The organism is Agromyces albus (assembly GCF_004134825.1).
GTDB classification, from domain to species: Bacteria; Actinomycetota; Actinomycetes; order Actinomycetales; family Microbacteriaceae; genus Agromyces; species Agromyces albus.
Genome location: NZ_SDPN01000027.1, coordinates 1 through 51,346, shown reverse-complemented (window position 1 = coordinate 51,346; position 51,346 = coordinate 1). Strand labels below are relative to the sequence as shown.

Sequence of the window (51,346 nt, the reverse complement as noted above, 5' to 3'; positions counted from 1 at the left end):
ACCCGCCGCTGCGGCGCTACTCTCCGCGGCATCCCTCGCGCTCGGTCGCGAGCCGCTCACGCCCGAGCTCGCCGTCGCGGTGCTCACCGGCCCGCTGGGCCGACTCGACGGCGTCGGCTTGCGCCGGCTCCGTCTCGCGCTCCGCCACGAGGAGCTCGCCGGCGGCGGCGACCGCACGGGCGACGAACTGCTCGTCGAGGCCCTCGCTGCACCCGGCGGATTCGAGACGATCGATGCCGCCCCGGCGAGGCGCGCAGGGCGACTCGCCAAGCTCCTCGCGGCAGCGCGAGGCGTGGCCGAGAGTGGCGGCACCGTCGAAGAGCTGCTCTGGGCACTGTGGAACGGCAGCGGCCTCGCCACCGAGTGGGCGGCGCAGGCGGCCGGCACGGGCGTGCTCGCCGAAGAGGCGAACCGCGCACTCGACGCCGCCGTCGCGCTCTTCGCAGCCGCCCAGCGATTCGTCGAGCGCGAGCCCGAGGCGCCGGCCTCCCGCTTCGTCGACGAGGTGCTTGCGAGCGAGTTGCCCGAAGACTCGCTCGCTCCCAGACGCAGCGCCGAGACCGTGCTCGTCACGACGCCGCCCGCGCTCATCGGGCGAGCGTTCGAGGTCGTCGTGATCGCCGGCCTGCAAGAGGGAGTCTGGCCGAACCTGCGACCGCGCGGCACGCTGTTGCACGCCGCGCTCCTGCCCCGCGTCGTCGCGGCGGCTCGCGCGGGCGAGCCGCTGCCGGCACCCGAGTCGGTCGCCGAAGCGCGCGCGTCGGTGCGCGGCGACGAGCTGCGTCTCTTCGCCCTCGCTGCGTCGAGGGCCACTCTCCAGCTCGTGCTCAGCTGCACGGCGAATGACGACGAGCAGCCGTCGATGCTCATGGGGTACGCCACGCAGCGCATCGCGGGTTCGCGCCGTCGTCCGCTCCACCTCCGCGGGCTCGTCGGCGCATTGCGTCACGAGGCGGCCGCCTCCCCGTCGGGCGAGGCGCCGGCCGCGCTCGCGCTGCTGGCCGAGGAGGGCGTGCCCGGAGCGAACCCCGACGACTGGTACGGGCTCCGGCCGCTCTCGTCGACCGCCCCGCTCGTCGACCTCGACGGCGACCCCGAGGCGCTCGTGCCCGTGTCGCCGTCGCAGATCGACCGGGCCGAGGAATCACCGCTCGGCTGGTTCATCGACCACGTCGCGTCGCCGCCGTCGGGGCTCGCCGCCTCGATCGGCACGATCGTGCACGCGGTCGTCGAAGAGGCGGGTGCCCGCGACGACGGCGACACGAGCATCGAGACACTCTGGGCGGCGGTCGAGCTGCGGTGGCGTGAGCTCCGCTTCGAGGCGGGCTGGGTGGCCGAGCGCGAGCGTCGCGGGGCGCGACGCATGGTCGAAGGGGCATCCGACTACCTCACGAACTTCGCCGACGACGGCAAGGTGCTGCTCGGCGCCGAAGGCCGGTTCACGCTCATCGTCGATCGCGTGCGCATCACGGGCACGATCGATCGCGTCGAGGCGTCGCCCGACGGCACGACCGTGATCGTCGACCTGAAGACGGGCCGCACGCCCCCCACCGCCGAACAGACCGCAGCGCACCCACAGCTCGCCGCGTACCAGCTCGCGGCTCGTGCAGGCGAGGTGCCGCACGCCGGCGCCCAGGGCGGGGCGAAGCTCGTGTACCTTGCGAAGCCCACGCGGGGCGTGGGCTACACCGAACGTGCCCAGCAGCCGTTCGACGACGACGCCGAAGCCGCATTTCGCGAACGGCTCGCCGCGGTCGCGCGCACGATGGCCGGCGCCGAGTTCGAGGGGCCGGCCGAACTCGGATTCCGCTCGCGATTCGGCGCATGGCAGTACCGAGTGCACCTCGTGCCGGCGGTGTCGGCGTGAGCGCGGGGCTCAGCGCCATCGAGATCGCCGCGCGCCTCGGCCTGCACGCGCCGACCCCTGAACAACGCGCGGTCATCGAAGCCGACCCTCGCGGCCAGAGCATCGTCGTGGCGGGCGCCGGCAGCGGCAAGACCGAGACCATGGCGAATCGTGTCGTGTGGCTGCTCGCGAACGGCCACGTCGACGTGCCCGAGGTGCTCGGCCTCACCTTCACTCGCAAGGCCGCCGGCGAGCTCGCCGAGCGAGTGCGCGAGCGCGTGGCGCAACTCGTGGCCGAGGGCATCGCCGACGTCTCGCTCGACCCGCTCGAATCCGCGTCGGTCGGCACGTACAACGCCTTCGCGAGCGCCATCTACCGCGAGCACGCGATGCTCATCGGGCGCGAACCCGACGCCGCCGTGCTCGGCGAGGCATCCGCTTGGCAACTCGCCCGAACCGTCGTCGCGGCATCCGATGACCCGCGGCTCGTCGAACTCGACGCCTCGCTCGACCGGGTCACCGGCGCCGTGCTGGCGCTCAGCCGCGCGCTCGCCGAGAACGTCGCCGACAGTCGCGACGTGCGGGCGATGATCCGGGATTTCCTCACGATGGAAGGGCTGCCCATCGAGGCGCCCCGCAAGCGCACGCCGTTCGCGTCGTTCACCGACGCGCTCGGCGTCGTCGGCGCCCTGCCGCCGCTCCTCGAGCTCGCCGACGCCTACGCGGCGGCCAAGCAGCAGCGCGGCTACGTCGAGTTCTCCGACCAGGTCTCGCTCGCCCTCGAGATCTGCACGAGGAATCCCGAGGTGGTCGCCGCCCACCGCGAGCGCTACCGCACGGTGCTCCTCGACGAATACCAGGACACGAGCGTCGTGCAGACGAAGCTGCTCGCGACGCTGTTCGCCGGGCAGCCCGTGATGGCCGTCGGCGACCCCGACCAGTCGATCTACGGATGGCGCGGCGCGAGTGCCGCGAACCTCGCGCGATTCGGCGGCGACTTCGCCACCGCCGGCGACGCGTCGGTCTTCGACCTGTCGACGAGCTGGCGCAACCCCAGGGTCGTGCTCGACGCGGCGAACGCGCTCATCGCGCAGCTCGACGCCGGCATCCCGAAGGCACCGCTCGCCGCACCGCCCTTCGCCGGCCCGGGGCGGCTCGAGTTCGAGTGGGCCGAGACGATCGAGCTCGAGGCCGATCGCGTCGCGCGCTGGTTCGCCCAGCGCCTCGTGCGGCGCGGCGACGGCCAGGCACGCAGCGGGGCCCTGCTCTGCCGCACATTCGCGAACGTCGGCGTGTTCACGGCGGCACTCCGGGAACACGGTGTACCCGTGCACGTGCTCGGCATGGCGGGCCTGCTCGACCAGCCCGTGATCGCCGACCTCGTGTGCGTGCTGCGAGTGCTGCACGATCCGTCGGCGGGGTCGGAGCTGGTTCGCGTGCTCGGCGGCGCGCGGTGGCGAATCGGTGCGGCCGACCTGGCGGCGCTGCACGGCCTCGCCAAGTGGCTCGCCGACCGCGACTTCGCCGCTCGCCGCCTCGGCGACGACGTGCGCGCGGGCCTTCGCGCCTCGATCGCGCCCGATGAGTCGCCCTCGATCGTCGATGCCCTCGACTACCTCCTCACCGCGCCAGACAGCCATTCGGCGCTCAAGGGCTTCAGCGAGACGGGGCTCGCCCGCATGCGACGCGCCGGTGCGCAACTGCAATCGCTTCGTCGGCGCGCGGGGCTCGGCCTCGTCGACTTCGTCAGCCTCGTGCAGCAGGAGCTGCTTCTCGACATCGAGGTCGCCGCGAACGCCGCACAGCCGCTCGGGAGGCCGAGCCTCGAGGCGTTCGACGAGCTGCTCGCGGGATTCGTCGACGTCTCGGAGCATCCGACCCTCGGCTCGTTCCTCGGGTGGCTCACCGAGGCCGAGCAGCGCGACCGGCTCGCACCGCGACACGACGAACCCGAGCCGGGCGCCGTGCAGGTGCTCTCCATACACGGGTCGAAGGGACTCGAGTGGGACGTCGTGGCGATCCCGCGCATGGTCGAAGACGAACTGCCGTCGAAGCCGAGGTCGGCGAAGGGCTGGCTCGCATTCGGCGAGCTGCCGAACGACTTCAAGGGCGACCGCGACGAATTGCCCGAACTGGAGTGGCGCGGCGTGCAGAGCCAGGCCGAGTTCGACGAGGCGGTCACGGCCTTCGCCGCCGAGAACCGCGAGCGGCACGCCGCCGAAGAGCGACGCCTCGCCTACGTCGCCCTCACGCGCACTCGCGCCGACCTCCTCCTCACCGGGTCGTGGTGGTCGACGCAGAAGGCGCCGCGACAGCCGAGCCCCTTCATCCGCGAGCTCGTGCACGCCGGGGTCATCGAGGCGAGTCGACTCCCCACGGCACCCGAGGCCGACGAGAATCCGCGCGGCGACGTCGTCGAGCGTGAACGCTGGCCGCTCGATCCGCTCGGCGAGCGACGATCGGCGGTCGAGGCCGCTGCGCGCGCCGTGCGTTCCGCCGCCGAGGGCCCGAGCGGCGCCGGCATCGGCCCGCGTCTCGCCGAGCAGATCCGCCTGCTCCTCGAGGAGCGGCGCCGTCGCGCCGACGGCCCCGGCACCCCCGACATCCCGGCCCGCGTCCCGGCGTCGAGGTTCAAGGACTACGTCGACGACCCGGCCGCCGTCGCCGCCCAGCTCCGGCGCCCGATGCCGCAGCGGCCCTTCCGTGCCACCCGCATCGGCACGCTCTTCCACGAGTGGGTCGAGCATCGATCCACCGGCGAGGGCGAGGCTGCGGCGATCGATGCGCTCGAGGGCCTCGGCGACGGCACCGGCACCGGCACCGGAGCAACCGGCGGGCCAGGCGACTCCCGCGAATCCGGCCTGTATGTCGCGGATGCCGCCCCCGAGCGCCTCCGCGCCCTGCAGGCCACGTTCGCGGCATCCGAGTGGGGCACCCGCAAGCCCATCGCCGTCGAGCTCGAGCTGCACCTGCCGATCGGCGGCAACGTCTTCGTCTGCAAGCTCGACGCCGTCTACGAGGTCGAGCCGGGCAGCGAGCTCGCGGCACGCGGCATCCGATACCAGCTCGTCGACTGGAAGACGGGCAAGGCGCCGCGAGACGCCCGCGATCTCGAGCTCAAGCAGACGCAACTCGCGCTCTACCGTCTCGCCTACGCGAGCTGGGCGGGCGTCGCGCCCGAGATCGTCGACGCGGTCTTCTATTTCGTCGAAGACGACCGCGTGATCCGCCCCGAGCAGCTCTACGACGAAGCGGCGTTGCGGCGTGCCTGGGCGTCGGTCTCGGCGTCGGAGTCGACGGCGTCGGTCTGACCCGTGCGGGCAGGCGGGCTTGCGTCGCCCCAGTCGCTCAGGTCGAGCGGGATCGGGGCCGTGGCATCCATCGGCGGCGCATCGCGCTCACCGGCGTCGCGGCGTTCGAGTTCCGAGAAGTCGTAGCTGTCGGTGAGCATGCTCGAACTCCCCTCGCGCGGCACGTGGTCGCGCGGCGTCTCGTCGAGCAACCGCTCGACATCGCCGACGGTGAGGATCGGGCCGGTCTCGGGCGACAGCGGCTCACTCGAGTGGTCATGCACGCTCTCGACGAGACCGTCGAGCAGCCCGACCGCGTCGTCGACGATCGACTCGTCGTGAACCTCGACCCCGTGCAGCAGCCACTTCGCGAGCTCGAGCTCGCCGTAGAGCAGCGCCCGCTGCGGCAGGTGCGCGTCGGCGCCGCCCTCGCGAGCGCCGATGTATGCCTCGAGCGCTCGCTCGGCGGCGGCGCCTCGCGACGTGAGCAACCAGTGCAGGTCGATCGCCGGGTCGCCGAGCGCGAGCGCGGACCAGCCGATGATGCCGGTCACCGTCTCGCCGTCGACGAGGATCGAGTCGGCGCTCAGCGCGCCGTTGACGACCGTGGGGCGGAATCGCCAGAGCGCCTCGTCATCGGTGGCCTCCTCCCAGCGGCGAAGGATCGCGGCGGGCAGGCGACCGGTGTCGGCGGTGCGGCCGATGAGCTCGACGACCGCATCGTGCGACTCCTCGGCGGTCTGCCGCGGCAACCCGGCGTCGGCGACGAAGCCGCTCGGCAGGGCGTGCACGGCGGCGATCGCAAGGCCCACGGATGCCGCGAGCCGCTCGTGCGCGGTGAGCTCGTCGGCCGACTGCACCGAACCGGGCAGGTACTCGGTGACGATCGCACGGGTGCCGTCGATCGGTGCCTGCCCGACATAGGTCGGCACGGCGAACGGGAGACGCGCGCGGATTCCCGGCGTCAACGCACGAAGCGCCACGAGGTCGGCCGATTGCTCGGACTCCGCGGCTTGTGAACGTGGGACACGGATGAGCAGGTGCTGCTCGTCGAGGGCGGTGAGCTCCACCGCGTCGAACGCGCCATGGCTGCGGCGAGTGTGCGGCCGAGCGGCGTTCACCTCGAGACCGGGCACCGCCGCCGTGGCCAACGCGGCTAAGGTGAGAGGGGGTCTGGCCATGGCACTCAGCTTAAGCAGGCATCTCCGCGAGCCGAGCGACCGCCACGCCTTCCGGCCGACTCCGACCGAGCAGCGAGAGGTGGTCCGTGACCGTTTCCACGTCCCCGCCACTGGCCCGCGCGCCGATCGATCGTGACGGCAGGACCCGCGCCGATCCCGACTTCGAGGCGCGATTCGACGCCGATCCGGCCTCGCGCGTCGTGGCAGTGCGGCTCGGCCGGGCGCTCCTCGCCGAGCGCATCGAGGGCTCGGCGCCGGCGCTGGAGCTCCGGCATCCGAGTGAACTTCCCGAGCCGACACTGCGCTGCTACCTCGGCCGCGCCGATGACGTCATGTTCGAGGTGCGGGTGTTCGACGAGGATGCCGCGGCCCTGATCGAACCCGAAGAGGCACGCTGGTCGGGCCTCCGGCAGGCCGTGCCCGTGCTCGGCAGCCGCGATGCCGCGCTCATCACCGAGGCGGTGGCGATGGCGACCTGGCACGAGGGGCACGCGCACTGCCCGCGATGCGGCGCGACGACGGTCCCGGTGCAGGCGGGCTGGTCGCGGCGCTGCGAGAACGAGGGCAACCTGCTGTTCCCGCGCACCGACCCCGCAGTCATCGTGCTCGTCGTCGACGACGACGATCGCGTGCTCCTCGGGTCGAACGCGCTCTGGGAACAGCACCGATTCTCGCTGCTCGCCGGCTTCGTCGAACCCGGCGAGTCGCTCGAAGCCGCCGTCGTGCGTGAGATCGGCGAGGAGGCCGGCGTGCTCGTCGACCGCGTCGAATACGTCGCGTCGCAGCCCTGGCCGTTCCCGGCGAGCCTCATGCTCGGCTTCACCGCGCGAGTCGCCGACGGGACTCCCGCTGCATCGGCGGTGGCCGACGGCGAGGAGATCATCGAGCTCCGCTGGTTCAGCCGCGACGAGCTCGTCGCCTCGCTCGGCGAGATCGCCCTTCCCGGAGAGACGTCGATCGCCCGGTGGCTGCTCGAGCGGTGGTTCGGCGGCCCGATCGACGAGGGCCTGCCGTGGTCGACGCGATGACCGCGCCATCCGACCCCCTGCTCGACGCCCTCGACGATGAGCAGCGCGTCGCGGCAGAGGCGCTGCTCGGCCCGGTGTGCGTGCTCGCCGGTGCGGGCACCGGCAAGACGCGCGCCATCACGCATCGCATCGCGTACGGCGTATCGTCGGGCGCCTACGACCCCGCCCGGGTCATGGCGCTCACGTTCACGTCGCGAGCGGCCGCCGAGCTCCGCGCGCGCTTGCGTGCGCTCGGCGCGGGTGCGGTGCAGGCGCGCACGTTCCACGCCGCGGCGCTCGCCCAGTTGAACCACTTCTGGCCGCTCGTCGTCGGCGGACAGGCGCCGCGAGTGCTCGAGTACAAGGGCCGGTTGCTCGGCCAGGCGGCCGAGAAGCTGCGGCTCAGGGTCGACGTGCCGACGTTGCGGGATGTCGCCGCTGAGATCGAATGGCGCAAGGTGGCGGCCCTCGGCCCCGACGCCTATGCGGCGCGCCTCGCCACTCGCGGTGCGCCGGGAGCCCTGAGCGCCGAGCAGTTCCTCGCGCTCGTGCAGGCGTACGAAGACCTGAAGGACGAGCGGCGCATGCTCGACTTCGAAGACGTGCTGCTCGCGACGGCCGGCATGATCGAGTCCGAGGCATCCGTCGCCATGCACGTGCGGGAGAGCTACCGGCACTTCGTCGTCGACGAGTACCAGGACGTCTCGCCGGCCCAGCAGCAATTGCTCGAGCTCTGGCTCGGCGGTCGCCGCGACCTGTGCGTCGTCGGCGACGCGAGCCAGACGATCTACTCCTTCGCGGGGGCGAGCTCGCAATACCTGCTCGACTTCGAGCGCCGATTCGACGATGCGATCGTCGTTCGGCTCGAACGCAACTACCGATCGACTCGCCAGATCGTCGGCGTCGCCAACCGCCTGATGCGCGGCCGGGCGGGCGCCCTGCGGCTCGAGGCCGTCGCCGACCGGCCGAGTGGAGGCGAAGCGGATGCCGCGCCGATCGCCCCGCTCGCCGAGCCCATGGTCACCGCCTACGCCGACGAGCTCACCGAGGCCCGCGGCGTCGCCACCCGCATCCGCTCGCGCATCGACGCGGGCACCCCGCCCGAGTCCATCGCGGTGCTCATGCGCGTGAACTCCCAATCGGCGATTCTCGAGCGAGCACTCGAAGAGGTGGGCGTCGGCTCGCGGGTGCGCGGCGCGTCGCGGTTCTTCGACCAGCCCGAGGTGCGCGAGGCGGTGCACGCACTGCGTGCGGCGGCGCTCACGATTGCGGGCGAGCCCCTGTTCAAGTCGGTGAGCGACGTGCTCCGCTCGATGGGGTGGACGGTGCAGCCGCCCGACGGACCGGGTGCCGTGCGAGCCCGTTGGGAGTCCCTCAATGCGATCGCGCGACTCGTCGACGACGCCCCGGCGGGCACGACATTCCGCGCGTTCGCCGATGAGCTCCGCGCTCGCGCTGAGGCGCAGCACGAGCCGACCGTGTCGGCCGTCACCCTTGCGACCTTGCACTCGGCGAAAGGCCTCGAGTGGGATGACGTCTTCATCGTCGGCCTGACCGAGGGCATGCTGCCGATCGCCTACGCGAAGGGGTTCGACGCCATCGACGAGGAGCGCCGCCTGCTCTACGTCGGGATCACGCGGGCACGGCGCCGGCTCGAACTGAGCTGGCCGCGCCAGAGCGGAACGCATCGAGGGGAACGGGAGCCGTCGCGTTTCCTCCAGGAGCTCGGCAACCGCACGCGGGGTGCGGGGGATGCTGCTGGTGTCGCGGCTCGTCGCCGGGCCTCGGCAGGGTGATCGACGCGGCGGCGAGATCGGTGGTGCCTCGCGAGATGCGGTCGTCGATGACCGACGCCGCAAGTGCCGCAGCATCGTGGGCGAGGCGAGCGGTGAGACCCGCCGCCGCTCGCCCGGCGAGCTGTGCGCCGATCACCGGCCAGGCAGCGTCGGCGTCGCGCCGCGAGAGGTCGAGGCAGCGCAGGCACGGCCCGCTGCCCGGTTCGACGAGGGGGCCCACGCGCGCGCCCGACTCGTCGAAGACGAGCGCGAGGTGCGGTACGTCGCTGCGAAGCCAGGGCAGGTAGCGCGGCGGCGGGATCACCCAGGCGGCCGCGATCACCACGAGGTCGACATGGTCGGGATCGGCCTCGTCGACCGGCGTCACGTCGTAGCCGAGCGCCGTGAGGCTCGACTCGAGGAGCTGCGCCACGAGGCCGTCGGCATCGAGCGCGATCACGGCCCGGTGCGATCGGTCGACGGATGCCGCGTCATCCGCTGCGTCCTCTGGTTCGAATACGGGGGCGAGCACGTCGAGCAGCCGCGCGATGTCGGCGGGGGAGCCGCCGAGGCCGGCTCCGATCGTCTGGAGCGTCGAGAGGCGTGCGCCGTGGCGGAGGGCTGCGATGAGGCCGGTCTCGAGCTCGCCCGGATCGCGGAGCACGACTCGCGGCGCCAGGGCACCGAATTGCAGTTCGTGGGGCGAGCGCCACACGAGCGGGAGGGCCGGGTCGATGCGGGGGACCATGCGGAGAGCTTGCCCCAAGTACCGCGGAGGCGGCGGCATCCGTCCACAGGGCCCGTGACGCAGGCGGCGCTCGCCGCTTAGGGAGCCGGCTCCTCGCCGTCTTCGCCCGGAGCCGCGGGGGTCTCGCCGCGCAGCAACTGCTCGAGCGCCTGGTCGAATTCGTCGTCGGCTTCGGTGCGAGATTCGGCGCCCGTGAGTCGAGCGACGAGCGCGCTCGGGTCGTCGAGGTCGGCGGCCGTCGGCAGCAGGTCGGGATGCGACCAGAGCGCATCGCGCGCGTCGACCCCGACGGCGTCGGTGACGGCGCGCCACATCGCGGTCGCCTCGCGCAACCGCCGCGGCCGCAGCTCGAGTCCGACGAGGGTTGCGAACGCGGATTCGGCCGGGCCGCCCGAGGCGCGCCGGCGGCGGATCGACTCGGCGATCGCGTCGGACTTCGGCAGTCGCTCGGTGGCAGCGGCCGTAGCCGCGTCGACCCAGCCCTCGACGAGGGCGAGCATGGTCTCGAGCCGGGCGAGCGCCGCCTGCTGGGCCTCGCTCTTCGGGCGGATCAGCGCGCCGTTGACGACCGCGTTGCGCAGCTCTTCGGGGTTCGATGGGTCGAATCCCTCGGCGAGCTCTTCGAGCCGATCGGTGTCGATGTCGATGCCGCGTGCGAACGCGGTGATCGCGGTGATGAGGTGCAGGCGCAGCCACCTCGCGTGCCGGAAGAGTCGCGCATGCGCGAGCTCGCGCACCGCGAGGTAGAGCTCGACCTGGTCGTTGGGGATGTCGAGTCCCTCGCCGAACACTGCGGCATTCTGCGGCAGGATCGCGGCGTGGCCGTCTTCGAGCAGGGGAATGCCGATGTCGCCGCCGGAGACGACCTCGGTGGCGAGCTGGCCGACCACCTGACCGAGCTGCATCGCGAAAAGCGCGCCGCCGATGCCCCGCATCATCCGGCTGGCACCCTGGATCATCGACTGCAGCTCTTCGGGAGCCTGCTCGCTCATGACCCTCGTGAGGGAGTCGGAGATGCTGAGAGCGACGGGTTCGGCCAGTTGCGACCAGATCGCGATCGTCGCGGCCACCCACGCGCGTCGAGTGAGCAGTTCGGGGGTGCCGGCCAGCGCTGAGAACGAGACCGCCTCATCGAGCCAGAGCGAAGCCACCTGGAACGCCTGGTCGAGGCGGGCGCGCTCCTGGTCGGTGACCTGACGCTGGCCGGAGGCCGCTCGCTCCTCGCCCTGGCGCTGGGCGATGCTCCAGTCGATGCCATCGCCGGCCTGGTTCATCGCCTGCTGCAATTGACCGAACAGCGCGGCGATGCTCGCCGGATCGCTCGGCAGGCCGGCCGCCCCCGCGAGCCGCGACGGATCGATGCCGCCCGCGCCCGAGAGCAGTTCGCGGAGCATCTCCCGGAACTCGTCTTCGGGGTTCAGGTCGCCAGGCTCATCGTCTCGATCGGCCACTGCAGCCACCTCCCAGTCGCGTCTCGTCAACCGTAACGCGAGCGCATGGCCCGATGTCTGGGAAATGGCCTAGGCTGGCGTTCCGGGTGTCCGCCCTTCGCGAACAGCGCCGGGCCACGGGCCCGCACACCGGCGACGACACCCCGGAAGGAACGAACACGGATGGCCCTCTTCGCCGACGAGCCGTCACCGCATGCTCCGTCGTCGGCACGGTACGAGCGCCGCCCGTTGCGCGAGCGCATCGGCTGGGCGTCGCTCACGATCGCCACGGCCGTCGCGGTGGTGTTCGCGCTGGTGCCGACGCCCTACGTCATCGAACGCCCCGGGCCGGTCTACGACACGCTCGGCACCGCAGACCGCGACGGCGAGGCGGTGCCGCTCATCGAGATCCCCGACGAGCGCACCTATCCGACCGACGGCCAGCTCAACCTGCTCACGGTTTCGGTGATCGGACTCCCCGGTCAGACCCCGAACTGGCTCGAGGTGCTCGCCGCGTGGATGGATCGCACCCGCTCGGTCGTGCCGGTGGAGGCGGTCTTCCCGGCCGGCGTGAGCAATGAAGATCGCGACGCCCAGAACGAGGCGGCGATGGTCGACTCGCAGCAAGACGCCATCGCCGCGGCGCTCGTCGAACTCGGCTACGACTTCCCCCGCGAGGTGACGGTCGCGGGGCTGCTCGAGGACTCGCCCGCCGACGGCGCCATCGCCGAGGGCGACGTGATCGTCTCGGTGAACGGGCGCGACGTGCATTCGGTCGACGAGCTGCGCGGGGCGGTGCAGGAGAACGGGCCGGATGCCGCGGCGTCGCTCGTGATCGTCCGCGACGGCGTCGAGCAGACCGTCGAGGTCACCCCCGTCGACCGAGGTGGCACGAGCGTGATCGGTGTCGGGGTGCGGATGCGCTACGAGTTCCCGATCGAGGTCGAACTCCAGCTCGACAACGTCGGCGGACCGAGCGCCGGAATGATGTTCGCGCTCGGCGTCGTCGACAAGCTCACTCCCGGCGCGATGACGGGCGGCGAGAACGTGGCGGGAACCGGCACGATCGACTCCGCGGGCGAGGTCGGGCCCATCGGCGGCATCCGCCAGAAGCTCTGGGGCGCCTCGGATGCCGGTGCCGACTGGTTCCTCGCCCCCGAGGCGAATTGCGGCGAAGTGGTCGGGCACGTGCCCGACGGCCTCGAGGTCTTCGCCGTGTCGACCCTCGAAGAGGCCCGCACCGTCGTGGAGGATCTCGCCGACGGGGCGGTGACCGGCTCCTACCCCTCCTGCACGGCTGGCTGAACAGCCGGCTCCAAGCGAACCAACCGTAGGATGGAATCTCGATCCCATCCCGACCGAACACGAGGCCGAGAGTGTCATCACAGTCGCAAGAACCGAGGATGCCGCGCCGTCGCGCGCCGATCGCGATCACGATCGGGGTGGTCGCAGCCCTCGTCATCGCATTCTTCGTCTTCGCAGGCCTCTACGCCGACGTCCTGTGGTTCAGCCAGCTCGGCTTCCTGCCGGTGCTCACCACCGAGTGGATCTCGCGCATCGTGCTCTTCGTCGTCGGCTTCATCGCCATGGCGCTGCCCGTGTGGGCGTCGATCCAGATCGCCTATCGCTCGCGACCGGTCTACGCGAAGCTCAACTCGCAGCTCGACCGCTACCAGGAGGTCTTCGAGCCGCTGCGCCGGCTCGCCATGTTCGGCATCCCGGTCGTGCTCGGCGTGTTCGCGGGCGTCTCGGTCTCGAGCCGGTGGGAGCTCACCCTCACCTTCCTGAACCGCACGCCGTTCGGCACCACCGACCCCCAGTTCGGGTTCGACGTGGGCTTCTTCGTCTTCGAGCTGCCCTACTACCGTTCGATCGTCGGCTTCGCCTCGGCCGTGGTGCTGCTCTCGGTGCTGCTCGTGATCGCCACGAACTACCTGTACGGCGCCATCCGGGTGAGCGGGCGAGAGGTCGTCATCTCGAAGTCCGCGCGAGTGCAGATCGCGATCACGGCGGGCATCTACCTGCTCCTCCAGGCCGTCAGCATCTGGTTCGACCAGTACGCGACGGTGACCGAGACCGGTGAGCTCATCACGGGCGCGGCGTACACCGACGTGAACGCCACGATCCCAGGCCGTGGCATCCTCGCGGCCATCGCGGCGGTCGTCGCGGTGCTGTTCTTCATCACGGCGGCCATCGGCCGCTGGCGCCTCCCGCTCATCGGAACGGCGCTCCTCATCGTGTCGAGCATCCTCATCGGCTCGCTCTATCCCTGGGTGGTGCAGCGCTTCCAGGTCGACCCGAGCGCCCGCACGCTCGAGGCGCCCTACATCCAGCGCAGCATCGACCTCACTCGAGATGCCTACGGTGTCTCCGACATCGAGCAGATCCCCTACAAGGCGACGACCGACGCCACGCCGGGCGCCTTGCGCGAAGACGCCGAGACCACGGCCAACATCCGCCTCATGGACCCGCTGCAGATCAGCGACGCCTTCGCGCAGCTCGAGCAGTTCCGCCAGTACTACCAGTTCCCCGACGCACTCGACGTCGACCGCTACGAGATCGACGATCGCACGCAAGACACGGTCGTCGCCGTTCGCGACCTCAACCTCGCCGGCCTCGGCGATGCCCAGACGTGGTTCAACACGCACCTCGTCTACACGCACGGCTACGGACTCGTCGCCGCGGCGGGCAACCAGCGCTCGGTCGACGGCCAGCCCGTCTTCATGCAGTCGGGCATCCCGTCGACGGGTGATCTCGGCGAATTCGAGCCGCGCGTCTACTTCGGCGAGGAGTCGCCCGACTACTCGATCGTCGGCGCCCCCGAGGGCAACGACCCGGTGGAGCTCGACTATCCCGCGGCCGGCGACGGCGGGCAGACCCAGACCACGTTCAAGGGCGACGGCGGCCCGAAGCTCGACAACGTGTTCACGAAGCTCGTCTACGCCCTGAAGTTCCAGTCGGAGCAGATCTTCCTCTCCGACGTCGTCACGAACGACTCACAGATCCTCTACGACCGCGACCCCATCGAGCGCGTGCAGAAGGTCGCGCCGTACCTCACGCTCGATTCCGACGCCTACCCGTCGGTCGTCGACGGGCGGATCGTCTGGATCGTCGACGGCTACACGCTCACCGACCAGTACCCGTACTCGAACAAGCAGAGCATGAGCGACGCCATCGCCGACAGCGAGGGCCTCGCGCCCACGCTCGCGTTCGACGAGGTGAACTACATCCGCAACTCGGTGAAGGCCACTGTCGACGCCTACGACGGCAAGGTCACGCTCTACGCGTGGGATGAGGAAGACCCCATCCTGCAGACGTGGCAGAAGATCTTCCCCACGACGCTCCAGCCGATGAGCGAGATGTCGGGCGAGCTCATGAGCCACGTGCGCTACCCGTCCGACCTGTTCAAGGTGCAGCGAGCGGTGCTCGGTCGCTACCACGTGACCGACGCGAGCTCGTTCTACTCGCGCGAAGACGCGTGGACCACGCCGAAAGACCCGACCGCAGGCGCCGGCAGCACGCTGCTGCAACCGCCCTACTACCTCACGATGCAGATGCCCGGTCAAGACGACCCCGCGTACTCGCTGTACTCGTCGTTCATCCCCGAAGCCCGGGGGGAGGCGAGCCGGAACGTGCTCCGCGGGTATCTCGCCGTCGATGCCGACGCCGGCAACGTCGACGGCGAGCGCGCCGACGGCTACGGCACGCTTCGGTTGCTGACGTTGCCCGAAGACGACAACGTGCCAGGTCCCGGCCAGGTGCAGAACAAGTTCAACGGTGACCCGAGCATCTCGGCGCAACTGAACATCCTGAAGCAGGGCCAGTCCGAGGTCATCAACGGCAACCTGCTGACGGTGCCCGTCGGTGGCGGTCTGCTCTACGTCCAGCCGGTGTACGTGAAGTCCACCGGAGAGACGAGCTACCCGCTGCTGCAGAAGGTGCTCGTGGCCTTCGGCGACAACATCGCCTTCGAGGACACCCTCGATCTCGCGCTCGACGTGCTGTTCGGCGGCGAGTCCGGCGCCGAAGCGGGCGACAATGAGGTCGAGCCGGGCACCGAGCCGACGACGCCGCCCGAGGAAGGCGCTCCCACGACGCCCGAGACGCCAGCGACGCCGACCGACGAGGTGCAGGCATTGCTGAATGAGGCATCGCAGGTGCTGAAAGACAAAGAGGCCGCGCGCGTCGAGGGTGACTGGGCCGCCTACGGCGTGGCCGATGATCGGCTCGCCGAGATCATCTCGAGCCTGCTCGAACTGACGACGGCGACGTCGACGCCGACCGGGTGAGCTGAGCGGGCTGAGCGCCGGCCGAGACTGATGGCGTTGCCATCGGCCTCGGCCGGCTCCGTTCAGTCCAGCGGTCCGGACTCGGCGGCGCGCAAAGCCCCGCCGAGTGTACCGCCGAGCTCGTTGCGGTAGTCGCCCGAGAGGTCCCACCACATGGCGCCGCCGTATCCTTCGCTCGTGAGCCAGTCCGCCTTCGCCGTGACCGACGACGGGTCGTCGAGGCTCCACCAGTCGCCGGTCGCGGCGTCGTAGCGCCACGCGGCCCCGACTGCGGCATCGAAGAACGCGTCGCCGACATCGCGGATCTCGAAGTACGGCTTCGTGCCGATCGATCCTGCAGCGGGCTGCCACGCCTCGGCGCCGTTCGTGACGCCGCTCCAGCCGTGTCCATAGGCCGCGAGGCCGGCGTTCAGCTGGTCGGGGCGAGCGCCGGCGTTCACGTACATGCCGACCGCGCCGTCGAGGCCGAGGCCCCAGTTCTGCGTGCCATCGGGATGCAGGTTGCCCTGGTGTCCCGTCATGTTCGGCACCCAGCCGCCGTGGAAGTCGTAGCCCTGCACGTTGAGGAAGTCGACGGCCGCGAACAGCCGTGGGTCGAGCCAGCCGCCCTGCCCGGCATTCCATCCGCCGGCGGGGGCGAAGGCCGTGAGCAGGTAGTCCTCGCCGGTCACCGCGCCGTAGGCGTCGAGCTGCCCACGGAACTCCTCCATGAGGGCGAGGAAGTTCTCGTTGTCGGCCGGAGTCGCGTTGGCCGTCTCGCCTCCGGTGACCGGCCACTCCCAATCCACGTCGATGCCGTCGAAGATTCCGGCCGCCGCGCCGGGGCCGCCCTTGCCGTCGATCACGGGCAGGTTGCCCTTCAGGTACAGATCGATGCACGAGGAGACGAGGGCGGTGCGACTCTCGGGTGTCGCAGCCGCCGCCGAGAAGTTGTCGGACCAGGTCCAGCCGCCGAGCGAGATCAGCACTTTCGTCTCGGGGCTGCGCTCCTTGAGCTTGCGCAGCTGGTTGAAGTTGCCGGCGAGCGCTTGCGCCGGCTTGTCCTTCTTCCCGTCGACGGAGTCGGCTGCCGAGACGAGCCGGAGGAAGTCGTTGTGCGCATCCCCCTCGCCGGCGGCGTCGAGGATGTCGCAGCGGAGATCTGCGGTGACGTTGCCGAAGGCGTAGTTCACGTGCGTGATGTCGCGGATCGCGCCCGTGTCGAAGAGGTCCTCGATCTGGTAGTCGCGAGTGACGGGCGCGTCGGACATGAGATAGCCGACGCTGCGATATCCGTTGATGTCGGCCGGGCCCGTGATGGGCGGCGGTTTCGAGCCGCTGGGTGCGGCGAGGGCGGGGGAGGCGATCGCAGAGGCGGCGATCGCGGTGGCGGTGGCCAGCGTGATCGAGGCCCGGCGGAGCGTGCGGACGCGTGGTGACATGGAATCCTCATCGGTCGTGTCGGGAGTGCACCCGACGAAGTGGAGCGGTCTCGGGGACAGTACCAACGAGCGAGCGAGTTGGGAAGGGTTCCTAACAAAGTGGGGGATTTCGACAACCGATTCCGGTACGGATGCCTGAGATCAACAGTCCGTTGTGATGCGATGTACGGATGCCGCACGCGACCACGGCCTCGATTCGACGGTGGCCCAGACGCATGCTAGTGTTGTCTCTTGTGCCGCGGGGTGGAGCAGTTCGGTAGCTCGCTGGGCTCATAACCCAGAGGTCGTAGGTTCAAATCCTGCCCCCGCAACCAATAGATCCGGCGCAGCCCCAGGCTGCGCCGGATTTTTTCGTTTGCGCAGGGCTGCCTTACTTCTGGCGCGATCGCCGCCATAGGACAACAGCGCCGAGCCACATGACGATCAGGCCACCAGCGATTCCGAACCCGATCACGTTGAGGTCCAAGCCGGCTGCCAGCTGCCACACGCCGCCATTGAGTCCGAGTTCTTGGCCGAGCATCGCGACGAGCTCGGTGGTTCCGACTGCGACGGCAACGATGACGGAGATCGCGGTGATGGCCAGATTGTACCGAAGCTTGCGCGCACCGTCGGCGAACGCCCAACCGTACGCGTAGCGCATCACCAGTCCGTCGGCGGTGTCGAGGAGTGACATGCCCGCGGCGAAGAGGAGCGGTAACGCGAGCAGGGTGTACCACGCGAGACCGGATCCCGTGTTGGTTGCGGCAAGGACCAGCAGGCCCACCTCGGTTGCGGTGTCGAATCCGAGGCCGAAGAGCACGCCGAGCGGATACATCTGCCAGGGTGCGCGGATCGCTTGCATCACCGGTGCGAAGAGACGGGTGAGGGGGCCGCGGCTCGTCGCGTGCTCTTCCACCTGAGTCATCGTGATCTCACCGGAGCGCACGCGCCGATATGTTCGCCACGTCGATGCCAGCAGGACGACGTTGATCGCCGCGATGATTCCCAGGAACAGACCCGACACGGTCGTGCCCACGGTGCCGGTGACCTGGTGCAGCGCGGAATCGTCGTCCTGGAGCGGACCGGCCAAAGCACCCACGCCGAGCGCGAGAAGCACCACGAGCGCCAGCACGACCGTGGAATGACCGAGGGAGAACCAGAACCCCACCGACACGGGCTTCTTGCCGTCACTGAGCAGCTTCCGGGTCGTGTTGTCGATCGCCGCGATATGGTCGGCGTCGAACGCGTGCCGTAGGCCCAGGACGTAGGCGGTGAGCCCCACCCCGACACTGAGGGACGCGCCGGCACCCCCTTCTCGCCCACCTTGTGCCAGAAGGAGACTGAACCCCGCGAGATGGAGGGCCAGAATGGCCCCAACCATCCCCACGAGGGAGAGGCCGGTTCCATTGCGATGAGAACGCGCTGACGCTGGAGCGCTGCTGCTCGCAGTCGACGACATGGGACTCGACAGCACCGCGCCCGTGGAGAGACGAGTCATTCGACTGACCTGACCGGGTCAACCCCTCGAGGCGAGGACAGCCCTCCTGCCGTGACAGGTACGGCACTGGTCATGGGGGGAACGCCTGACCTGGCCATCTCCGACCACGTCGCCCAGACGTCATCCATCGGCGACTCGTGCATGAGGTCGCCCAAGTGTCGTGCCACCGCCCCGGCTTGGTCGAGCAGCATCGCGCCAGGCTCGGGGTCGGGGCGAAATCCGACCGCGATGACCGCGTCCAGCACTCGCGCCGAGCCCAGTATGCCCGGCTCAGGGAAGGATCCATCGACGTCCAGGTCCTCGTTGAGCACGGGGCCGTCGGAATCCGTGATCGAGAGGTGGGATTTGAGGCGCCCACCCGACTCACCCTGCCGACCCAGCACGATGGTCTCCCGGATGACCGCGCATCCACCCTTATCGAGGTCGATCTGTGTGCGTCGCTCGACGCGTGCGCCCTCTGCGACGACCAGCGGCAAGGCACGCCAGAGGAGCGTTCCCCCGGATCCGACCCGCACATCGAGCGTCCATTGAGAAGGCGACCGCGGAGCCGACCGCGGAGCGCAGTAGGCGACCATGCCGCCGACGTCTTCGAGTTCGAGGGTGCAGTCTGGCCCGACGTCCACCTCGATGTGAACGAGGTCGCCGCCGAGGAGGAGCATGCCGGCCGCGGTGAGGGCAACGTGCGCGGTGCAGGAGGTCCGACCGACAAGCCGCGGAGCCAGCGCTCCGACCACCAAGTCGACGTGCGCCCGGGGAAGCCCGGCCCGCACCGCGATCCGCGTCGTCGTCATTTCCGACTGTCGGAATGTGAGTGGACGTGATGCGGCGCACTCGCGTGGTGCTCGTCCCCGATCTTCTCGTCGTGGGTGTGGACGAAGCCGCCTTCGGGTTGCTCTTCGTCAGCGTGGAAGTGCGGTGCCATCGGCCCGGGGTCCTGAGGCACGTGCGTGCCGCGTCGGTGGCTCTCGAGAACACTGAGCACCCAGGCCCGCAGTTCAGCGACGGAAGCGGCATCCGAGCGTGACAGGGCCAGGACTGCCCTGCCCTGGCGTGCCACCGACGCATCTGCCACCATCTGCGGCACGTCGACCCCGACGTAGGGGGCCAGGTCGGTCTTGTTGACCACCAGCAGGTCGGCTCGTCCGATACCCGGGCCGCCTTTGCGAGCCACGTCACCGCCACCTGCGACGTCGAGGACGAAGATCTGCGCGTCGACCAGCGCCGGTGAGAATGTCGCGGTGAGGTTGTCGCCACCGGACTCGATGAGCACGACATCGAGGGGGGCGAAGTCCCGCTCGAGGTCTTCCGCGGCAAGCAGATTCGTGGTGATGTCATCGCGGATCGCGGTGTGCGGGCACGCGCCGGTCTCGACGGCACGGATGCGCTCCGGCTCGAGAACCCCGGCGGAGCGGAGGAATCGAGCGTCTTCGTCGGTGTAGATGTCGTTCGTGATCACCCCGAGCCGGAGTTCGTCGGCGAGGGATCGGCACACGGTCGCGATGAGCGAGGACTTGCCGGTTCCCACGGGTCCGGCAACGCCCAGGCGCAGTGCACGGGTGGGGGTGTTCTCAGGCACGGAAGAGCCTCCTGGTGGTCAGGGCATGGGCTTCCGACCATGCCTCGCTTTGCGGCGCACTCGCCGCGGGGATCTGGTGGGCAGAGGTGATGCTCGACACTGCGGCGACCTGCGGCTCGATCGATGAGCAGGCTTCGAGCACCATCGCGACACCGTGCGCGGGATCGCCGGGTTCGAGCTTGAGGAGCGCGGCCACGGCGCATGCCATGTCGTCGTAGACGGTGAGCCGGACCAGGCTCTCGGCATCGATTCCCGCGTGTGCGGCGATCGCACCGAGCACGAGCGGCCGCGGCGGGGACTCGTGGAGGTCGTCGAGCGAGGATCGCACTTCGGGCCAGATCCGCCCGGAAAGCCGAAGCAGGCCGCGTCCGAGATCCTTCGACGCTTCACGGATCGCGCGGCTCGGCGTGCGCGCCGCCCATGCCCGCTCGATCGGCGCCATCGTGATGCAGTCGAGCGCCGCGTGCCGGGCGAGCACGGCGGTGCCGGCATCCACCATGCCCGTCGTCCGCGCTCTGGCACGCAGGAATGCGGGCACGTCCGCGACCGGCATCCCCGCCAGCAGGGCCGGCTCCACCCCAGACGACTGCGCATGACCGCCGCTGGGGAGGCGCGCATCCGCCAGCAGCAGGCTGATCGTGTGCGGTGACGGCTGCATCAGAAGAGGTTGTACAGCTGGGCGAGGGGGAGGGATGCCGCGGGCGCCGGTTCGACGTCTTCGCCGTCGATCGCGATCTCGAACGTGTCGGGACGAATGCGGATCGACGGCAGAACGTCGTTGTTCTTCATGTCGGCCTTGCCGATCTGACGCGTGGGCTCGACCGCGGCCAGTCGACGACGCAGTCCGAGCGTCTCGGCGAGGCCGGCATCGAGCGCCGCAGGCGAGACGTACGTCACCGACAGGTCCGCCCCGATCGTGTCACCGAAGGACGGTCGCATCATCACGGGCTGGGGCGTCGGGATGGAGGCGTTCGGATCGCCGAGCGCGGCCCACGCGATCGCGCCGCCCTTGATGACGACAGCAGGCCGGACACCGAAGAACTTCGGGTCCCACACGACGAGGTCTGCCAGCCTGCCGACCTCGATCGACCCCACGTCGTACGCGATCCCGTGAGCGATCGCGGGGTTGATCGTGTACTTCGCCACGTAACGACGCGCGCGCTCGTTGTCTGCCGGCATCCCGCCGCCCAACGGGCCGCGACGGTGTTTCATGACGTGCGCGACCTGCCAGGTGCGCGTGACCACTTCGCCGATCCGGCCCATCGCCTGCGCGTCGGACGAGGTCACCGACAGGGCTCCGATGTCGTGGAGGATATCTTCCGCGGCGATCGTGGTGCCACGGATGCGCGACTCGGCGAACGCGAGGTCCTCCGGCACCGCCGGGTTGAGGTGATGGCAGACCATCAGCATGTCGAGGTGCTCGGCGACCGTGTTGACGGTGTGAGGGAGCGTCGGGTTCGTGGAACCGGGGATCACGTTGGGCAGCCCTGCGATCGAGAGGATGTCGGGGGCGTGACCGCCGCCGGCGCCTTCGACGTGGAACGCGTGGATCGATCGGCCGCCCATCGCCGCGATCGTGGACTCGACGAATCCCGCCTCGTTCAGCGAATCCGAATGCAGCGCGACCTGCAGGCCCCAGTCCTCGGCCGCGCGCAACGACGCGTCGATCGCGGCGGGGGAGGAGCCCCAGTCCTCGTGCACCTTGTAGCCGGCGGCGCCCGCGAGAGCCTGCTCCTTCAGTGCGGCCATCGACACCGTGTTTCCCTTGCCGAGCAGCAGGATGTTGACGGGCAGGGGATCGAGTGCACGGTGCATGGCTGACAGATGCCACGCCCCCGGGGTGACCGTCGTCGCCTTCGACCCCTCCGAGGGCCCGGTGCCGCCGCCCACGATCGTCGTGATCCCGGTGGCAAGGGCCTCGTGGATCTGCGAGGGCGAGAGCAGATGGACGTGCGAGTCGATGGCGCCTGCGGTGACGATGCGTCCCTCACCGGAGATGACATCTGTGGACGGCCCGATGATCATGTCGATGCCGTCGCTGATGTCGGGATTGCCCGCGTGCCCGATCCCGACGATGCGACCATCTCGGATGCCGATATCGGCGCGGATGATGCCCCACCAGTCCAGGATGATCGCGTTCGTGATGACGGTGTCGAGGGCGCCGTCCGCTCGCGTCGTCGTCGCCTGCGCCATGGACTCGCGGATCGACTTGCCGCCGCCGAAGACGGCCTCCTCGCCGCCGACGGTGAGGTCGCGCTCGATCTGGATCCACAGATCGGTGTCGCCGAGCCGCACCTCGTCTCCCACCGTCGGCCCGTAGATCGCTGCGTACCGTGATCGGTCAAGCCAGACCATGGAGCAGCTCCTGTCCGTCGGTCTTGATCTGGATGCCGGGAACCCGGCGCGCCCCGCGCAGTGCCACGGCATCGAGCGCCCGCGACGCGCCCGGCTCGAAACGCTGCGACGTCCCGGAGGGGATGTCGAGGCGGAATCCGTGTGCGAGGGCACGGTCGAACTCGAGGGCTCCATTCACGTCGGGGAGGTGGATGTGGGAACCGATCTGGATCGGGCGGTCGCCCGTGTTCACGAACACGAGCCGGATGCGCTCGGCCTCGCTGCGGTCGGCATTGAGCTCGATGCGGCCCGGTTGGATTCGGTAGGCGCCAGGGCCATGCGGGGAGGGGGATGCCACGGCGACTCCTCAGTCGATCGGGTGGTGGACGGTGATGAGCTTGCGACCATCCGGGAACGTCGCCTCGACCTGCACGTCGGCGAGCATCTCAGGAACGCCCGGCATCACCTGATCACGCCTGAGCACGGTTCGGCCCTCCTGCATCAGCTCGGCGACGCCATGTCCTTCTCTGGCTCGTTCGATGACCCAGCACGACAACAGAGCGACCGTCTCGGGGTGGTTGAGCAGGATGCCCCGCTCGAGCCGGTCGCGCGCGATCATCGCAGCGACCGACAGCAGGAGCTTCTCGGTTTCGGCGGGAGTGAAGTGCATTCGGGCCTCCGGGCGGGTGATGTCAGAAGTGTGCCATATCGAGCACCATCCATCGGAGGTCGTCGCCCGCCGGATTTCCGCGTCCGGTCATACAAGCCCGGAATCACGGGCGCTGCGCCTCGATTCCCGGCTGACCTTAACAGGATCGGAACAATCGAGAAATGTCAGAGTAATGTCACGGTCCCATGCTGGCAACTACCGCAGCAGTCGGCGATCACCTTGCGCCGATCCAAACCGGCAAGCGAAGCCCGGCACCATCCGACATCGAGACGCACGCACCACCGGACCAGCCCCTGCAGCACGCCCCGATTCACCGATCAGCTCGTTCCGTCACACCTTCGGCACCCCCTCCTTTTCGGGGTGCCCCGGAATGGTGCCGGGGCGACGGCGTCATTCGGCGTGCCTGCAGGACGCAGCATCCGACCGAGAACGCATCACCTGCATCACACAGAAACGGAGATCCACATGAAAACGACACGAACTCGAAGGGCGCGCAGCCTGCTGGCGGTTCCCGCCCTTGCGGCGGCTGTGACCCTCGTGCTCGCCGGCTGCGGTTCCCGCGCCGGCGACTCCGCGGAGCCGACCGCGGCGGCCGAGAGCTGCATCGACACGTCCGGCGACACGATCAAGCTCGGCTTCCTCAACTCCCTGACCGGTGGCATGGCGATCTCTGAGCAGACCGTCTCCAACGTCCTGCACATGGCCGCCGACGAGATCAACGCCGACGGCGGCATCCTCGGCAAGCAGATCGAGTACGTCCAGGAAGACGGCGCCACCGACTGGCCGACCTTCGCGGAGAAGACCGAGAAGCTGCTCACCCAGGACTGCGTCGCCGCGATCTTCGGCGGCTGGACCTCGTCGTCCCGCAAGGCGGTCAAGCCGGTCGTCGAAGAGAACAACGGCCTGTTCTTCTACCCGGTGCAGTACGAGGGCCTCGAGTCGTCGCCGAACATCTACTACACCGGTGCGACCACGAATCAGCAGATCATCCCCGCGATGGACTACCTCGCCGCGCAGGGCGTGAAGACGCTGTTCCTGGCGGGCTCCGACTACGTGTTCCCGCGCACCGCGAACGCGATCATCAAGCTGTACGCCGCCGAACTCGGGATCGAGATCGTCGGCGAGGAGTACGTGCCCCTCGACAAGGATGACTGGACCACCCAGGTGTCGAAGATCGTCGCGGCGGACCCGGACTTCGTCTTCAACACGATCAACGGCTCGTCGAACGTCGGCTTCATCAAGGCGTACTACGACGCCGGTCTCACGCCGGAGACGACGCCGATCATCTCGGTGTCGATCGCCGAGGAGGAGGCGCCGGCCATGGGTCACGAGGTCACGGGCAACTACGCGTCATGGAACTACTTCCAGTCGCTCCAGACCCCGAACAACCCCGGCTTCATCGAGCGCTGGAAGGCGTACCCCGACAGCAGCGGGGTGACCTCCGACCCGATGGAGGCCGCATACATCTCGCTGTACCTCTACAAGGCTCTGGCAGAGGCGGCCGGTTCGTTCGACGTCGACGAGATCAATGCCGCCGCTGCGGAAGGCGGAATCACCGTCGACGCGCCCGAGGGCGTCGTCACGCTGGACGGCGAGAACCACCACATCTCCAAGCCGGGCAACATCGGCAGGATCAACGCCGACAACCAGTTCGACATCGTCTGGTCGTCCGAAGGCTTCATCGATCCTGACCCGTACCTCGAGGGGTACGACTGGTTCCCCGCCGACGTCCGCGATGCTCTCGTAGCCGCCGCGGGCTGATCGCCCACCGGGCGTGGGGTCCCGTGCCCACCCGGGTCCGGGACCCCACGCTCCAGAACCGCCTCCAGAACTCCGCACCGAATAGAGAGCGACCGCACGTGGATGCACTCATACCGCCGCTGTTGAACGGCACCGCGCTGGGTGCGCTCCTGCTGCTCGCAGCGCTCGGGCTCACCCTCACCTTCGGCCAGATGGGGGTGATCAACATGGCCCACGGCGAGTTCATCATGGCCGGTGCCTTCATCGCCTACCTGACCCAGCTGGTCGTCACGTCCAGCAACATCTCGATCGTGCTGGCGCTGCCGCTCGCCTTCCTTGGCGCGGGCCTCCTCGGCCTCCTCCTGGAGGTCGGCATCATCCAGTGGATGTACCGACGGCCACTGGACACCCTCCTCGTCACCGTCGGGGTGAGCCTGATCCTGCAGCAAATCGCGTTGCAGATCTTCCCCGCCCAGGGCGTCCCGGTGGAGAGCCCCGGCTGGCTGGATGGGCAGGCGGACATCCTCGGCTATGCCTGGCCGCTTCGCCAGGTGTTCACGATCGTGCTCGCAGCCCTGTGCCTGGCCGCCCTGGCGGCCTGGCTCAAATACACCTCGTTCGGACGCCGGATCAGGGCGACAGTCCAGAACCGGGACCTCGCCGAGACCAGCGGTATCCCTACCCGCACGGTCGACCGCATCACCTTCTTCGTCGGCTCCGGTCTGGCCGGGGTCGCCGGCGTTGCCGCATCCCTCATCGGCGGCACGAATTCTCAAATGGGCACGCAGTACATCATCCCGGCCTTCCTTGTCGTGGTCGCCGGCGGAGTCGGACAGATCAAGGGCACCGTCATCGCCGCGTGGGCCGTCGGCATCGCGTTGTCGTTCTTCGCCGATTGGACGACCGGAAGCATGGCCCAAGTGCTCGCCTTCGTGCTCGTCGTGATCTTCCTGCAGTTCCGCCCACAGGGCTTGTTCACCGTCCGAACCAGGGGATTGACATGACGAAACTCAAACCGTGGCTTCCCCTCATCGGCATCGGCGTGTTCGCCGTTCTCCTACTGGTCGTCGCCCCCGCGGTGCTCTCCATGCATTGGATCAACAACCTCGGCAAGTATTGCTGCTGGGCGATCGTCGCGGTGGGGATCGGCCTGGCCTGGGGTCGAGGCGGAATGCTGGTCCTGGGTCAGGGGGTCTTCTTCGGGCTCGGTGCCTACACCATGGCGATGCACCTCACGTTGGAGACCGCGGGGCCCGGCAGCCTCCCGGTCTTCATGATCCTGTACGACCCGTCGGCGCCGCTTCCGGCATTCTGGGAGCCGTTCCGCAGTGACGCCTTCACACTCGTGGCCATCGTGCTGCTCCCGGTGATCGTGGCGTCGATCCTCGGCTACGCGCTGTTCAAGCGCCGGGTCAAAGGGGCGTACTTCGCGATCCTGACTCAGGCGCTCGCCGTGGCGCTCGCCGTCTTGATCAGTTCGACGATCCGGGAGACCGGTGGTGACACGGGGCTCAGCGACTTCAAGTACTTCTTCGGATTCGTCCTCGACGACGACGCGAACAAGATCATGGTCTTCATGATCGCCGCCGCGCTGCTCATCGTGTGCCTGCTGGTGGTGTGGCAGCTGGGCCGCAGCCGCTTCGGCGAACTGCTGATCGCCACGCGGGATGCGGAGGAGCGCGTTCGGTTTCTCGGCTACGACCCCGCCAACATCAAGCTGGTCGCCTTCGTGGTCGCCGCCGTGATGGCCAGCATCGCAGGGGCCATGTTCGTCCCCATCGTCGGCATCATCACGCCGGCTGAGATCGGCGCCTCCGCCTCCATCCTGATGATCGCCGGTGTGGCGCTCGGTGGCCGCGCCTCGCTGTTCGGCCCTGCACTCGGGGCGATGGCGATCGGATGGGGTCAGTCGAGCCTGGGTTCCAGCTGGCCCAGTGGGTGGATCTACATCCTGGGCCTGGTCTTCATCCTGGTGACGCTCTTCCTCCCGATGGGATTGTCCTCGCTGTCGGGCAGGGCGAAGAGCTTGGTGTGGCGCTCGCGCACAGCGGCAACCGCGCCCGCCGCCGCATCGGCACCTGTACTCGAGGAGGTGAAGAAGTGACCACGACCGGTTCGCTCGTCGTCACCGATCTGCGCGTCGAGTTCGATGGATTCGTCGCCGTCGGCGGTGTCTCCTTCGACGCCCACCCCGGCGAGGTCCGATTCCTCATCGGCCCCAACGGCGCCGGCAAGACGACGTGCATCGACGCCATCACCGGCTTGTCCAAGGGCTCCGGATCGGTGAAGCTCGGCGACCAGGAGCTGCTGGGCACGTCCGTCAACAAGATCGTCCGGCTCGGAGTCGGCCGCACCTTCCAGACCGCGAGCGTGTTCGAGCAGCTCTCGGTCCTGCAGAACCTCGACATCGCGGCCGGGCTCCACCGCTCTTCGCTCTCCCTGTTGCGTGCCCGACGCGGCATCGAACCGGCGATCGAGTCGGCACTGGAGGAAACGGGACTCAGCACGGAGCGCGAGACGCCCGCAGGCATCTTGTCCCACGGCCAGAAGCAGTGGTTGGAGATCGGGATGATGCTCGTGCAGGAGCCCCGCGCGCTGCTGCTCGACGAACCCGTCGCCGGGATGAGCCAGGACGAGCGCACCGCGACGGGCGAGCTGCTGCAGCGCATCGCCCAGCGCCGCATCGTGTTGGTCGTCGAGCACGACATGGATTTCATGCGCCGTTACGCGTCGCGCGTCACGGTGCTGCACCAGGGCAAGGTGCTCTCGGAGGGCGCGGTGGCGCAGGTGCAGGCCGATCCCAAGGTGCAGGAGGTCTACCTCGGCACCGCCGGGGCCGCGACCACCGCCGCCATGCTGGCAGTGCCCGACGGGGCGACCGCCACGACGGATTCCATCACGCAGGGGGAGGGGGCCTGACATGCTCGAGATGAACGACATCCAAGCCGGCTACGGCCGGACACTCGTGCTGCACGGCGTGACGCTGCCCAGCGCGAAGGTGGTCGCCGTACTCGGCCACAACGGCGCCGGGAAGACGACGCTGCTGCGCGCCGCGATCGGACTCATCAAGCCGCGCAGCGGGCAAGTGATCTTCGACGGCGACGACATCACGACAGTGCCGCCCAACAAACGTGTCGCCCGCGGCATGGCCTACGTGCCGCAGGGCCAGCAGTCGTTCGCGCAGCTCACGACGATGGAGAACCTGCAGCTCGTCGCCGACGGCCGCAGGCGCGGCAAGGCGCTCATCGAGCAGCAATTTTCGCGCTTCCCCGCCCTGGAGAAGTTCGCCACCCGCAAGGCCGGCCTGCTCTCGGGCGGCCAGCGTCAGCAGCTCGCGATCGCCCGGGCGCTCATCACCGAGCCGAAGATGCTGATCCTCGACGAGCCGACCGAGGGCATTCAGCCGACGATCGTCGCCGAGATCGAGCACACAGTGATGCAGCTCGCGAGCGAGGGCCTTTCCGTGCTGCTCGTCGAGCAGCACATCGGCTTCGCACTGGAGGCCGCCGACAAGTACCTCGTGCTCGCGAGCGGCTTCGCGTCGAGCACCGGCGAAGGCGGAGCATCCGCGGCAGAAGGCGTGCGTGTGGCAATGGCGATCTAGCGCTGTCTTCGCGCAATGCGGCTGTAACACGCCAACAGGGACAATGAGCCCCAACGTGCGAGGCGCAGGGAGTGCGACGTGGCGAGGGCAGACAACGCGCGGGCAGCCGCCGAGGACAGCCTCGAGGACTATGCCTTCCGCTATGTTCCGCGGACCTTCCGGCGCTGGAGCGCCGGCTCGATCGGGGTCACCGCCCTCGGCTCGATCGCCTTCCTCGCCGACTTCTCGATCGGGGCCAGCGTCGGGATCGAGCACGGCACGAACAACGCCGTGCTCGGCATCCTGTTCGCGTCGGTCATCATCTTCATCGTCGGCCTGCCCATCGCGTACTACGCCGCTCGCTACAACCTCGATCTGGATCTGATCGCGCGGGGATCGGGGTTCGGCTACTACGGCTCGTCGATCACGACCGTGATCTTCGCCGTGTTCACGTGCATCTTCTTCGCCCTCGAGGGGGCGATCATGGCGCAGGGGCTCCACATCGCGATCGCAATCCCGCTCCCGATCGGCTACCTCATCTCCACCGTCGTGGTGATCCCGATCGTGATCTACGGGATGCGCGCACTCGAGCGCCTGCAATTCTGGACCACACCGCTGTGGCTGGCGCTCGCGCTGCTGCCGCTGCTCTGGGTGATCGTGTCCGACCCCGACGCGGTGAGCGCGTTCGTCGCGTTCACGGGCGCATCCGATGGCGCCGTCAGTTTCGAGGCGATCGTCGCGAGTGCCGCCGTCTGCTTCGCGCTGACTCCCCAGCTGGCCGAGCAGATCGACGTGATCCGGGCGATGCCGCCGCGTACGCGCGTGAATCGGCGGTCATGGTGGGCCTCGCTCATGTTCGCGGGGCCCGGCTGGGTGCTCTTCAGCGGCATCAAGCAGGTCATCGGTGTCTTCCTCGCCGTCTACCTCATCACCCGCGCCGAGCCTGCTCTCGGCCAGCGGGCCGCCGAACCGGTCCGCCAATTCATCGCCCTCTACGAATCGATCATGCCGGAGTGGCTGGCGATCGGGTTGGCGCTCGTTCTCGTCGTCATCGCCCAGGTCAAGATCAACGTCACGAACGCCTACTCCGGGTCACTGGCGTGGTCGAACGTGTACACCCGGCTCACCAAGACCTACCCGGGCAGATCGATCTTCATCTTCTTCAACCTCGCCATCGCGCTCGCGCTGATGTGGATGGACGTCTTCAGCCTCATCAGCTTCGTGCTCAGCCTCTACGCGAACGTCGTGATGGCATGGCTGGTCACGATCGCCGCCGATATCGCAATCAACAAGCATGTGCTGCGCATCTCGCCGACGTTCCCCGAGTTCCGCCGCGGGATGCTGCGCGATTGGAATCCGGTCGGCCTTGTGTCGGTGGGCTTGGCGTCGCTCTTGTCACTGGCGGCGTTCGGGGGCCTGTTCGGCGAGGGGTTGCGACCGTTCTCGGTGCTGATCGCCATCGGCGTCGCCGTGATCACGACCCCGCTCATGGCGCTGTTCACGCGCGGCAGGTACTACCTGCGACGCCAGACAGATGGCATCGCCTCGCCGATACTCGATCCCGACGGCAACCCGTCGGGTGAGCGACTTCGCTGCCACGTCACTGGCTACACATTCGAGCGTCCGGATATGCTGGCATCGGCCGAGCGCGGGACTCACGGCGAGACGCAGTATGTGTCGTCACTCGCGCTGACGCTCGACGACTCGGATCGTTATGTGCTGCCTGCCGAGCCGACGTCGCAGCGAGACCAGTCGCCGGGGCCGACGGCCGAAGAGACCAGCCGGCCGAAGGGAAGGGGCGGATGATGGCGGAGGGAGTGGATACTCCGACCGCGATCCTTGCCAGCGCCGCCGCGGCCCTGCGCGAGAATCCGTTCGACGACATCTCGTACCGAGCCCTCGGCGACGCGGTCGGCGTGTCGGAGAGGACGGTCTACCGTCACTTCCCGACGAGATCGCATCTCCTGGAAGGCGTCGCAGGGTGGATCGAGTCCACCGAGTTCCCGTTGCCACCGTTCGTCACGATCCCTCAGTTCCAGGAGGCGTCGCGCGCCCGATTCCTGGCCTTCGATGCGTCGCCGGCGTTCGCCTTCGTGTGCGCCCGCGCGGCATCCATCTCACCTACCGGGGAATCGGAAGCCACGTTCTTCACACGCGCCCTCGTGGCGATGCTCGCGACGAACTACCCCTCCGTGAACGAACGCGATCTGCGTCGGGTGGCGGCCACGCTGCGCTACTTCGCGTCGACGCAGTTCTGGGCTCGCATGCGGACGGGCTTCGACCTGAGCGCGCCGGAGATCTCGGATGCCTTCGATCGCACCGTCGCCCAGGCCTTGAGCGGCCTTCCCACCTTGACACGGACATCGAGATGAATCGCTCCTCCTCGCGAGCGGGCGTGACGATGTCCGTCACATCCGAGCACGATGATCGATCGGCGAGCGACGTCAGCCGCACCCAGGAGGCGATCCTCGCCGCCTACGCCGAGTTGATCGAAGAACTCGGCACCGACGACGTGTCGTTCCGGCTGATCGCCCGACGTGCGGGAGTCGGCGAGCGCACGATCTTCCGCAACTATGCGACACGGGTCGATCTGCTGCTCGCAACGGCCGCATGGATCGAGCGCAGGATCTTCCCGCGCCAGGACTCTCCGAGCATCTTCGACATGCCCCTCACGATCCGTGCGGCGATGGAGTCGTACGACCATCGACCGGAACTGGCCCACGTCGTGGCCGAAACCACGATGCGAGGGATCAGCGGCGCGACGCCCAGTCCGCGAAGGGCCATGCTCGAGGAGATGATCGATGCCGAGATCTCTGCGCTCGGAGACGCTGAGCGCAGGGCGATCGTTGCCGCCTTGGCCCACCTCGATTCGGCTGCGACGTGGGTCACCTTCCGTCGGGAGTTCGGAATGACCCGCAGCGACATCGCCGACGCCGCGGCGTGGGCGGCGGAGGCGGTGCTCGATCCGATACGCTCCCGCGTCGGCTGAGCCGAGCGAGTCCTTGACAGCGCAGCTGAGAAGCACTCAACGCAGCCAGGCGGACGATCGAGCCGATCGTGCGCCACCTGTGAGCCGCCCGGCCTCTCACTCATATGGACGATCAAACGACATAAGAGCCCGCTGGCCCCCATGCGCGGGTACCCTTTGGCGGGGGGCCTCGATGACTCGAGCCTCTGTTCCTCCTACTGATCCACGGGGTGGGGCATGGCGATTCTCGAACAACAGTGGTCGGTGCGGCTGCTGGGCCGCTGGCAGCTCTTCTGCGGAGGCGTACCGGTGGACATCGGCGTGCGACAGCAACGCGTCATAGCGGCACTCGCGCTCCTCGGAGCGAATCCACGCAGGAGCATCGCGATCCGACTCTGGCCGGACAGCCCAGATGCGCGCGCGAGCGGGAATCTCCGTGCCAGCTTGTTCAGGATCTTGCACGAGCAGCCGGGCTTGATCCAAGCACCCCGAGATGGAATCCGACTGGATCCGCGCGTCGAGATCGACGTGACGGCGTTGCGTTCGAACATCGACGAGGTGCTCCGCATCAGAGACGACGTGGCGACTGAGGCGCTGATGGTTGAGCTGCGTGGTGCTGACCTCCTACCCGAGTGGTCTGACGACTGGGTGGTCATGGAGCGGGAGCGGCTCGACCAGCAGCGGCTCCTGGCGTTCGAAGCCGTCGCGCGCCGTTGTCTGAAAGTGGGGGACTTCGACCGTGCGGTCGAGGTCGCCACCATGGCCGTGGGAATGGCATCGCTCCGCGAGAGCGCGTACTTCCTGCTGATGCGGGCTCACCTTGCCGCCGGCAATCGGGCGTTGGCCGCCCAGGTGTATCAGCGGCTCTCCGACACCCTCGCAGCGGAGCTGGGTATCGCCCCATCCGCACCATTCGAACAGCTGATCGACCTTGGGCTGCGTCAATCTGGTGTGGGTGTAACGCTTCGATAACGCCCGAGTCACACGTGCATGGCTTTACTGGGCAACGGATGACCCGCCGGATCATCCGTTCTCATGAGGAGCTGACATGCCAATTCAACCTGATCGACGTCGATCGGTGAGAAGCGCGACCGCGGCGTTGGCGTCCGCAGCCGTGGCACTCGCCGTCATTCTCACCCCGCTCTCCGCCTCCGCCGCACCCCCGCAGCCATCCCCGGGGGAGCGCGCGGCAGAACTCCTTGCCCAGATGACCCTCGACGAGAAGGTCGACATGCTCGAGGGCGATCAGAACAACTTCTACGGGTTCTACAACGCACCCATCGAACGCCTCGGCATTCCGGCGCTCACGATGGCTGATGGTCCTGCCGGCGTACGCATCGCCAACCCCGAGATCAACGAGAAGCGTGCGACGTCGCTTCCCGCCCCGATCGCACTCGCCTCGACGTTCGACCTCGACGCGGCGCAGAGGTTCGGCGACGTGATCGGCGACGAGGCGTTCAAGACCACCCACAACGTCTCGCTCGGCACGGCGGTCGACATCGCCCGCGTCGGAGTGGCGGGTCGGACGTTCGAGGGCTACGGAGAGGACCCGCTTCTCGCGGGAAAGCTTGCAGCGGCCCAGATCAACGCGATCCAGGCGTACCCCGTCATGGCGGACATCAAGCACTACACCGCCTACAACCAGGAGGAGGACCGTCTCGTCGGCGGCAACGTCATCGTTGGGGAACGTGCGCTCCAGGAGATCTATGTGCGCCCGTTCGGAATCGGGATCCGTGAGAGCGCCCCGGCCACGACGATGTGCGCCTTCAACAAGGTCAATTCCATCTACTCGTGCGAGCACTCCGAACTGCTGACTGGCATCCTTCGAAACCAGCTCGACTTCCAGGGTTGGGTCATGAGCGATTACGGCGCAACGCACAGCAGCGTCGAGGCCATGCGAGCAGGCCTGGATCAGGAGCAGCCCAGCTTCGGGTTCTTCGACGGGTTGGTGGACGCGGTCAACAGCGGTCAAGTCGCTGAATCCGAGATCGACGTACGGGTGCTGCGGATCCTGACGGAGATGTTCCGCATCGGGCTGTTCGACAATCCAGCAGTCGCCCAGGAGTTCGACGAGGCCGCGCACGCCCTCGCCGCACAGCAACTTGCCGAGGAGTCCATGGTGCTGCTGAAGAACGACGGCATCCTCCCGCTCGATCCGGCCGCGGTCGACTCCGTTGCGGTCGTCGGCGCGGATGCCGACATCGCCACCCAGGGTGGCGGCAGCTCGCTGGTGCTTCCGACATCCACGATCAGCCCGCTTCAGGGCATTCAGGAGTTGCTGCCAGACGCCACGGTCGAACACGCCCGCGGGACGGATTTCGTGACCTCGTCGTCTCAGCTTCCCGGGTTCGATGCGATTCCGTCGGACTACCTCACGGCATCCGATGGAAGTCGGGGGGCCGATGTCCAGATCTTCGACAGCAACGGAACCGTGATCGACGAGGAGATCCTTCAGGACATCACCATCAATGGTGGATTCTTCTTCTTCGAGGGACTCAACTCTCAGAATCCGTCGCTTCCCACGATGCCAGGCGCGGGCATCTACTCCGCGTCGTATGCTTCGACGCTGACGCCCCCGGTCACCGGGACCTACGAACTCGAAGTGCTCGCACTCGGGGCGGCGACCGTGACCATCGACGGAGCCACGGTCCTCGACGTGAACTCGACCGAGCAGACGAGCCAGACCGTCTCGCTCGACTTGGTCGGCGGTCAGGAATACGACGTCCAGGTCGCGTACACCACCAACTCACAGGCACGAACCGAGCTCGGACCGCAGTTGAAGCTCGGCTGGATCAAGCCCGCTGGTGTCGTGGACCCGCAGGCGCAGGAGGCGGCTGAACTGGCCGCACGGTCGGATGTCGCGGTGGTGGTGGTGCGCGACTATGGGTCGGAGGGAGGCGACAAGACTGACCTCGGTCTGCCGAACGGACAGGAAGCCCTGATCAACGCGGTCAAGGCGGCCAACCCGAACACAATCGTCGTGCTGACGACCGGCGGCCCCACGACGACGGTGGAGTGGGAGGACGGCGTGCCCGCCGTTCTCGAAGCCTGGTATGGCGGACAGAACCAAGGTGCCGCACTCGCCAACATCCTGTTCGGTGAGGTTTCGCCTTCGGGCAAGCTGCCGGTGACCTTCCCGGTCTCGGATGACGCGACGCCGATCTCCACGCCTGAGCAGTATCCGGGCATCGGCCTCGATTCGTACTACACGGAAGGTGTCTTCGTCGGGTACCGCGGGTATGAGGAGTTCGGGATCGCGCCACAGTACGAGTTCGGTCACGGATTGTCGTACACGACGTTCGAGTACTCCGACCTCGACGTGAAGGCGAAGGGCAACGGCCACCTGTCGGCGACCTTCACCGTCAGCAACACCGGCGATCGCGCGGGTGCCGAGTCACCGCAGGTGTACGTCGGTGAACTGCCGACGGACGTCGTCGAGACGGCGCCCAAGCAGTTGGCCGGATTCGCCAAGGTGTCGCTGGATCCGGGGGAGTCCACTTCGGTCACGATCGAGCTGGACCGGGAGTCGCTCTCGTACTGGGATTCGTACACCGACGGTTGGATCACGCCGAAGGGCGACGTCGAGGTCTTCGTTGGCGCCTCGTCGCAGGACATCCGGCTCGACGGCACCGTCGAAGTCAAGTCCTCCGACAAAGAGAACGCGTCGGGAATCTCGACGAAGGCGGTCTACGCCATCGTCAACGAAGGCTCCGGGGCGTGCATCGACGCTGTTGACCATGGCACCACGAACGGCACCCTGGTACAGCAGTGGGCCTGCCCAGCTCCGCAGCCGAACGCACAGTGGACGTTGACGGCGGCCAAGGGCGGCGACAGCTATCGCATCACCAACGTGAATGCGGGCCTGGTGCTGCAGGTGGCGGATGCTTCGACGGCCGAGGGTGCGCCGCTCGAGCTCTGGCAGCCGTCGAAGAAGGATGCCAACCAGCAGTTCGAGCTCGTGCGTGTCGGTGACGGCTTCTACCAGCTCGTCAACCAGCACAGCGGCCTCTGCGCCGCGGTGGACGGAGGCAGCCGTGACGACGGTGCCGCCATCGCGCAGCAGGCCTGCGATGCTGACAGCACCGCCCAGGCCTTCGCGTTGAAGGCGCAGGGCGGCTGATCCATCTGGCTTCACACACGTCGGTGTCCGGCACCCTGGTGTCGGGCGCCGACGTGTGCGCGGGTTCACCGTTCAGCCCTGATCCGATACTCAAGGAGGAGCGATGAAAAGGATGCGCCAGTTCCGTGCCCCAGCGTCGCGCCGGTGGATCGTTGCGGGTGTCGCGGCGATCACGGCAGTGATCGTCTTGGTGCTGATCGCAACGGTCTGGATGAACCCGCGCACATCGCCGTCCCCGTCGCTGCCGACGAACACGACGCTGGCGCCAGAAGGGGAGCCGGGTGCTACGGGGGTGACGACGAGCATCGACGGCGGCGAGCCGATGCGCACCCTCGAGGTCGGCGCCGGGGCATCCTCTGAGGGCGAGGCCGATCCCGACGTCGACATCTCCATCGATCCGCGCGCCGAGCAGCAGCGCGTCGACGGCTTCGGGGCGGCGATGACGCATTCCTCGGCCGACCTGCTCGCCAGCATGCCCGGCGACGAGAGAACCGCGCTGCTCGAAGAGCTGTTCGACCCTGACGGGCCGGTGCGACTCTCAACACTACGGCTGCCCATCGGGGCATCCGACTTCGTTGATACGGACGCATTCACGTTCGATGACGTCGCCGTCGGCGAGACCGACTGGGAACTCGAACGCTTCAGCATCGACCCTGATCGTCACGCCCTGATACCCATGCTCCAGGAAGTGCTCGCCATCAACCCCGAATTGCGGTTGATCGCGTCGCCGTGGAGCCCACCGGCGTGGATGAAGACGAGCGGCAGCCTCGAGGGTGGCCGACTCCTCGACGAGGACCGCGCCTACGAGACGTACTCCGCGTATCTGGTGCGTTTCGTCGAGGAATACCGCGCCGCCGGCCTGGAGATCGACGCGCTCACGGTGCAGAACGAGCCGCAGTATCGTCACCCCGACGGCTACCCCGGAACCGACATGCCGGTCTGGCAGGAGGCCAAGCTCATCGAGAGACTCGGCCCCGCCCTGGACGCGGCCGGCCACGACACCGCGATCCTGGGCTTCGATCACAACTGGGAACTGAATCCGGGAGACGCCGCCACGACGCCCGAAGGAGAGGACCCCGCGTACCAATATCCTGCCGACCTGTTGCGCACACCTGCTGCAGAGTGGATCGACGGAATCGCCTTCCACTGCTATTCGGGTGACGCCTCAGCGCAGAGCCGGCTCTGGGAGCAGTTCCCCGACATCGAGATCTGGGTCACGGAGTGCTCGGGTTCGAGCGCTCCCGGAGACTCGCCGGAGAAGGTCTTCGCCGACACCTTCGCATGGCAGACCACGAACGTGCTCATCGGTTCGCTCCGTAATCGTGCGGCCGGCGTGCTGACGTGGAACCTGGTGCTCGATGAGCACAGCGGGCCGCACCGTGGCGGCTGCGAAACGTGCTCAGGCGTTGTGACCCTGGGCGCCGACGGCACCGTGACGCGCAATGCCGAGTACTTCATGCTCGCCCACGCCGCACGTTACCTCCCGCCCGGGTCGATACGCGTCGAGTCGTCGTCCACCGACGCGGAACTGCAGCACGTGGCGTTCGCGACTCCTGAGGGTGAGACCGTGCTGCTCGTGTGGAATTCCGCGGGGGTCCCTCGGTCGATCGAGGTCGGGGACGACCGCCGATCACTCGGCGTCGACGTGCCGGCTTCTTCGCTGAGCACAATCTCATGGGCGGCGCTCACTCCGGATTCCTGACACGCGCGCAGCTGATTTCGCGCACAACTTGACGTCGCTGCGCCCAGACGGTTTCGGGCGAGCGCAAGACTGTTGCTTGGTTTAATTCACGTATTGGGCTAAAACATATGTAAACGTCGTGGTCGCATCGCGACCGACCGCCCCGAATGCCGAGCCACGGTGTTCGGATGATCAAGGAGGATCATGAGAACATCCCTAAGAGGCGCCGTCGCGACCGCTGTCGCGGTGCTCGCAGCGAGCCTCGTCATCCCCCCGACCGCGGCGGCCGCCGAACCACTGGGATCGGACGATTTCATCAAGGCCGCCGGCAACGTCCTGAAGACCGACTCCGGTGCCGGCAGCACCATCAACCTTCGGGGTACGAACGTCGGCGGATGGCTCGCCCAAGAGGACTGGATGTCCCCGCTCGGCGAGTTCGCCGTCGACCGAACGGGATGGTCCGCGACCGCCTCGTCCGGCACGGCTGCGAACGCGCTCGATGGATCCGGGTCATCCACCTGGGTGACGGGAGGCAACCAGTCGGGCGACGAATGGCTTCGACTCGACCTCGGCGCGCCGACGGTGTTCAACCGACTCTCGATGGACAACACTGCCGCTTCGGGGGAGCACCCGCGCGCGATCGCAGTCGAGGTTTCATCCAACGGCTCGACGTGGAAGAGCGTGGCAAGCCAGCCTGGCATCGACGGTGTCTCGACGGTGAGATTCAGCCCGCAGATCGCGCGGCACGTCCGCGTCAAGCAGACCGGCACTGCCGGCGTGAAGTGGTCCGTCGGTGAGATCAACCTCTTCAACGACCCCGCCCTCCACAACGGCGCGCACACCGCCTCCGCATCGAACTCGGCGAGTTGGACAAGCCCGAGCATGGCGCTCGACGGCGATGTCTCCACCGTCTGGCAGAGCGGCGCAGCACAGACTCCCGGACAGAGCTTCACCGTCGACCTCGGTCGCAACGTCGATATGGACAAGGTGCTGTTCGACGCGGGAGCCGGCACCGCGAACGACTACCCTCGGATCTGGGACGTGTTCGTCTCCTGGGACAATTCGACGTTCACGCACGTGGCGACCGGGTACGGCAACGGCCGGATCAACCAGGCAGACTTCCAAGGCTCGAAGAGCGGCCGGTACCTGAAGATCGTTTCGAATGGTTCATCCGGTCAGTGGTGGTCCATCGCCGAGATCGCGATCCATGCTGGCACCGCCATCGACCGGGGCGGATGGACTGTCACCTCCTCCGTCGGCGGGGCGACCGCGAACCTCACCGACTCGAACACCGGAACCCGCTGGACCAGCGGCGCCGCGCAGGCGCCGGGCCAATCGATCCAGGTCGACATGGGTGCACTCCTCACCCTGAACAACGTGACCACCGACACCGCGAAGAACTCCACCGACGAGAACGACTGGGCGCGCGGCTACCACCTCGAGCTCTCCCGCGACGGTGCGTCGTGGAGCTCGGTCGCGACGGGCGTCGGCACGCGGAAGGCCACCACCATCGGGTTCAATGCTCAGGCGGCTCGGTACTTCCGTCTCACCCAGACGGGATCGGCGGCACAGTGGTGGTCGATCGGCGAGCTCACCGCCGGCCTCTACAACGACGACTACTCGCTGAACAACACCATGGCCACCCGCTTCGGCGAAGCCGGTGCACAGTCGATCATCGATGCCCACCAAGACACGTGGCTCGTCGAGTCCGACCTCGACAACATCGCAGCCGCCGGCATGAACGTCATTCGCCTGCCGATCAGCTGGATGACGTTCCTCAACCTCGACGGCACCTGGAAGTCGAACCCGTGGGAGAAGATCGACTGGCTCATCGACGAGGCGGGCCAGCGCGGGATCTACGTGCTCGTCGATCTCCACACCGTGCCCGGTGGCGGATGCCCGTGGGGCAGCTGCGGACGCATCGGCCCGAACCCGAACGGATTCTGGGGCAGTGCCAGCTACCAGGACTGGGTCGTCGACATCTGGGAGGAGATCGCCACCCGCTATGAAGGCAACCCGACCGTCGCCGGCTACGACCTCATCAACGAGCCCCTCATCGACTACGGCGAGGACGCCGACGACGTGGCCCAGAAGAGTGACTACTACGACCGGCTCTACGACGCGGTGCGCGCCATCGACGCCGACCACTTGATCGTGCTCGGCGCCTTCTTCGGCGTCAACGCGCTCGCGCACCCGTCCACATACGGATGGACCAACGTGATGTACGAGTATCACCCGTACGACATGCCCAACTCGAAGGATTGGACGGCGCAGAACCAGCTCGTCACCAATGAGCTCGACGGGCTCGCGACGAAGCTGTCGAACACGGGTGTCCCGATGCTCTACGGCGAGTACTCGCTCTACTACAACGACGACGTCTGGGCTCGGTTCATGGCCGGACTGAATGCGTCGGATGTCTCGTGGACGAACTGGAGCTACAAGGTCAGGGGAGCGGCGAACGACGGCTTCGCGTACTGGGGCCTGTACTACGACAACCCCGCCCCGGTGCCCGTCATCAATAGCGACGATGCCGCGACCTACATCGAAAAGGTCGGCCGATTCGGCACCGGGGCGTTCACGCAGAACACCCGATTCGTCGAGACGATCGAGAAGTACGCCGGCGGACTCGACACCTTCGCGCCCGCCGCGATCAGCCACACCGGCTGGACCGCGACGGCTTCGTCCACCGCGGGCGGCACGTCGCCTGCCGCCGGAATCGACGGGGCGAACGGCACCGCGTGGAGCAGCGGGCAGGCGATGGCCGGCGGCGAGTGGTATCGCATCGACCTGGGCGCCACCCAGCAGGTGGCGATGGTGACGGTGCAGACCCCGTCGGGTTCCCGATGGGATTATCCGCGCGGGTTCCATGTCGAGGTATCGCTCGAGGGCTCGAACTGGACATCGGCGGCAACCGGCATCGCGTACGGCTGGAAGCGGCCGATCTCGATCGAGCCCGCAGCTGCCCGGTACGTCCGCATCACCCAGACGGGCGTCGCGCCCCAGTGGTGGAGCATCGATGAGGTGACCGTCTACTCGTCGTATTGACGGTCGGATGCTCGGGGCGCCGGGTCGCGACTCACGACTCGACGCCCCGATGAAAACCGGACTTGACGCCGCAAGAATACGTCTTAGACTAATACGTAAAGTAATCCGACCGAATGAGAGCACCAGTTCGATGACGAACCCCTCACGCCGCCAGCAGGCCCGCCTCGACCAAGCGCCCACCCTCGGTCCTGACCGCCTCGCCATTCTCCCGGCCGACTTCCGCCTCGGCGTCTCGACTGCGGCGTACCAGATCGAGGGCGCAGCACGCGAGGGCGGCCGCGGGCCGAGCATCTGGGATTCGTTCTCGCACACTCCCGGCCTCACCGCGAACGGCGACAACGGCGACATCGCGTGCGACCACTACCACCGGTGGGAGGCCGACCTCGACCTCATGGTCGGGCTCGGCATCCGCGATTATCGCCTGTCGGTGTCGTGGTCTCGCCTGCAACCGAGCGGCTCGGGCGAGCTGAATCCCGATGCCGTGTCCTTCTACCGGTCGTTGCTCGAGGGTGCACGGGCACGAGGCATCCGCCCGCTCGTGACGCTCTACCACTGGGATCTCCCGCAGCCCCTCGAAGACGCCGGCGGCTGGCCGGTGCGGGCGACTGCCGAGCGCTTCGCCGACTATGCGGGACGCACCGTCGCCGCTCTCGGCGACCTCGCCGACGACTGGATCACCCTCAACGAGCCGTGGTGCTCGTCCTTCCTCGGCTACGGTCACGGCGCCCACGCGCCCGGTCGACGAGACTGGGGTGCCGCCATCGCCGCCGCCCATCACCTCAACGTCGCTCACGGCCTCGCGGTCGTGGCGATCCGCGCGGTCGCACCCGGTGCTCGCGTCGGCATCGCGAACATCGTCACCGACGTGCTTCCCGCCAGCGACTCCTTCGACGACGTGGCAGCGGCCGAGCGCCTCGATGCCGCGAGCAACCGCGTCTTCCTCGACCCGGTGTACCTCGGCGACTACTCCGCGGCTGTCCGGCGCACGCTCGGCGACGACCTCAACTCCGTGATCCGTCCGGGCGATCTGCGCCTCATCGCCGCGCCGACCGACTTCGCCGGCGTGAACCACTACCAGCGTGTGACCGCCGCACACGATGAGGCGGGCGGCCCGCTGCGTCTCGTCGAGCGAGCCGTCGAGCCCGCCACGACGTCATTCGGCTGGTCGGTGATCCCCGAGTCGCTCACGGCCGTGCTGACGCGTGTCGCGCGAGACTTCACGAGCCTGCCGATCCTCATCACCGAGAACGGCGCGAGCTACCACGACTACGTCGACCCCGACGGCGATGTCGTCGACACGGCTCGCGTCGAGTACCTGCGCGGCTACCTCGACGCCGTGATCACGGCCGTCGAGCAGGGCGCAGACGTGCGCGGCTACTACGCGTGGTCGTTCCTCGACAACTTCGAATGGGCCGAGGGCTATGGCAAGCGCTTCGGCCTCGTGTTCGTCGACTACGCGACCCAGCGTCGCGTGCCGAAACTCAGCGCCCACTGGTACGGGCGACTCATCAGCGAGCGGATGTCGCAGCTCGAGTCGCTCGTCACGACAGCCTGATCTGGGCGAGTCTCCGACTCGCCTCAGCCCCACCCCGCACATCACACTGGAACACACACCCGAAAGAGGTACCTCGATGAAGAGCTATATCAAGGCCGCAGCCGCAGCCGCGACCCTGACCGCCCTCGGGCTCGCCGTCAGCGGATGCAGCACCGGAGGCGGCAGTGCCGCCGAAGAGGGGCCGCTCACCGTCTGGATCATGGGCGACTCGGGCGCGAACTTCGAAGAGCTCGTGGCCCCCTGGGTCGAAGAGTCCGGCACCGAGGTCGAAGTCGTCGCGGTGCCGTGGGACGGCATCGACGAGCGACTGACGACCGCCGTGGCATCCGGATCCGGCCCCGACCTGCTGCAGGTCGGCCTCTCGAAGCTGCGCACCTTCGCGGATGCCGGAGCCCTCATGCCGCTCGACGACCAGCTCGGCGACCACCCCGGCCTCGCGGCCGAGAACTTCCCCGACGGTATCGCCGGCGAAGCGTCCGCGGTCAATGGTGAGACCGTCAGCATCCCCTGGGTCAGCGACACCCGAGTGCTGTTCACCCGCACGGACATCCTGGCCGAGAACGGCATCGACGCGCCGCCCGCCACGTGGGACGAACTCCGCGCCGACGCCAAGACGCTCGCCGGCCGTGGCGAGGGTCAGTACGGCTACTACATCCCGCAGTGGGACAGCCCGCTGCCCGTCTTCATGACCTGGTCGAACGGCGGCGACATCATCGACGCCGATGGCAACGTCGACTTCGACACGCCCGAGTTCGACGCGGCTGTCGACACCTACACCGGACTGTACGCCGACGGCAGCGTGCCGACCAACAGCGACTTCGACCAGACGCAGGGCTTCATCTCCGGCGTCGCGCCGATGCTGATCAGCGGACCGTACCTCGCCAAATCGATCGCCGACAGCGCCCCCGAGCTCGAAGGCAGCTGGACCGTGTCACCAGTGCCTGCTGGCTCCGGCTCGGCGACCTCGGTGTTCGCCGGCTCGAACCTCGCGGTATGGCACAACACCGATCAGGTCGACCAGTCGCTCGAGCTGCTCGAGTACCTCTCCGAGCCCGAGACGCAGCTCGAGTGGTTCGAGATCAACGGCGAACTGCCCACGAATGTCGACGCCCTCGCGGATGAGACGCTGCTCTCCGACCCGCTCGTGCAGGTGTACGCCGAGCAGCTCGCCGACGCCCGAATCCTGCCGCTCGTGCCGAACTGGGACGGCGGCGTCGGCGCCGACCTGCTCACCGCGCTCAACTCGATCGCACTGAACGGCGAAGACCGCGAGACGGCGATCGAGACGCTCATCACCAAGAGCGACGGCGTCTCGGTCAACTGAGTTCACCGACTGCGGTGGGGTCGCACATCTGCGCGGCCCCACCGCTCCACCTCCGCACGGAAAGGAGCTGTATGAGCATCGCCAAGGCCGCGACCAAGGCCACCCCCTACGTGTTCGTCGGCCCCGCAATGCTGCTGCTCATCGCCTTCGGTGTGCTGCCGCTGCTGGTCGCCCTCGTCGTCAGCTTCACCGACATGGACATCTCGGGGCTCGCGAACTGGTCGAACATCGGGTTCGCCGGCACCGCGAACTACGAGCGGCTGTTCGCTGACCCCGACTTCGGGCAGGCGTTCGGCAACACCGTATTCTTCGCCCTCATCGGCGTTCCCTCCGTCGTGATCGTCTCGCTCGCCGTCGCCCTCCTGCTTGCGCGAAGCAACAGCCGGTTCTTCCGTGCACTGCGCGCGTTCTACTTCATCCCCGCAATCACCGGCATCGTCGCCATCGCCCTGGTCTGGGGATACCTGTACAACACCCAGTTCGGATTGTTCAATTGGCTGCTCTCCCTCGTCGGCCTGCCGCCCGTGCAGTGGCTCTCCGACCCGCTGCTGGCGAAGTTCTCGGTCGCATTCGTCGCCATCTGGCGAGGCACGGGACTGAATATCATCATCTTCCTCGCCGCTCTTCAGGGCGTGCCCAAGGAGTATCGCGAAGCCGCCGCCCTCGACGGCGCCGGCTCGTGGCGCACGACCTGGTCGGTCGTCATCCCGCTGCTCCGCTTCGCGATCCTGTTCGTCACCGTCACCACCGTCATCGCCTGGCTGCAGTTCTTCGACGAACCATTCGTGCTGACCGATGGCGGCCCACTCGGCGCGACGACCTCGATGTCGATCTTCTTGTACAAAGAGGGCTTCCGGCTCAACCAGTTCGGCTACGCGAGCGCCGGATCCGTCGTCCTCTTCATCGTGATCGCGTTGGTCACGGCACTGCAGCTGCGCTCGAGGAGAGCTGATGTCGAGTACTGAAACGCCCACGCTCGTGATTCCCGAGCCTCAGCCCGCTTCGCCGCCGACGCTTCCGCTTCGCCCCTCGCTGTCGCCGCGAGGGCGCGCGCGACGCGGAACCGGCGTGACGGTGCTCGTCGCGCTCGCACTCGCCGCCGGCGCCCTCATCACCGCGTTCCCGTTCGCGTGGATGCTGTTCTCCTCGGTGAAGCCGCAGAGCGAGTCCATCGACTACCCGCCGAAGCTGTTCGCCGACCAGCCCACCCTCGAGTACTACGTTCGGCTGTTCACCGAACTCGACTTCGACCGGTACCTCGTGAACACCCTCATCGTGGTGCTGATCGGCGGATTCGGGCTGCTGTTCATGGCGATGGCGGGCTACGCGTTCGCCAAGTACGATTTCCGCGGCAAGTCGGGGCTGTTCTTCCTGGTCCTCGCCACCCTGATGATCCCCGTCCAGGTGACGATGATCCCGACCTATCTGATCCTCAACGGCATGAAGCTGACCAACACCCTGGTCGGGATCGCCCTGCCGACCCTGATCAGCGGCTTCGGCATCTTCCTGTTCCGCCAGTTCATGTCGACCATCCCGACCGAGCTGCTCGAGGCGGCACGCCTCGACGGGGCGAGCGAATTCCGCATCTTCGCCACCATCGTGCTGCCGATCTCGAAGCCGATCCTCGCGGTGCAGGCGGTGCTCGCCTTCATCGGCGGTTGGAACAGCTTCCTCTGGCCGCTCATCATCGCGAGCGACCAGAACCTCTACACGCTCTCGGTCGGGCTCGCCCTGCTCAACCAGCAGATCGCCGTGAACCCGTCGTTGCAGATGGCCGCGGCGTGCGTGCAGGTCGTGCCGATCCTCATCGTCTTCCTCATCTTCCAGCGCTATGTCGTGCAGGGCTTCGCCCTGTCCGGACTCAAGTGACCTCTCGAAGGAGCACCGTGACCCTCACCCAGACGCGACCCCGACGCACATTCACCCGCCGCCCGGCTGTATTCGAGGGGTTCGTGCGCCGCGAGGGCACCGAGCTCGTCGATGGTACCGGCACGGTGGTGCGCCTGCGCGGCGTGGGACTCGGCAACTGGCTCCTGCCCGAGGGCTACATGTGGAAGTTCGGTCCCGGCGCCGAGTCTCCACGCGAGATCGAGGCACTCTTCGCGCGCCTCATCGGCTCCGCCGCAGCCGAACGCTTCTGGCACGAGTTCCGGGACCACTTCATCAGCGAACGCGACATCGCAGAGATTGCCGCCGCCGGCTTCGACCACATCCGCCTGCCCATCAACGCACGCATCGTCCAAGACGAGTCGGGCGTGCCCATCGAAGCCGGCTACCGGCTGATCGACCGGCTCATCGAATGGTGCCGGAGTCACCGCCTCTGGGTGCTGCTCGATCTGCATGGCGCGCCCGGCGGGCAGACCGGCACCAACATCGACGACTCCCCGAACGGCAAGCCGGAACTGTTCATGGCCGACGAGTACCGGACCCGCACCATCGAGCTCTGGCGAGAACTCGCCCGCCGCTACCGTGACGAGACCGTCGTGCTCGGCTACGACCTGCTCAACGAGCCGCTACCGAACGAATGGCAGCACCGATACGCCGACGAGCTCGCCGGACTCTACCGCGACCTCACTCGCGCCATCCGCGAGATCGACCCAGACCACCTGATCATGTACGAGGGCACCCACTGGGCGACGAACTGGTCGATCTTCACCGACGTCTTCGACGAGAACTCCGCGCTCCAGTTTCACAAGTACTGGTCACCGCCGGATGTCGCGAGCATCGCCCCGTTCCTCGAGACCCGCGACCGCCTGCAGCTGCCCATCTACATGGGCGAAGGCGGCGAACACAATCCCGAGTGGCTCTACGCCGCGTTCCGGCTCTACGAGGCGCACGGCATCGGCTGGAACCTCTGGCCCTGGAAGAAGATCGACACCAGGACATCGCCGGCATCCGTCGTGCCCCCGGCCGGCTGGGACGACCTCATCGCAGCCATCGACGGAACCGAGCTCGACGGACCGACAGCGCTGCGCATCCTCCACGAGCTGATCCAAGCCGTCGACATCGAACGCTGCGAACGCCACGACGACGTCCTCGCCGCGATCTTCGCAGACCTCCCCATGGTGATCCCCGCCTGGGGCTATGGGTTCGACGGCCCCGGACGCTCCTACGAGGCATCCGGAACCCCGAGTGTGTCGAGGCTGCGCGCCGGCGACACCGTCGCCTTGCGGTACGCTCACGACGTCGAGCATCCCGTGAACCCGTTCGAGTTCCACCCGGGAACACCGTTCCGTCCCGACGAACTCATCGTCGCGGACCTGGGAGCCGGGGAATGGCTCGAGTTCGAGACCGCACGAAGCACCGACCAGTTCGCGTACACCGCCGTCGGCCCCGACGGGAGCCCCGTCCCCGCAGTCATCGACCGCACGGAACGCGGACTGCGTGTCACGGCGATGAAGCCCCTCGCACTCGCATGGCTGGCCTTCGAAGGGACGGACTATCCCTTGGTAGCCTTCGATCATGGGGACGCGTGAGAGCGAGTTGACGATGCGGCAGTCGCTCACCATTCGGTCGCTGCGGGCCCAGAACCGCGCTGCCGCTCTCACGCACCTGATCACGGTCGGGCGTGGAACACGGGCCGAGATCGCTGCAGCGACGGGACTGTCGCCCGCGTCCGCCACGAACATCGTCGCCGACCTGATCGCCGAAGGGCTGATCGCCGAAACGGGGCTTCTCGCGTCACGAGGCGGGCGCCCGACATCCGTGCTCGAACCGATCGCCGACGGGGCGTACTTCATCGGCGCGGATGTCGGTGAGCGCGGCGTCGCGGTCGAGCTCTTCGACCTCACCATGACCCGCGTGGACCGCGAGTTCCGCGGCGGGAGCATCGAGGAATCGACCGACACCATCGGACGCGACCTCACCGACGCGGTTGAGGCACTTCGCCAGCGGAACAGCGCGCGATGGCCGCGCGTCAGAGGCGTCGGACTCGGCCTGCCCGGCATCGTCGAAACCGACGCGACCGGCACCCAGACGCTCTATGCCGAGAGTCTCGGATGGGAGCCGGTGCCGGTCCGCCCGCTCCTCGACCACGACGTGCCGCTGTTCGCCGAGAACGGTGCGAAGACCCTCGCGAAGGCGGAGCAATGGTTCGGCGCCGCCCGCGGCGTGGAACATGCTGTCGTCGTCCTCTTCGGTCGCGGTGTCGGCCTCGGCGTCATCTCGGAAGGCGAACTCATTCGTGGATCCGCGAGCAGCGCAACCGAATGGGGGCACCTCCGCCTCGACCGCAACGGCCCCACCTGTCGGTGCGGGCGTCAAGGCTGCATCGAAGCGCTTCTCGGCGCGCAGGGAATCCTCGACCGCTGGGCGGCAGCCGGCGGCCGCTTCGACGGAAGCGGTTGGACCGCCATCGGCGAGCTGTTCGACGCCGCACAGTCCGGTGACCCGGTCGCAAGCGCCACCGTCGACGATGTCATCGCCGATCTCGGCGCCGCTCTCGGCGGGCTCGTCAACCTCTTCAACCCGCAACGACTCATCGTCGGCGGATGGGTCGGCATGCGGATGATGGAGCACCTCGGACCACGCATCGCTGAGGCCGTCCGAGCGGCATCACTGGCCCGACCCGGTGGGCAGTTCGAGCTGCACAGCTGCACTTTCGGGGGCGACACCGTGGCACTCGGCGCCGCTATCATGCCCCTCGAGTCGTTGATCGCAGCACCGGTCGAAGAGTCGCTCTCCCGCGCAGCACGCTCCGCCGGATAGCTCGCCCGGGGATGTGATCACTCGGCGAAAACTCGGCGCGACCTCGTCTCAATCTGGGCGGAGGAGGTCGAGCGCACTCGAACCGTAACGTAAACTGATAGAACCATCGCAAATAGCTCGATCGAGAAAACACGATCTGACGAGGGATTTTACGAGGGATGACTGCCGCAAGGCGGTCGGTGCCGCGGGGTGGAGCAGTTCGGTAGCTCGCTGGGCTCATAACCCAGAGGTCGTAGGTTCAAATCCTGCCCCCGCAACCAATACCGAAGAAGTCCCGGTCTCGACAGAGACCGGGACTTCTTCTTTTCCCGTGTGCGACCGGCGTGCACTCCCGTGTGGTCGCACCCCATAAGCTTCGTCTCGATGTCATCCACAGCACAGAATCTCGTCGCGGTCGCCGCGATCTGCGCGTTGCTCGCGCTCGGCAGCACCGGCGTGCAGGTCTCGATGGCGCAAGCCGAAGAGCGAGCGAGCGTCGCAGCTGAAACCGCCGCGGGCGAGCGTGCCCGCGCCGCCGCTCGATGGGACTCCGCGGTCGCCGCGGTTCGAGCTGACGTCGAGGCGATCGCGGTGCCGGCGCGCGAGTTGGCGGCATCCGCGGCCGGAAATGGCGAGGCCGATGACGTCGCCAAGGATGCCGCGACGCAGGCGGTCGCCGCGGTTCGCTCGGTACTCGCCGGTGGCGACGACTCGACGCCAGACCTCGGCGCGGTTCGCTCCGCCGTCGATCGGGTCGTGTCCTCACACGAGACCAATGCAGCCGCAGCCGCAGCCGCAGCCGCAGCGGCAGCAGCGGCAGCGGCGGAGGCCGCTCGTACAGCAGGCGAGGCCGCGAGCGGATCGAGCGGCTCGAGTCCCTCCGCACCCGTTCTCGGGACGCCACCGTCCTTCCCACGGCCGCAGCCGCCACTGACGGTCGACACGTTCGGTCCGTTCCTGCCTGGTTGCGCTGTCATCGTCGGGGAGTGGGACTGGTGGTATCCGCAATCGAACGGGTACGTGGCCGTCGATCCCGGCTATCCGTACGACATCGAGGTCATGATGTTCGAGGGGCGTTGGTTGGGCGTCAAATCGTTGCCCTGTGCCGAGTGAAGGTGCCCTTCTCCCGGCTACGCTGACGGCATGACCGAAGCGACCCCGTCCGGCTCCGCATTCGCGATCGCCGTCGCGCAATTCGCGCCCGGAGCAGACCCCTCCGCGAATCGGGCGGAGATCGCGCGGCTGGCCGAGCTCGCGGCATCCCGTGGCGCCGGGCTCGTCGTCTTCCCCGAGTATTCGAGCTACTTCACGCCCGAGGCGGGCGAGGAGTGGCTCGAGGCATCCGAGCCCGTCGGCGGCCCGTTCACGCAAGCGCTCGCGGTGCTCGCCGACCGTCTTGGCGTGCATTTGGTGGTGGGCATGATCGAGCGCCTCGAGGGTGAGCGCCGCGTCGCCAACACGGTTGTGGCCGTCGCTCCCGGCGCCGGCGTCGTCGCGCGCTATCGCAAGCTCCACCTCTACGATGCCTTCGGGGAGCGGGAGTCCGATTGGGTCGCTCCGGGCGACATCGCCGAGCCCGAGCTCTTCGAGGCGGGAGGCCTGCGCTTCGGCCTGCAGACCTGCTACGACGCTCGGTTCCCCGAGGTCACCCGTCGCATCGTCGACGCGGGCGCAGATGTCGTGTGCATGCCCGCGGAGTGGGTGCGCGGGCCGCTGAAGGAGGCGCACTGGCGGCTGCTCACCACCGCACGCGCCCTCGAGAACACGATGTACGTCGCCGCCGCCGACCATGCACCGCCCTTCGGCGCTGGCAACAGCATGATCGTCGACCCCATGGGTGTCGAGCTCGCGACGATCGGTGAAGCAACGGATGTCGCGATCGCCTGGGTGTCGCGTGAGCGCATCGACGCCGTGCGCCGCATCAATCCCGCGCTCGAGCTGCGCCGATTCGGCGTCAGCCCGCGCTGAGCGCCGCGAGCCGGGCCGAGGCCTCCTCGAGCACGTCGAGTCGCTTGCAGAATGCGAAACGCACGAGGCTGCGGTACGCGCCCTGGCGGTCGGGATGCACGAACGCCGACACCGGCACGCCGACGACTCCAGCCCGCTCCGGCAGCTGCCGGCAGAACGCGGCGCCGTCGTCGTACCCGAGCGGCGCGGCATCCGCGACGATGAAGTAGCCCGCCTCGGGGAGCGACACGGCGAAGCCGGCGGCGGTGAGACCGGCGGCGAGCACGTCGCGCTTGCCACGCAGGGCGGCGGCGGCATCCGTGAATGACGAATCAGGCAGGCCGAGGCCGACGGCGATCGCCGGCTGGAACGGAGCCCCGTTCACGAAGGTGAGGTATTGCTTCACGGCGAGCACGCTCGTGACGAGCGAGGCCGGCGCGGTGAGCCAGCCGATCTTCCAGCCCGTGGTGCTGAACGTCTTGCCGCCCGATGAGATCGAGATGGTGCGCTCGCGCGCACCGGGCAGTGTCGCGATGGGCGTGTGCGCCGCGCCGAACGTGAGGTGCTCGTAGACCTCGTCGGTCACGATGATCGCGTCGTGCCGCGTGGCGAGCTCGACGACGAGCGCGAGCGTGTCGGCGTCGAGCACGGTGCCGGTCGGGTTGTGCGGGGAGTTGACGACGATGAGACGCGTGCGGTCGGTGATCGCGGCCCGGAGCTCCTCGGGATCCGGCCTCCAGTCGGGGAAGCGCAGCGGCACGGTGCGATGCACGCCTCCGGCCCGGGCGATGAGCGCCGCATACGCGTCGTAGTACGGCTCGAACGTGACGACCTCATCACCCGTGTCGACGAGCGCCAGGATCGTGGCGGCGAGCGCCTCGGTCGCGCCGGCGGTCACGAGCACCTCGGATGCCGCGTCGACCTCGAGGCCGTAGAAGCGCCGTTGGTGCGCGGCGATCGCTTCGCGCAGCACCGGGGCTCCGATGCCGGGCGGGTACTGGTTCACGCCGTCGCTGATGGCCTGCCGGGCGGCGTCGAGCACTTCGGTCGGGCCGTCTTCATCGGGGAAGCCCTGGCCGAGGTTGATGGCGCCGGTGCGCACGGCGAGGGCGCTCATCTCGGCGAAGATCGTGGCTGTGATCGTGCCGTCGGCGGCGAGCAGCCCTGCGCCGGCGGCGGTGCGCTGCCAGGGACGGAGATCGGGTGCGGGGGAGAAGTCGCTCACGCTCTCACCGTACGTCAGGCTCGGGCCGGTACGCTGTCGCAGGGCGAGCGTTGAGGCCGCTCCGCGTTGGGATGAATCACTGCTCGTCGATAGCAGGATCACAGACTCCGCCGATCTGGCACACAGCTTGCGGCGGGAGGCTGGCAGCGCTTGGAAGGAGCAGACATGACCGACACCACCAACGGCGCCACGGGGGAGCCCCGCGACGGCGACGTCCCTGAGACCCGGGCTGCATCGGAGTCCGCGGCACCGGAGCAGCAGGAGCCCGCGACCGCACCGGCTGCCACCGGCACGGTCTACGAGCCCGGCCAGGAGCCGCAGCCCTACAGCGCGCCGCACCACGAGAGCTCGGCTTCAGCCCAAGCTCCCGCCGCGCCCGCCGCGCCTGCTTCGCCGACCGCCCCCTCCGGCAGCGCGCCCGCGCCGGG

The 51,346-nt window shown here is 68.2% G+C and carries 37 protein-coding genes, 2 tRNA genes and 1 pseudogene; 29 read left to right on the top strand and 11 right to left on the bottom strand.

All coding sequences use genetic code 11. From position 1 onward, the window contains the following. Both ESP51_RS13815 and ESP51_RS13810 read left to right on the top strand, forming a co-directional pair. Nucleotides 1-1,867: PD-(D/E)XK nuclease family protein (locus ESP51_RS13815; RefSeq protein ID WP_206737315.1), on the top strand; the 1,867-nt coding region annotated here is incomplete at its 5' end. Next, on the top strand, nucleotides 1,825-5,157 hold the full coding sequence (locus ESP51_RS13810; RefSeq protein ID WP_129521475.1) for an ATP-dependent DNA helicase: 3,333 nt from the start codon (nucleotides 1,825-1,827) through the stop codon (nucleotides 5,155-5,157). The genes ESP51_RS13815 and ESP51_RS13810, both read left to right, overlap by 43 nt. Here ESP51_RS13810 and ESP51_RS13805 read toward each other — a convergent pair. Further along, nucleotides 5,088-6,317 carry a phosphotransferase gene (locus tag ESP51_RS13805; RefSeq protein ID WP_129521474.1) on the bottom strand — a complete coding sequence of 410 codons (1,230 nt, stop codon included), beginning with the start codon at nucleotides 6,315-6,317 and terminating at the stop codon, nucleotides 5,088-5,090. The genes ESP51_RS13810 and ESP51_RS13805 overlap by 70 nt on opposite strands. An 86-nt stretch (nucleotides 6,318-6,403) precedes the next feature. Between ESP51_RS13805 and nudC the strand changes: the two genes are divergently transcribed. Both nudC and ESP51_RS13795 read left to right on the top strand, forming a co-directional pair. Then, nucleotides 6,404-7,345, top strand: coding sequence for an NAD(+) diphosphatase (gene nudC, locus ESP51_RS13800; protein ID WP_164990523.1), 942 nt, complete (start codon nucleotides 6,404-6,406; stop codon nucleotides 7,343-7,345). Beyond that, complete coding sequence (locus ESP51_RS13795) at nucleotides 7,342-9,120, top strand: ATP-dependent helicase (protein WP_164990522.1); 1,779 nt, start codon at nucleotides 7,342-7,344, stop codon at nucleotides 9,118-9,120. The genes nudC and ESP51_RS13795 overlap by 4 nt, the downstream gene beginning before the upstream one ends. 804 nt (nucleotides 9,121-9,924) lie before the next feature. On the opposite strand, the gene ESP51_RS13790 is transcribed toward ESP51_RS13795, so the two are convergent. Further along, a complete protein-coding gene (locus ESP51_RS13790; RefSeq protein ID WP_422386851.1) occupies nucleotides 9,925-11,298 on the bottom strand; it encodes a zinc-dependent metalloprotease in 1,374 nt (457 codons plus the stop codon). Between the two features lie 162 nt (nucleotides 11,299-11,460). Between ESP51_RS13790 and ESP51_RS13785 the strand changes: the two genes are divergently transcribed. Beyond that, entirely contained in the window at nucleotides 11,461-12,582 is a 1,122-nt protein-coding gene (locus tag ESP51_RS13785) for a YlbL family protein (protein ID WP_129521471.1), read from the top strand. A gap of 98 nt (nucleotides 12,583-12,680) precedes the next feature. Further along, complete coding sequence (locus ESP51_RS13780; protein ID WP_164990521.1) at nucleotides 12,681-15,566, top strand: UPF0182 family membrane protein; 2,886 nt, start codon at nucleotides 12,681-12,683, stop codon at nucleotides 15,564-15,566. Between the two features lie 62 nt (nucleotides 15,567-15,628). Here the strand turns inward: ESP51_RS13780 and ESP51_RS13775 are convergent, their stop codons facing one another. Beyond that, the gene (locus ESP51_RS13775) at nucleotides 15,629-16,987 is read right to left on the bottom strand and encodes a glycoside hydrolase family 18 protein (protein WP_129521470.1); all 1,359 of its coding nucleotides are present in this window, start codon (nucleotides 16,985-16,987) and stop codon (nucleotides 15,629-15,631) included. Nucleotides 16,988-17,224: 237 nt separating this feature from the next. Here ESP51_RS13775 and ESP51_RS13770 point away from each other — a divergent pair. Beyond that, a tRNA-Met gene (locus ESP51_RS13770) sits at nucleotides 17,225-17,301 on the top strand. A 56-nt stretch (nucleotides 17,302-17,357) separates the two neighbouring features. On the opposite strand, the gene ESP51_RS13765 is transcribed toward ESP51_RS13770, so the two are convergent. The 7 genes from ESP51_RS13765 to ESP51_RS13735 all read right to left on the bottom strand — a co-directional run bounded on the left by ESP51_RS13765 (nucleotide 17,358) and on the right by ESP51_RS13735 (nucleotide 23,044). Beyond that, complete coding sequence (locus tag ESP51_RS13765) at nucleotides 17,358-18,425, bottom strand: HoxN/HupN/NixA family nickel/cobalt transporter (protein WP_129521479.1); 1,068 nt, start codon at nucleotides 18,423-18,425, stop codon at nucleotides 17,358-17,360. Nucleotides 18,426-18,460: 35 nt separating this feature from the next. Next, nucleotides 18,461-19,123, bottom strand: coding sequence for an urease accessory protein UreD (locus ESP51_RS13760; RefSeq protein WP_241843171.1), 663 nt, complete (start codon nucleotides 19,121-19,123; stop codon nucleotides 18,461-18,463). A gap of 128 nt (nucleotides 19,124-19,251) precedes the next feature. Further along, nucleotides 19,252-20,040 carry an urease accessory protein UreG gene (gene ureG / locus ESP51_RS13755; RefSeq protein ID WP_129521469.1) on the bottom strand — a complete coding sequence of 263 codons (789 nt, stop codon included), beginning with the start codon at nucleotides 20,038-20,040 and terminating at the stop codon, nucleotides 19,252-19,254. Then, nucleotides 20,033-20,698 carry an urease accessory protein UreF gene (locus ESP51_RS13750; protein WP_129521468.1) on the bottom strand — a complete coding sequence of 222 codons (666 nt, stop codon included), beginning with the start codon at nucleotides 20,696-20,698 and terminating at the stop codon, nucleotides 20,033-20,035. The genes ureG and ESP51_RS13750 overlap by 8 nt, the downstream gene beginning before the upstream one ends. Further along, a complete protein-coding gene (locus ESP51_RS13745; RefSeq protein WP_129521467.1) occupies nucleotides 20,698-22,395 on the bottom strand; it encodes an urease subunit alpha in 1,698 nt (565 codons plus the stop codon). Before ESP51_RS13745 ends, ESP51_RS13750 begins: the two co-directional genes overlap by 1 nt. Beyond that, nucleotides 22,382-22,732, bottom strand: a complete 351-nt coding sequence (ureB, locus tag ESP51_RS13740; RefSeq protein WP_129521466.1) for an urease subunit beta — start codon at nucleotides 22,730-22,732, stop codon at nucleotides 22,382-22,384. Before ureB ends, ESP51_RS13745 begins: the two co-directional genes overlap by 14 nt. Nucleotides 22,733-22,741: 9 nt before the next feature. Then, on the bottom strand, nucleotides 22,742-23,044 hold the full coding sequence (locus ESP51_RS13735) for an urease subunit gamma (protein ID WP_129521465.1): 303 nt from the start codon (nucleotides 23,042-23,044) through the stop codon (nucleotides 22,742-22,744). Nucleotides 23,045-23,509: 465 nt separating this feature from the next. Between ESP51_RS13735 and urtA the strand changes: the two genes are divergently transcribed. The 21 genes from urtA to ESP51_RS13630 all read left to right on the top strand — a co-directional run bounded on the left by urtA (nucleotide 23,510) and on the right by ESP51_RS13630 (nucleotide 49,714). Then, nucleotides 23,510-24,805 carry an urea ABC transporter substrate-binding protein gene (urtA, locus tag ESP51_RS13730; protein ID WP_129521464.1) on the top strand — a complete coding sequence of 432 codons (1,296 nt, stop codon included), beginning with the start codon at nucleotides 23,510-23,512 and terminating at the stop codon, nucleotides 24,803-24,805. A 122-nt stretch (nucleotides 24,806-24,927) separates the two neighbouring features. Then, entirely contained in the window at nucleotides 24,928-25,788 is an 861-nt protein-coding gene (urtB, locus tag ESP51_RS13725) for an urea ABC transporter permease subunit UrtB (RefSeq protein ID WP_241843170.1), read from the top strand. Beyond that, entirely contained in the window at nucleotides 25,680-26,888 is a 1,209-nt protein-coding gene (gene urtC / locus ESP51_RS13720; protein WP_241843169.1) for an urea ABC transporter permease subunit UrtC, read from the top strand. The genes urtB and urtC overlap by 109 nt, the downstream gene beginning before the upstream one ends. Next, a complete protein-coding gene (gene urtD / locus ESP51_RS13715; RefSeq protein WP_129521462.1) occupies nucleotides 26,885-27,703 on the top strand; it encodes an urea ABC transporter ATP-binding protein UrtD in 819 nt (272 codons plus the stop codon). Before urtC ends, urtD begins: the two co-directional genes overlap by 4 nt. 1 nt (nucleotide 27,704) lies before the next feature. Continuing rightward, nucleotides 27,705-28,388, top strand: coding sequence for an ATP-binding cassette domain-containing protein (locus ESP51_RS13710; RefSeq protein WP_129521461.1), 684 nt, complete (start codon nucleotides 27,705-27,707; stop codon nucleotides 28,386-28,388). 78 nt (nucleotides 28,389-28,466) lie between these two features. Next, on the top strand, nucleotides 28,467-30,173 hold the full coding sequence (locus tag ESP51_RS13705) for a purine-cytosine permease family protein (protein ID WP_129521460.1): 1,707 nt from the start codon (nucleotides 28,467-28,469) through the stop codon (nucleotides 30,171-30,173). Nucleotides 30,174-30,184: 11 nt separating this feature from the next. After that, nucleotides 30,185-30,739, top strand: coding sequence for a TetR/AcrR family transcriptional regulator (locus tag ESP51_RS13700; RefSeq protein ID WP_241843168.1), 555 nt, complete (start codon nucleotides 30,185-30,187; stop codon nucleotides 30,737-30,739). A 29-nt stretch (nucleotides 30,740-30,768) separates the two neighbouring features. After that, entirely contained in the window at nucleotides 30,769-31,356 is a 588-nt protein-coding gene (locus tag ESP51_RS13695) for a TetR/AcrR family transcriptional regulator (RefSeq protein WP_129521458.1), read from the top strand. 216 nt (nucleotides 31,357-31,572) lie between these two features. Then, complete coding sequence (locus ESP51_RS13690; protein ID WP_129521457.1) at nucleotides 31,573-32,307, top strand: AfsR/SARP family transcriptional regulator; 735 nt, start codon at nucleotides 31,573-31,575, stop codon at nucleotides 32,305-32,307. A 76-nt stretch (nucleotides 32,308-32,383) separates the two neighbouring features. Further along, a complete protein-coding gene (locus ESP51_RS13685; protein ID WP_129521456.1) occupies nucleotides 32,384-35,455 on the top strand; it encodes a glycoside hydrolase family 3 C-terminal domain-containing protein in 3,072 nt (1,023 codons plus the stop codon). Nucleotides 35,456-35,558: 103 nt separating this feature from the next. Further along, nucleotides 35,559-37,157, top strand: a complete 1,599-nt coding sequence (locus tag ESP51_RS13680; protein WP_129521455.1) for a glycoside hydrolase family 30 protein — start codon at nucleotides 35,559-35,561, stop codon at nucleotides 37,155-37,157. A 183-nt stretch (nucleotides 37,158-37,340) separates the two neighbouring features. Further along, complete coding sequence (locus ESP51_RS13675; RefSeq protein WP_129521454.1) at nucleotides 37,341-40,181, top strand: discoidin domain-containing protein; 2,841 nt, start codon at nucleotides 37,341-37,343, stop codon at nucleotides 40,179-40,181. A gap of 130 nt (nucleotides 40,182-40,311) precedes the next feature. Further along, nucleotides 40,312-41,736, top strand: coding sequence for a GH1 family beta-glucosidase (locus ESP51_RS13670; protein WP_129521453.1), 1,425 nt, complete (start codon nucleotides 40,312-40,314; stop codon nucleotides 41,734-41,736). 76 nt (nucleotides 41,737-41,812) lie between these two features. Beyond that, nucleotides 41,813-43,060, top strand: coding sequence for an extracellular solute-binding protein (locus tag ESP51_RS13665; protein ID WP_129521452.1), 1,248 nt, complete (start codon nucleotides 41,813-41,815; stop codon nucleotides 43,058-43,060). Between the two features lie 71 nt (nucleotides 43,061-43,131). Then, nucleotides 43,132-44,025 (top strand): carbohydrate ABC transporter permease, encoded by an 894-nt coding sequence (locus ESP51_RS13660; protein WP_129521451.1) that lies wholly within the window; start codon nucleotides 43,132-43,134, stop codon nucleotides 44,023-44,025. Further along, entirely contained in the window at nucleotides 44,012-44,929 is a 918-nt protein-coding gene (locus tag ESP51_RS13655) for a carbohydrate ABC transporter permease (protein WP_129521450.1), read from the top strand. The genes ESP51_RS13660 and ESP51_RS13655 overlap by 14 nt, the downstream gene beginning before the upstream one ends. A 17-nt stretch (nucleotides 44,930-44,946) precedes the next feature. Beyond that, nucleotides 44,947-46,536 (top strand): glycoside hydrolase family 5 protein, encoded by a 1,590-nt coding sequence (locus ESP51_RS13650; RefSeq protein WP_129521449.1) that lies wholly within the window; start codon nucleotides 44,947-44,949, stop codon nucleotides 46,534-46,536. Next, on the top strand, nucleotides 46,523-47,767 hold the full coding sequence (locus tag ESP51_RS13645; RefSeq protein WP_129521448.1) for an ROK family transcriptional regulator: 1,245 nt from the start codon (nucleotides 46,523-46,525) through the stop codon (nucleotides 47,765-47,767). The genes ESP51_RS13650 and ESP51_RS13645 overlap by 14 nt, the downstream gene beginning before the upstream one ends. Nucleotides 47,768-47,950: 183 nt before the next feature. Then, nucleotides 47,951-48,027: transfer RNA gene (locus ESP51_RS13640), tRNA-Met, on the top strand. Between the two features lie 103 nt (nucleotides 48,028-48,130). Continuing rightward, nucleotides 48,131-48,859, top strand: a complete 729-nt coding sequence (locus ESP51_RS13635; protein WP_129521447.1) for a hypothetical protein — start codon at nucleotides 48,131-48,133, stop codon at nucleotides 48,857-48,859. 30 nt (nucleotides 48,860-48,889) lie between these two features. After that, complete coding sequence (locus ESP51_RS13630; protein WP_129521446.1) at nucleotides 48,890-49,714, top strand: carbon-nitrogen hydrolase family protein; 825 nt, start codon at nucleotides 48,890-48,892, stop codon at nucleotides 49,712-49,714. Here ESP51_RS13630 and ESP51_RS13625 read toward each other — a convergent pair. Next, nucleotides 49,701-50,918 carry a pyridoxal phosphate-dependent aminotransferase gene (locus tag ESP51_RS13625; RefSeq protein ID WP_241843167.1) on the bottom strand — a complete coding sequence of 406 codons (1,218 nt, stop codon included), beginning with the start codon at nucleotides 50,916-50,918 and terminating at the stop codon, nucleotides 49,701-49,703. The two genes, ESP51_RS13630 and ESP51_RS13625, sit on opposite strands and share 14 nt — an antisense overlap. 165 nt (nucleotides 50,919-51,083) lie before the next feature. Here ESP51_RS13625 and ESP51_RS13620 point away from each other — a divergent pair. Continuing rightward, nucleotides 51,084-51,346 (top strand): annotated as a pseudogene (locus tag ESP51_RS13620) (hypothetical protein); the annotation flags it as partial.

Excerpts from the sequence above, each read along its gene's own strand:
- ESP51_RS13810 (WP_129521475.1), top strand. The coding sequence starts at position 1,825 with ATGGCAGTACCGAGTGCACCTCGTGCCGGCGGTGTCGGCGTGAGCGCG.
- ESP51_RS13805 (WP_129521474.1), bottom strand. The coding sequence starts at position 6,317 with ATGGCCAGACCCCCTCTCACCTTAGCCGCGTTGGCCACGGCGGCGGTG.
- ESP51_RS13795 (WP_164990522.1), top strand. The coding sequence starts at position 7,342 with ATGACCGCGCCATCCGACCCCCTGCTCGACGCCCTCGACGATGAGCAG.
- ESP51_RS13785 (WP_129521471.1), top strand. The coding sequence starts at position 11,461 with ATGGCCCTCTTCGCCGACGAGCCGTCACCGCATGCTCCGTCGTCGGCA.
- ESP51_RS13780 (WP_164990521.1), top strand. The coding sequence starts at position 12,681 with ATGCCGCGCCGTCGCGCGCCGATCGCGATCACGATCGGGGTGGTCGCA.
- ESP51_RS13775 (WP_129521470.1), bottom strand. The coding sequence starts at position 16,987 with ATGTCACCACGCGTCCGCACGCTCCGCCGGGCCTCGATCACGCTGGCC.
- ESP51_RS13765 (WP_129521479.1), bottom strand. The coding sequence starts at position 18,425 with ATGTCGTCGACTGCGAGCAGCAGCGCTCCAGCGTCAGCGCGTTCTCAT.
- ESP51_RS13760 (WP_241843171.1), bottom strand. The coding sequence starts at position 19,123 with ATGCTCCTCCTCGGCGGCGACCTCGTTCACATCGAGGTGGACGTCGGG.
- ESP51_RS13750 (WP_129521468.1), bottom strand. The coding sequence starts at position 20,698 with ATGCAGCCGTCACCGCACACGATCAGCCTGCTGCTGGCGGATGCGCGC.
- ESP51_RS13745 (WP_129521467.1), bottom strand. The coding sequence starts at position 22,395 with ATGGTCTGGCTTGACCGATCACGGTACGCAGCGATCTACGGGCCGACG.
- ESP51_RS13735 (WP_129521465.1), bottom strand. The coding sequence starts at position 23,044 with ATGCACTTCACTCCCGCCGAAACCGAGAAGCTCCTGCTGTCGGTCGCT.
- urtA (WP_129521464.1), top strand. The coding sequence starts at position 23,510 with ATGAAAACGACACGAACTCGAAGGGCGCGCAGCCTGCTGGCGGTTCCC.
- ESP51_RS13710 (WP_129521461.1), top strand. The coding sequence starts at position 27,705 with ATGCTCGAGATGAACGACATCCAAGCCGGCTACGGCCGGACACTCGTG.
- ESP51_RS13695 (WP_129521458.1), top strand. The coding sequence starts at position 30,769 with ATGTCCGTCACATCCGAGCACGATGATCGATCGGCGAGCGACGTCAGC.
- ESP51_RS13690 (WP_129521457.1), top strand. The coding sequence starts at position 31,573 with ATGGCGATTCTCGAACAACAGTGGTCGGTGCGGCTGCTGGGCCGCTGG.
- ESP51_RS13685 (WP_129521456.1), top strand. The coding sequence starts at position 32,384 with ATGCCAATTCAACCTGATCGACGTCGATCGGTGAGAAGCGCGACCGCG.
- ESP51_RS13680 (WP_129521455.1), top strand. The coding sequence starts at position 35,559 with ATGAAAAGGATGCGCCAGTTCCGTGCCCCAGCGTCGCGCCGGTGGATC.
- ESP51_RS13675 (WP_129521454.1), top strand. The coding sequence starts at position 37,341 with ATGAGAACATCCCTAAGAGGCGCCGTCGCGACCGCTGTCGCGGTGCTC.
- ESP51_RS13670 (WP_129521453.1), top strand. The coding sequence starts at position 40,312 with ATGACGAACCCCTCACGCCGCCAGCAGGCCCGCCTCGACCAAGCGCCC.
- ESP51_RS13665 (WP_129521452.1), top strand. The coding sequence starts at position 41,813 with ATGAAGAGCTATATCAAGGCCGCAGCCGCAGCCGCGACCCTGACCGCC.
- ESP51_RS13660 (WP_129521451.1), top strand. The coding sequence starts at position 43,132 with ATGAGCATCGCCAAGGCCGCGACCAAGGCCACCCCCTACGTGTTCGTC.
- ESP51_RS13655 (WP_129521450.1), top strand. The coding sequence starts at position 44,012 with ATGTCGAGTACTGAAACGCCCACGCTCGTGATTCCCGAGCCTCAGCCC.
- ESP51_RS13645 (WP_129521448.1), top strand. The coding sequence starts at position 46,523 with ATGGGGACGCGTGAGAGCGAGTTGACGATGCGGCAGTCGCTCACCATT.
- ESP51_RS13635 (WP_129521447.1), top strand. The coding sequence starts at position 48,131 with ATGTCATCCACAGCACAGAATCTCGTCGCGGTCGCCGCGATCTGCGCG.
- ESP51_RS13630 (WP_129521446.1), top strand. The coding sequence starts at position 48,890 with ATGACCGAAGCGACCCCGTCCGGCTCCGCATTCGCGATCGCCGTCGCG.